Origin of the sequence: Crenothrix polyspora (assembly GCF_900163755.1) — a bacterium.
Lineage (GTDB): Bacteria > Pseudomonadota > Gammaproteobacteria > Methylococcales > Methylomonadaceae > Crenothrix > Crenothrix polyspora.
Genome location: NZ_FUKI01000002.1, coordinates 1 through 55648, shown reverse-complemented (window position 1 = coordinate 55648; position 55648 = coordinate 1). Strand labels below are relative to the sequence as shown.

Sequence of the window (55648 nt, the reverse complement as noted above, 5' to 3'; positions counted from 1 at the left end):
TATCGAGATTCCCGTCACGGTTGCTTGTCATAAATTTTGATGACCAGGTTATAAAACCAGGGCGGACGAAACAGTACGATCCAAATTAATATTAACGGGGTGATGGGAATTGGGCTAATTTCAAGAATTGCAATAAACAACAGAATAAAAAACCAGAGTATGCGCATGACTATTTCCTTGTTGGTGACTGTCTGCTCATCACCTGGTAATAGATGAGGAGCACTTGAAGCTACGATACCCCACCCAGCACGAACAAAGATTAAAAATTCATAAACAATGACACCATTGCTAAATGACGCATGGTGTTATTGGTATGGGTCGCATCATCCAGGTATTGGTTCATATAGCCGCCCTCAAGACGAAAGTTTTTGTTAAATGTCCAACCCAGTCCAACAAAAGCACGGTTTTGATCAAATCCTGCTTGCCCCGAAGCGGTGGTATTAACACGGATGAAAAACTCATCCCAGGTAATAAAGCTGAGTTTGGGTTCAAATTCAAACGGGTGTGTAAACTTTATCATCTGGCGTGGCCGAAACCGTACATCGCTGCCAGGGATGAAATTGGCTTCCAGCATTGTTCTGAACATGACCGTACCATAATCAGTCGGTAACACATAGCGGAACGCAGGCCAGATATCCTGTTGGTTAACATACGACTTGCCGATATTTTGCGTAGGCAACCAGGTATACCCCGCCCACAAGGTGGCACGGTCGCTGATAGAATAACCCACGGCAGCACGTACCATGCCCTGATAAAAATGGCCAAAATCATCATTGACACGCGCCTGACCTTCTAGCCATAGCCGTGCTTTACTCAGTTTAGGGTCAATAATGCCCAAGCTGCCTTCACCGACCATCTGCGACCAACTGCCGGAATCCTGTAATACATCGTCTACAGCAAAAGCAGGGCAGCTGATGCCTACAGCACTTATCAACGCGGCTATTTTCAGTGGTTTCATTTTTTTAGGGGACATGGTTTTGTTATCTCTTTTCGAATAATTATACGGTGTAGGTTTCATTAGGCCTGCCCATACACAAGCCCATATAAACCCTGGCTGCCGCAATGCCGTTCACCACAAACGCAATGGTAATAGGTAGCGCAAACCACGGATGCTCACTGCTGGCGTGTGCCAATAAAATATCTTCGCTAAGAAACGCAGGGGTAATTGGAAAGCCAACCAGCCCCAAAAAGCTAATAAACAATAACAATGATAGCTTAGGCTGTGTCTCTGCCATTGCCCGAAATGCAAACGGTGCGGCCTCAAAGTGCTGGTTTTTAAGCAGCTTGCTTAACACGATGATCCCCAGCAGCCAGGACGGTAAGATGCCAGAGAAAAACATCAGCACATCCGAGCCTATGTGCGGATTAATCAACAAAACAGCAACACCGGACAGTATGTAACTTAACAGGATGCTGTTCCAGACCTTAAACGGGCTGTGCTTTTGACTAAAGGCGCTGGAGGAGGCAATAATCATCGCTATCGACACGGGTATGGCCAGATATTTGTGGTCAATAGCAGTGTTGGTTGCTATCAGGACACCGCCGCCCAATGCAGTTAAGGTCATCAGGCCTAACCACCACACATTGAGTGCGTTGACCCAGCCACCTATGCGCTTAAACGGTGTCCACAACAGGCTGCGTACTAAAAATTCCAAACCACCTTCCTGCAAGGCGAAGACATACAAAGTGTTTTGCAACACTTCCGGCAATTGGTTGCGAATAGAAAGGGGCAAAAACTGGCGCATCGGATTTTTTTCAATGTAGAAATCAGTATTCGCCGCACCTTCGACACGTAACAAATGGGTGATGATGGACGGCGACACCAATAGCTGGTAACAGCGCAAAAACGCATTGCCCATAAAATGCAATAACACCAGAGTATCCAGCCCAAGCGACAGTTCGATAAACATTAAGCCGACTTGGGTGATAGAGGCGTAAGCAATCTGGCCCTTGATATTGGATTGGGTTTTTTCCGCTAAACTGGCAATGATGACCGTCAACAAACCGATAAAGAAAATAATGGCGCGGGTGACGACATGGTAGCTCCAGATGGGATCGGTACGCAGCAACAAGAACACCCCCAAATGCACCGACAATGCGCCATAGAAAATCGCACTGGACGGCGTAGGGCCTTCCATTGCACGCGGCAGCCAAAAACAAAACGGAAACTGCGCCGACTTACCGGAAGCCGCGATAATAATCAAAAACGTCAGCAATGACAGCTCGCCATAGCCCAACGACGACAACACATTGTTCTCAGCCAAGCTGGCCATTTGGCTAAAATGTGGGCTTTCGTGGAACAGCATGTGGCTCATCCACGTCCCCAGCAACAGGCCAATGTCGCAGAACCGATAAATAGTGTAGGCACGCAAAGCATTTCGGACTGGCTGCACGCGGTGGCGATAAAAGGCAATCAGCATAAAAGACGATATGCCGACAATCTCCCAACCGGCAAACAGCATGTCAATAGAGCCGGACAGGATGATTAAGTTTAGCCCAAACAAAAAGCCAAAAATATTCAGGAAAAAACGCTTGTAGCCGGTTTCACGGTGCAAATAGTAACGGCAGTATTTGGTGATGATGGAGAATATAATCCACACGCATACCAAATAAACCGCCCCGACCCGATCCAGATAAAACAGGATAGGAAAGTGGTAATCGGCAGTTTCGTACAGGCTAAACCATACGTATTCATAACTTTGAAAACCGTGACTGACCCACAATGCCAGTAAAGCAATAATACTTACGCCCGTTAAATGGGTAATCCAGTTGCTGATGGTGGAAATGACTTTTTCGTTATTAGGCGATAAAAATACCAAGACAAAGCCCAGCAGGGGTATCAATTGGCAGGCTAAAATAAGTCCGTTCATGACAGGCTCCGTGTCAGTTGATGCGCCGGTATGGTTTGGTTTTGGACATCGAACACCTGTTCTGGGCGAGTGAACAACGGGCTGCTGGCATCGACGGGTAAATCGATGGTTTCCCAACCGGTCGCGGTAAATAAAAATTGTTGCCGATCTGTAGGCCTGCACGCCACCAAACGCACCCATTCGTTATCCAGCCATTCCTTAAGGTCACCGATGTTAGCCAAAGACTGGTCGATAACTTCTGGGCTTTGTTCAATGACGATCAACAAACGCGCAGGTTCGTGAACTTCAATCATTTGCTGCGGCAAGCCGGTACGCAAATCGCCTTCAACACCGTTGGCAACCCCCAGCAAGCCGATGACATTATGCGGCAATTTAGTGCCCGCGCCATACACCGAGTTATCAATGCGCGAGAACAGATATTCCAGGTTAATGCCACCACACACCGGAATAATCGCACCCAAAATCTTGACCAAGATGCTGCCGGTGGGGTCGGTTTCGGCGGCGTAAGAATGCAAAAAGGCGCGGCGGTCTAGGAACAGGTTTTTGGTCAACTCGCGCTTGCCAACCACGCAATACAGATTGTTGGAATGGTTGTATTCAGGCCGTGGCTCAAAAATGGACGAGGCACGGGCGCGGACATGCTGATGGGCTTTGTTATGGGCTTTGGGGGACAGCTCAAACCAGCGGCAACGCTCTTTGGCATTGCGTTCCAGTGCTTGTGTCATGGTGGCCTTGAATGCTTCCAATTCTTTAAAGGCAAAAGTTTCGTGCAGCTCGGCATCAAAATAAGTGGCCTCATCGCGGCTGGTGTTGTGCAAGGCAGCGATAAAGCGGGTGTTAGTGGGGATGTCGATACCACGTTCGCGTAATATTTTCCGCACTGATTCGTGGTTGGCCATCCAGGCAAAGGCACGGGCGTTGGGCGAGCCAGGCTTGCCGGAACACGCGCCGCAATCGTAAGCGGCAAAATGTGGGTTGTTCACGCTGCTGGAGCCGTGCGCGACAATGACCACCAGGGCGGCAAAATTGTCGGTCAAACCAATATTGGTGAGCAAACCACCGACGCGATCAGCCATTTCCTTAAAGGAAAAGCCCAGCAAATAACCGTCTTTGGTAGGCACATCGGATTCCCTGAGCAAATGCAGCTTGGAATGTGGTTTAATCTCGCTAAGCTTTTGAATTTTCGCCATTGATGCGGTCGGGCTAAACACGTTCCAGGCCAAGCGGATGGCATAACCCAGCCCCAAGGTTTGGGTGAACAGCCAGCCACGCAGCAGCGAATGCGCTCTAAAGTGCATATTGGAAAAATCGCTGTCTTTGGGTTTGGGTGGATTGCCCGATTCCATCACTAAATGGTTAGGGGTAATCACCACCGGACACTGGGCGACAGGGTAAGCGTCATCCAAACCTTGGTACAGAAAATCGATACCGAAAAATCCGGCTGCGCCAAAGGTTTCTATAGCTGGGTTTAGGCTTTCCAAATGGCGACGGATGGAGCATTCACGGTCATCAATACAAAACACCGACTGTATTCTTAACGGTATTGCGGCATCCGGTTTGGGGGCTGGCGCTTGGGTTTTTAGTGCGCGAAGCAGCTCGGTGTGCAACGCCCATTCCATCGCCTCATGCCATACTTTCAGGCGCACCGCTACCTTGGCGCTGCTCGCCACCTCGCTTAAGCGTGGAATGTTGGCAAGCTGCGGCAGTTGTGAAATACCTTCAAAAGCTTCACCTTTTTTCTTGTACAAAAACGCCAATTCACAGGCCAGCTCAACGGCGATTAGTTCTTTGAGTGAAATGGAACGTGGCACTAACAGAATATTGGGCGCTTGCTCGATCATATTCACCATACCCGACCAACCGGGATGCGCCAACAGCATCTCCAATATATATTGTTCGTAAAGCGTTTTATCACCAACGATTTTTTCCAAGCAGATGCGGATCACGGTGTCGGGTGTTTCCAGAAACAACTCACGCAACCGGTGGTCATGGAAAGGGTATAACGGTAAAAAGCTGTTATGTACCAGCCGCAATACGCAATCCCAAAAGCCTTCACCACTTTTAGGCATGGTCCAGCGACTGATGCCCTGGTCGAGAAAATTACTCAACAAGCGAAACAGTACCGGATGCACACGCCCGTTTAAGTCTACTTCCAGATAGGTTAACAAGGCAGTACGAATACCGTTAGTAGCGATGGAAATCGGTGGATAGTGGCTATGGGCATCCCTGACAAACAAGCGCCCAACCAGTTCATCTTGTGGCTTTCCGATTAAACCTGAGCGTTTGACGGCCCAATCCAGTGCCGCAGGGGTGATTCTGCCTTTGCTATAAAGATCCTGGTAATCGTTTAAGGGCAGATAGCTTCTGGCACCAAAAATTTTGGCAGCCACCGCCACACCGTGATGAAACGGGAAATGCTGTACTGAATGCAAGGTGTTATGGTGGATAAAATCCTTAATTGGGCCTTGCGTGGGCAACCAGTGGGCTATGTGCGCTATGGCATTGTCCACGTTAAATGAAACCGTTTGACCGTGTTTTTCAAGGTCGTCAGCGGTCTTATAAACGTTATCCATGTCTATTTTCATACTATTATTGCAACCTTTAATGATGTCTAAAGTAAGTATCGGGCGGATTTACCAGCAATCGCCAAATCCTTGTAGGGGATACTTAAACAGACAGCACTTTGCATGCCATAATTTATAGAATTGATAGATAAGGTATTTTTTTAAAAAAAATGCATAGTGGTTGAATTGCCCCATCTGCGTGGTTGAATTGAACCAATACAGGATAATATTTTTACTGCTTTCCTGTACAATTTTTAGCTTGCAAAATGTTGCCCAATTTGGCAACATAACTGACATGAAAAAAACAAAAGCTATTTCATGGATAAAGGCAGCGCGTAAAGATTTCGAAGAATTTCCGGAGGACGTGCAATGCGATATGTTTGATGCACTGACCATTGCTGCCGAAGGCGGCAAATCCGACAAGGCAAAACCTTTCTTGGGTATTGATGGTGGTGTATTCGAGATAGCATTACGCCACGACGGTAATGCCTTTCGTACTCTTTACGCGGTTAAAATCGGCGCGGATATTTGGGTAATCCACGCCTTCCAAAAAAAATCGAAATCTGGGATCAAAACACCACAAATGGATGTCGATCTAATTTATGCACGAATCAAACGATTAAAAGAGGCTTTAAAATGAACGATAACGAATTGGAGCTGGTACGCGGCAGCGGTAATATCTACCGTGATTTTGGCCGACCCAATGCAGTGTTAGAACAAGCTCGCGCTATTATTGCGGCAAAAATCATCCAACTTCTTGATGATCGCAAGCTATCGACACGTAATGCCGAAAAATTGACGGGGATTTCACACGCGGAGTTTTCACGTATCCGCAACGCCAAGCTTAGCCGGTTTACACTCGACCGGATGATTTCTATTATTGGTAAATTGGATGCCGATGTGGAAGTTAATGTGACTTTTCATTCTCGTCAGCAAAACCAGAATGGGCTACAACGTGTATAAATTACAAAAATTTTAGATGTGTAACCCCCTGGCATACTCAAGCCCATAAAATGCCAGTACGGGCAAATTTTAGCCGCACTACACAATAACTCAAGCCTCTGCTCCTGAAAACTTAGGAACAGAGGCTTTTTTATTAACGCCGCTAAAATCCAGTGCGCTCAGTGCCTACAAATATTACTTGTTATCAGACTTTATGATAAATATCCGCCCCTTCTTCCAAAAACTGCTTGGACTTTTCATCCATACCCAACTTTAACGCTTCATTTTCATCAGCGATGCCTTTTGCAGTGGCATAATCCCGTACATCCTGGCTAATTTTCATCGAACAAAAATGCGGGCCACACATCGAACAAAAATGCGCCACTTTGGCTGAATCTTTCGGCAGCGTTTCATCGTGAAATTCACGGGCTTTTTCAGGGTCCAGGCCGATATTAAACTGATCTTCCCAACGGAACTCAAAGCGTGCCTTCGACATCGCGTTATCGCGTGCCTGTGCGCCAGGATGGCCTTTGGCTAAATCCGCCGCATGCGCCGCAATTTTATAAGTCACAATGCCTTCACGAACATCTTGCTTATTAGGCAAACCCAAATGCTCTTTTTGGGTGACATAACACAGCATAGCGCAGCCGTACCAACCGATATTAGCCGCACCAATCGCCGAGGTAATGTGATCGTAACCTGGTGCAATATCGGTGGTCAACGGCCCTAATGTGTAAAACGGCGCTTCGCCACATACTTCCAACTGCTTTTCCATATTAACTTTAATCATGTGCAACGGCACATGACCAGGGCCTTCTATCATAGTTTGTACGTCGTGCTTCCAGGCAATTTTGGTCAGCTCACCCAAGGTTTCCAGTTCACCAAATTGCGCCGCATCGTTAGCATCATAAATAGAACCCGGACGTAAGCCATCACCTAATGAGAACGATACGTCATAAGCCTTCATAATTTCGCAAATTTCTTCAAAATGCGTGTACAAGAAGCTTTCGGTATGGTGCGCCAAACACCATTTAGCCATAATAGAACCGCCGCGTGACACAATACCAGTCATCCGTTTTGCGGTTAACGGCACATGATGCAAGCGTACACCGGCATGAATAGTAAAATAATCCACGCCCTGCTCAGCTTGTTCAATCAAAGTATCGCGGTACATTTCCCAGGTCAGTTCTTCCGCCTTGCCGTTCACTTTTTCCAGCGCCTGATAAATGGGTACAGTGCCTATGGGTACAGGGGAATTACGTAAAATCCATTCACGGGTTTCATGGATGTTTTTACCCGTCGATAAATCCATGATGGTATCGCCGCCCCAGCGGATACCCCAGAGCATTTTTTCCACTTCTTCATCAATAGATGACGTTACCGCAGAGTTGCCCAAATTACCGTTGATTTTCACCAAGAAATTACGACCAATGATCATCGGCTCCAATTCAGGGTGGTTGATATTGGCAGGGATAATAGCGCGGCCTCTGGCCACTTCATCACGCACAAATTCAGCGGTGATAGCATCGGGAATAGCCGCACCAAATGATTGCCCTGGATGTTGACCCTTCCATAAATCACGCATCAATTCCATGTTTTGATTTTCACGAATAGCAATATATTCCATTTCTGGGGTAATAATGCCTTTACGCGCGTAGTGCATTTGCGATACGTTATGGCCAGATTTGGCGCGTCGTGGCGCACGGATATGCTCAAAACGTAAATGCGCTGTCGCGGTATCATCCAAACGCTGACGGCCAAAATCAGAGCTAGGCCCTGTTAAAAGCTCAGTATCGTTACGCTCTAAAATCCACGCCGCACGCACCGAACCCAAGCCTTTTTTTAAATCAATGGCGACATTAGGATCGGTATACACACCGGAGGTGTCATAAACATACAGCGGTGGGTTTTTTTCCGTGCCAAAATGCACAGGCGTATCCGACAAGGTAATTTTACGCATGGGCACCTGAATATCAGGACGACTGCCTTGCACATAAATTTTTTCTGATGCGGGATAAGAGTCAATTTTTACAGTATTTGACTCAATAGACTTTACTTCTTTAATGATAGCGCTCATGCTTATCTCCAACAATAAAACAATAAGGCGCAGGGAAGTTGTGGCTTTCCTACGCCGGTATTAACCGGAGTCAGGTTCAAAGGGTTTCTCTCAGCCTCACAACACATTATGAAGCACCCCTAGCCTTTACGGATATGTCGCTAAATTAAAGTAAAACAACAGCAATTGCAAGACACATCCACAGTTTCCCACGCACTATGTAACAGCGCAACCACAAAAAAACAAACATAACAGCCTGTAAGCAATATAAACTTGCCCTACCCTCAATTTTTACTAAACTTACCAAAAACCCAACGTCTTTAATTTAAAAACTAGAAAAAACTGTTATTTTTATTTATGATTTCAATTTTTATTTTAAAAACATCACTCTAGTCAGTAGCAAAAACAAAATTTAGCATCGCTAACAATGCTTTTTTTAATGAGCAATGCTAGAATCCTACCATTAACAAACTGAGAACATTAAGCGGATGTCGACAGACAATCAAACAACAGCTTACAACCCCCCTGTTTTAGAATTTAAAAGTAGTTCTTTTTCTGTGCCAGCTTTGATTTTATCGGGTAATGAATTAAAGGCCATAGAACAACAACTCCAGGAAAAAATAAAACTAGCCCCTGAGTTTTTTAAAAATTCTCCGGTAATCATTGACTTAAAGGAACTTACCAAGCAACATCTTGACATTGATATTGCCTTAATTACCGAAATAACACGCAAGCTTGGCTTGTTACCCATTGGTATACGTGGCGGCTCTTTGCAGCAAAATAAAAATGCGTTAGCGTTACGTATTCCCGTTTATTCTAATAGCAGTAATCGCACCAACCCAGTAGAGACGCAAAAAACAATACCAGCAACACAGATAACCGAGGATGTTAACCCTTCCAAAGAGGCGGCATCTAGCAAAGCAATGATCATTACGCAACCTATCCGTTCTGGTCAACGTATTTATGCACAAGGTGACTTGATTATTCTGGCACAAGTCAGTGCAGGTGCAGAAATTCTTGCTGAAGGCAATATTCATATTTATGGCGCATTACGTGGACGCGCACTAGCTGGTGTACAAGGCAATACCGATGCCCGTATTTTTTGTACACATTTACAAGCCGAGTTAATTTCAATTGCCGGAAATTACAAGATTAGCGAAGATTTAACAAAAAATATTTACAACAAACCCGTACATATTTACTTAAAAGACTATACTTTAGTCATTAAGGAACTTTAAACTCATTCTGTATTATTGGGGGAACATCAGTTGGCTAGAATTATAGTGGTAACATCAGGCAAAGGTGGCGTAGGCAAAACGACGACCAGTGCGGCAATAGCCATGGGCTTAGCAAAAAAAGGCCATAAAACCGCTGTTATAGATTTTGACGTAGGCTTACGTAATTTAGATTTAATCATGGGCTGTGAGCGCCGTGTTGTCTATGACTTTATCAATGTTGTTAATGGCGAAGCCACGCTACACCAAGCATTAATTAAAGATAAAAACTGCGGCCAACTTTATATTTTACCGGCCTCACAAACACGCGACAAAGATGCACTGAGTAAAGAAGGTGTTGAAAAGGTTTTGAATGAATTATCTAAAACATTCAAATACATCGTGTGTGATTCTCCGGCGGGAATTGAAAAAGGCGCACATTTGGCCATGTATTTTGCCGATGATGCCTTTGTAGTCACTAATCCAGAAGTCTCTTCAGTGCGCGATTCAGACCGCATGTTAGGCTTAATGTCGAGTAAATCACGCAGAGCTGAAAAAAATCAAGAACCCATCAAAGAATATTTAGTATTATCGCGTTATTCACCCGAAAGAGTAAAGCTTGGCGAAATGCTCAGCGTGGAAGATGTACAAGAAATTTTGTCGCTACATCTATTGGGCGTAGTGCCCGAATCAAAATCAGTTTTAAATGCGTCAAACGCCGGCATACCCATTATTCTTGACGAAAAAAGTGATGCAGGACAAGCCTACGCAGATATAGTTGCTCGTTACCTGGGTGAAGAAAAGCCACATCGCTTCATTGAAACTAAAAGAGGATTCTTTGGAAAACTTTTTGGGGGTAAATAATGAGTTTGCTGGATTATTTTAAAACGTCTAAGACCAGTTCAGCATCTCTAGCCAAGGAGAGGCTACAAATTTTGGTCGCTCACGAGCGCACATCCAAAAACCAACCTTCCTATTTGCCAGAGCTGCAAGACGAACTGCTGAATGTTGTTCGGAAATATACCAATGTCACCCAAGATGCCATTTTTATTAACTTTGAGCAGGATGAACACCAAGAAACATTAGAACTCAATATCATGTTACCTGATGATAATGACAAAAAGAAAACTAAATCAATCTTGGGTAAATAATCATTTCCAGCGACGTATTTAGACTACCTAAAACGGGACAATTTTAAAAGCGCCCTGAGCTTGTCGAACCATGAGCCATAAGTGCTTCGACAAGCTCAGGGCAATGGGCGTTCCGCCTTATGTTGGCCGCCCAAAAAGCCAAGGCTTCTAAAACTAACTGCCAACTTAAGCGGGTACAAAATGCAGATTTTTTGTTCCATTTTAAGTTGATAGCCGCAGTCGCTAATGCATATCACGGTGTCGCACAATAACATTCAACGAACTGCTATTAAAACACTCAACTAAACTCTCAACCAAATACACCGAGCGGTGCTGACCGCCTGTACAGCCAATTGCCACAGTTAAATAACTGCGTCCCTCCGCCTCAAATCGCGGTATCCAGCGTGCAAGAAAAGAGTTAATGTCATAAAACAACTCTGCAACCAAAACTTGATTTTTAAGAAAATCAATCACTGGCTGATCCTTACCAGAAAATGCCCGCAATTCCGGAATCCAATACGGATTAGGTAAGCTACGGGCATCAAAGATAAAATCCGCATCTAACGGCACACCGTTCTTAAAACCAAATGACTGGAACTGCAAAGAAATATGCTGAATATTACGTTCACCCACTTGCTCTCGTATCAACTCACGTAATTGATGATAGTTCGTACGACTAGTATCAATCACCACGCTGGCATGTCTGGACACTGGGCTCAGCATCTCTTTCTCAATTTTTATCGCTTCGGTAAGCGGTATCTTGGTATCAGTGAGCGGGTGCTTGCGCCGCGTTTCACTGTAGCGCTTTAACAGCGCGTACTCATCCGCCTGCATAAAAACAATTTCGCAGTGTATACCTTTGCTACGTATCAAGTCCAAACTATCAGAAAAATTTACTAAACTAGCACTCTGATTTCTAGCATCAATGCCAATCGCGGTTTTTGCGTAAGTTTTGCTATCAACCAACATCACGTCATTAATAAAATCTTCCAGTAATAATACCGGCAAATTATCAATACAATAGTAACCACAATCCTCTAAAGTATCTAAGACAATACTTTTACCTGACCCCGAAAGACCACTAACAATTAAGAGTTTCATAATCTGTGTTTAAAAAGGCCCAAGTACACATCCCTTGAGCCTTACGCTACTTAAAAATACTATCGATGACTGCCCGTTTTTTCTTTATGCTTGGTAATCTGACGATCCAATTTATCAACCATTTCATCAATAGCGGCGTACATATCTTCCTGATGATCTTCAGCAAATAATTTAGCACCACTGAGTTGTAGCGTTGCTTCTGCTTTTTGCACTAACTTTTCGACACTCAAGATAACATGCACATCGGTAACATTATCAAAATGCCGTGCCAATTTTTCAAATTTGGCATCGACATACGTTTTTAAAGACTCGGTTACTTCTAAATGATGACCTGTAATGCTAACTTGCATGGAATAAACTCCTGATGTTAATGAATGAATAGAGTAGGTTTTTATAACTATAAAATACGCTTTCTCTCGTTTGATGGTGCGATAAACATAGCTTCGCGGTATTTTGCGATCGTCCTTCTCGCCACATTAATACCTCTGTCTTTTAATAGATCAGACATCTTGCTATCGCTTAGCGGTTTTATTGGATTTTCACTACTGACCAATTCTTTAATAAAAGCCCTGATAGCCGTAGATGAACACTCACCTCCTTCTTCAGTCGAAACATGACTGGAAAAGAAGTATTTAAATTCTACTATACCATTTGGAGTATGCATGAATTTTTGTGTTGTTACTCTGGAAATTGTTGATTCATGTAAAGACAATTCCTCGGCAATCGCTTTCAATATCATTGGTTTCATAGCAATAGAACCATTTTCAAGAAAAGCCTCTTGCTTGGACACAATACTGCGTGCGACGCGCAATAAGGTATCATTACGGCTGTGTAAACTTTTAATAAACCAACGTGCTTCCTGTAAATGATCCTTCATACTGGTATTATCTTTGCCGCTATCCGCACGTTTAATTAAAGTAGAATAAAACGGATTAATACGTAACTTAGGTGCAATCTCTGGATTTAGGCTTACTTGCCATACACCACTGTGCTTAGTGACATACACATCGGGAATTACATATTCGGAATCAGATTCCTGTATTTTAGCACCTGGTTTTGGATCTAGCGTTCTAATCAGTGCGACAACCAAATTTAACTGACGTTCACCCAATTGAGTTACATGCATCAATTTAACTTGATCGTGACTGGCCAGTAAATTTAAATACTTAGATACCACTAACAACGCTTCGGTTTTATACGCTGTCGTATCAGGCAATTGTAATAACTGTAAACGCAAGCAATCACTCAAATTAACTGCCGCCACACCGGTAGGATCAAATTGCTGAATTCTGTGCAGCACCGCATTGACTTCATCCAACTCAAGGTCGTCCATCTGACTTTGCAAACCTTGGCAAATGTCCTCAGTACTGGCCATTAAATAACCATCTTCATTAATGGAATCAATAATTGCCATCGCAATGGCATGATCGGATTCTGAAAATCGGGTTAATTCCAACTGCCACAACAAATGCTCTTGCAACGTTGCAGCTTGGCTACGCTGTGATTCAAACTCAGTAAGTTCTGCTGTATGTGTACCGCCTTCAAAAGTCTGCTCATAGGTATCCTCCCATGAAGAATCTATCGGTAACTCATCGGGCATACTGATCTGTAAATTATCATCGGATAACACAGTATCAATGCTGTCAGTTTTTAGCGCATCTCCCATCCCTAATTGGAAAGTATTATCATCATCGTCTATTTCCAACATCATATTAGAATCTAACGCCTGTTGAATTTCCTGTTGCAAATCCAAGGTTGACATCTGCAACAACTTAATCGCCTGCTGTAGTTGCGGCGTCATGGTCAACTGCTGACTTAAACGGATTTGTATAGACTGTTTCATTGTGTCATCAATATGTTACGGTTTTGAACTTAAAGACTAAAATTATTACCCAGATACACCTTACGTACTTCTTCGTTAGCAACAATAGCATTCGCGCCGCCTTCGGCAATCACCCGACCATTATTGATTATATACGCTCGGTCACAAATAGCTAAAGTTTCCCTGACGTTATGTTCAGTAATTAAGACACCAATACCACGCTCTTTTAAATGCTGTATAATTTTTTTAATATCTTCTACAGAAATAGGATCAACGCCGGCAAAAGGCTCATCCAGTAATATAAACTGCGGATGAGTAGCCAAGGCGCGTGCTATCTCAACCCGTCGTCGCTCTCCGCCCGACAAACTCAAGGCTAATTGATTGCGTAAATGCGGAATATGAAACTCTTCTAATAATTCCTCAATCGCTAACTCAATTTGTCCTTCACTGGCAGTCGATTGAATTTGCATAACCGCCCGTAAATTATCGGCTACTGTTAATTTACGAAACACCGAAGGCTCTTGCGGCAAATAACCAATACCTTTAATTGCTCTAACGTGCATCGGGTAATGCGTAATTATAGTCTCATTTAATAGAATTTCACCGGCATCGGCTTTAACCAGCCCAACCAACATATAAAAACCGGTGGTTTTACCTGCACCATTAGGCCCTAATAATCCCACCACCTCACCGGTATCAACATGTAAAGACACGCCATCAACCACATTGCGTTTATTGTAGGTTTTAATCAGATCAGTTGCTGCAAGTCGCGTCATAATTTAAGGTGTCGGTTTTGCTGGCGCTTTATTTTTAGGTTGCAATACGACATGTACCTTGGAATCGGAGGTTTTTTCTCCGGCTTTAACGACAGAATTTTTGCTGTCATATTTAATAATTTGACTGGCATAAGAACCTGCTCCCTGCCAAACCGTGGCTTCGTCAATTAATACCAGCAGATTTTTTTTCGGATAATATTCACCGGTTAACGCTTCGCCAGTAATATCTTTTGCTCCCACACTGGGTGTTTGGCTGAATTTTGCTTTTTTACCGGTAAAAACCAGCTTTTCAGCATCACCGTCTTTAAAATAAACCACCAGTTGATCTGAAGTAACATGAATACTGCCCTGTATAGATACCACATTACCAGTGTAAATACTGGTTGCGGTTTTATCATCGTAAGTTGCCGTATTGGAATCAATAGTTATCGGTTGTTCGGAATCAGTTTCTAAAGCCTTAGCATCCGTTATACTCAGTGCAACGCATAAGGCAATATTACAAAAAACAGCTAATTTATTATTTTTTTGTCTCATAATGTCCTCGCACTTTGGCGAGCAATTCCACCCGTATCGGTTCAACATAAACCAGCTTCATACCAATGCCTGTGGTGCGTTGCGGCAAACTGATTAACTCCGCGCCATCAGCAGTTTCTGCATAGCTGGTTTCCGGATTTACTTTTAAATTACTGGTATTAATAGTCACAGGACGAACACCTTCCGCCTTCGCTCTGTCAATAATGGCGTTGCCATTTAAAAAAATTGTTTTACCGTCCGCCGAAACGATCCCTGTTGCTGACCTAATCACCCAAGGTGGTGTTTTAGCGTTATAAAAAGACATGACTGGTTTATCTAAATGCACAGTGCCGTCATCTTTGTAATGCAGCATTTTATCTGCTCGCAGCAGCGTTTTTAACGCGCCGGTTTTAGACATTTCCCATTTGGTATAACCACTGCTGAAATAATCAGCACTGTGGGCAACGTCTTCACGACCTGCAAGCATTTCAACTACCGTCAGCTTCACTAACCACCAACTCAGCAGCGCAATAACCGCAACCAACAGATAGCTGTATTTACCTTGTAAATAACTCATTTTAAATACTGACTCAACACCTTATCAAAACTGTCCTGTGCTTGCATAATAAAATCACATACTTCGCGTACTGCACCCAGCCCACCCGGTAAGCCAGTACACCAATCCGCCCATTGTTTAACGACAAAGTTGGCATCACTCACCGCAATAGCCAAACCCACCCGAATCATAATAGGCAAATCCAACAAATCATCACCTACGTGCGCCATTTGCTCCGGCATTATGCCTGTTTTTAAAATAATTTCATCTAATGCGGCAATTTTATTTTCAAAGCCTTGGTAGACATGTTCAATACCCAAACTTTGCATACGTAAAGCAACAGAATTAGATTTACGCCCTGAAATAACCGCCACTTCTACGCCGGTTTGCCTTAACAGCTTAATACCGTGGCCATCCCGCGCATGAAAGCACTTATATTCTTTACCTTGATCATCAAAAAATAAACGGCCATCGGTTAATACACCGTCAACATCTAAAATCAGTAATTTTAGCTGCTTGGCTTTTTCAAGCACCGCGTCTGACACATTTATCGAAGAATCCATTGTCGTCATCAGATAATACCCGCTCGAATTAAATCGTGCATGTTTAATGCCCCTACCGCGCGTCGCTCTTCATCCACAACGATTAACGCATTAATTTTTTTACGTTCCATAATTTGCATGGCTTCCGCCGCCAAGATATCGGCACCAATGACCGTACAGTCAGTGGTCATTACTTGTGCAATAGTTGTTTGATGAATATCTAACGTTTTTGCCAACATACGCCGCAAATCACCATCGGTAAAAATACCCAGCATCCGACGCTCAGCATCAACAATTGCCGTCATGCCTAGTTTTTTCTCGGTCATTTCCAGCAACACCGTAGCGATCAATGCCGATACAGGCACAATTGGGATGCTATCACCTACGTGCATAATATCACTAACCCGCAGCAATAGTCGCTTACCCAAACTGCCGCCAGGGTGCGACAGTGCAAAATCATCGCGGGTAAAACCGCGTGCTTCCAGCAAGGACACCGCCAAGGCATCGCCCATAACCAAAGCAGCGGTAGTGCTTGAGGTAGGCGCAAGCCCCAGTGGACAAGCCTCCTGGGCGACGCTGACGTTGATATGCACGGTAGCTTCTTGCGCGAGTGTGGATGCCGGATTACCCGTCATGGCAATCAAGGCTACGCCCAGTCGTTTGATAATGGGCAGGATTTTAACAATCTCTTCTGTTTCACCAGAATTGGACAGCGCCAACACCACATCCTGCTGGGTAATCATGCCCAAATCGCCGTGGCTGGCTTCACCTGGATGGACAAAAAAAGCCGGTGTTCCGGTACTGGCCAAGGTAGCGGCAATTTTTCCGGCAATATGGCCAGATTTGCCCATCCCGGTCACCACCACCCGTCCTGAGCAAGCAAACATCAACTTACAGGCAGTGACGAATTCAGCATTGATACGCTCTGCCAACGCAGCAATAGCTTGTGCTTCCACCTGGATTACCGCCAAGCCTAAGGCGCGAAGCTTGTCATCGTGTAATTTCATAGCCCTGCTCTGTTATCTTTCATTTTCAGCTGCATTTAATCCCAGCGATCATCCCTAACCTGAACCGTACCCTTGTCAATACGCACTGGAAAACAAGCAATATCTTCATAAGCGGGAGCACACAACACCTTGCCGGTTTTCACGCAAAAGCGTGCGCCGTGCCGTGGGCAAACGATCTCATCACCTTCCAGCTCGCCACTGGCAATTTCTGCTCTGTCGTGGCTACAGACATCTTCTATGGCGTAAAACTGGCCGTCTATTTTAAAGATGGCTACTTCTGTGCCATCAACATCCACAACAGCATGTTCGCCATTAGCCAAGGCATTTTCAGCCACAACATCTACCCAATCAGACATCCATCACCCTTTAAAATACACATCGTAACGTAATAATTTACCATGATAACTTTCGTTTGGTTTACCACCTAACGATTCGGCATCATCAGGACTTTTCACCACCACTCGCCTGCCTGTTGCCTGTAACGCGGCAGCAAATAATTGGTCTTTATCCTGGTCATCACCCAAGAGATCACGTAATACCGTCATGGACTTTTTGGCCAAGGCGGATTTCTTACGTTTAGGGGGGAACATAGGGTCAAGATAGATGCAATCTGGCGCATTGTCCAGGCTTGCCAATAAATCGATAGCATTGCCAGTAAGTAATTGTGGGGGGATTAATTGTAGACGCTGCATCCAGTCCAGTTGCGCCAAACGAGTAAAGCCATCAGCCAATAACTCGGTCATTATTGGCGAACGTTCCATACACGTTACATCATAACCCATACGGAAAATATGCAGACTATCCTGTCCCCAGCCGGTAGTGGCATCAACAATGGTTTTGGTTTTTCGTCCCAAAGCTTGTGCCAACGCACCGTCTTTAGGTGCAGGCCAGGAACGTTGTTCACCGGGACGCGGTTCAATTTCAACCGTTAACCCCCCTTTTTTCAGCAGTTCTTTATCGAGCAGTTTTAGGCAGCCGTCGCGCCAGCTTAGAAAAAAAGCTTCCTGTTTGACGGGATCATCAACTTGTTTCAGTGGCACAGCAAGACGGTCTGCCAATTGCTGAAAAACAGTCAGATCACCATTGCCTTCGTACAGAACTGCCAACTTTCCTACATAAGGTGACTCTATAAGCATTTATTCAGTGGAGATGGCTTGCGTTTCATTTTTTAACGCCGCATCCAACGTATGCCAAGCCAAGGTCGCACATTTCACCCGCGCCGGATATTCACGCACACCAGCCAAAACCGCCAATTTGCCAACAGCTTCCAGGTTGATATGTTCCTCTTTTCCGGTAGTCATTTCATGAAACAGCTTAAACAAGGCATCGGCTTCAGCTTCGGTTTTGTCTTTGATGATTTCTGTCATCAAGGACACCGATGCCGTTGATATGGCGCAGCCAGAACCTTGGAAACAGGCATCGACAATCTTATCACCGTCCATTTTTAGAAACAGCGTTAGGCGGTCGCCGCATAAGGGATTAAAGCCATCCACTTTACGGTCGGCATTGTCCATAACGCGAAAATTGCGCGGGTTACGATTGTGGTCGAAAATGACTTCTTGGTAGAGGTCGCGTAGGTCTTCAAACATTGTTGTCCTCAAATAATTGAATATCCTGCATAGGATAATGCTTTTTGTTACGAGTCCATAAACACAATTGATATTGTTTGGCGCAAGCGGCAATCAAGTAATCTTCCAGAGAAATTTTATAAAAAGCCTTGCGATATTGATTGGCATAAAAGCCCTGCGATTTTTCCTGTTTCTTCGTTGATTGTCAGTTGTCTGCAATGCGAAAAAAATCGCTCTATCAAAGTATATTCTCGAATAAATGCCCCTGCGTAAACCTCAGCAACAACAATCGGGCAAAGATAAAACTCACAACCTTTATCCTGTAATCTCAATAATATTTGAACGGTTTCATTTTGTTTCCGCAATAATTCAATGACAATATCCGTATCTAAGATAACCGATTTATTCATTGGTCAATAATACGACTTTTTGAACGTAACTCATCAACATACGCCAGCGCATCAATAGAGGTGAAACTTTCCAAAGGTTGCAACTCTGAAAAAAAAGCCTTCAGATCGCTGCCCTGCTTTCTTTGCAGCTCATGCCCCAAAGCTTGCTGTACAAACTGCTTAAACGTTGCACCTGTCGCTTTTAAATTTGCATCTATCTTACTGAATAATTCATCGGGTAAATCTATTTCTGTGTGATACATCAGACAAATACCTTTATCAAAAAATTACCAAACTTTTGCTCAACATCAGGTTGCGAAACTGTGCCTTCCTCTTTTGCCCGTTGCAAACCACGCTGAATTTTTTCCATCACATACAAATGATATTGAATATCTTCCAAATGGCTGTTTTCCGGTAGACGATCTAACAGAGTTTTGACTTTGGCTATGGCAGTTGGCATGAATAATCCTGTTAATGTCGATATACTAGACGCTAATACAAAAATAAAAAGACTTCTTGATAGAGGTCGCGTAGACCTTCAAACAAGGTTATTCTCTGTCTATTTTTATTCAGAATAGAAATGGGAATACAGTTCATGTGAACTGATATAGCGACTGGCTTGGCGCATAATCGCTTTGCAAGTGCCGCTATCCAATTCTGCATGATTAGGTACGGTCAATATTTGCTTTTGGTCATGCACCATACGCATTAACTTTATATGACTACCCCGCTGAGAAACAATAGCGAAACCGAATCCAGCAAAAATCGCTAAAACTTCCTTAGCAGATAAACGCCTTAACTTTGGCACACGGCAGCCATTTCGTAATTTACGACAATAGGCGGATTCGGTGCGAAACCCAAAGCCGCTAAATCTTCACCTTCCAAATGCAGGCTGATTGCTTCTCGTAAGTTGAACGTCACTTCGTCTAAAGTCTGTCCTTGCGTCACAATAGGCAGTTCAACACATTCCGCGACATACCCAGATTCTTCCCCGTTGTGTATATAAGCTTTAATCGTGTAAATCATCAGCCAAATACCTCAATCAAATTGGTAATACCCGCCATCAACACATCAATCTCTTCTTTAGTATTATACATGGCAAATGAAGCCCTGGCCGTAGCCGGTACGCCATAAAAATCCATTACCGGCATGGCACAATGATGCCCTGCCCTGATAGCAATCCCCAAACTGTCCAGCATTGTACCTATATCATGCGGATGAATCCTGTCCAGCACAAAAGACAGGATTGCACCTTTTTCTGCCGCTTCACCAATAATTCTCAAACCTTTAATCTGACTGGCCTTTTCAGTCGCGTAATCCAGCAACTCGGCTTCATAGGCAGCAATCGCCTCCATTCCAATATCATGCAAATAATCGATAGCCGCACCCAAGCCGATCACATCGGCAATACTGGGCGTACCGGCTTCAAACTTATGCGGCAATCCGGCATACTGGCTTTTTTCAAAGGTGACGGTTTTAATCATATCACCACCACCCTGATACGGCGGCATAGCCTCCAGCAGCGCCTGCTTGCCGTATAGGACACCGATGCCAGACGGCCCGTACAACTTATGGCCGGAGAACACATAAAAATCGCAATCCAATGCCTGCACATCCACAGCCATGTGCGGAATCGCCTGTGCGCCATCCAGCATCACCGGAATGCCTTTGGCGTGGGCGGCATCAATCATCTTTTTAACCGGATTAATCGTGCCCAGGGCATTGGACATGTGAACGACAGCCACCAGCTTGGTTTTGTCATTCAACAGCGCTTCGAAGGCATCATAGATTAACTCGCCTTGTGTGTTCATCGGCGCAACTTTCAATACCGCGCCGGTCTGCTCGCACAACATTTGCCAGGGCACAATATTGGAATGGTGTTCCATTGCGGTAATGACAATCTCATCTCCGGCTTTAATATTGGCTCTGCCATAAGTTTGGGCAATCAGGTTGACGGCTTCGGTCGCACCGCGCACAAAAATAATTTCTTTGCTGCTGGCCGCGTTAATGAAGCGCTGCACCTTTTCCCGTGCCGCCTCAAACTTGTCGGTAGCCCGCACACTCAAGGTATGCACACCACGATGGATATTGGCATACTCGTGCCGGTACACGTTGCTGATGGCATCGATAACCGCATTGGGTTTTTGGCAACTGGCGGCATTGTCAAGATACACCAGATCTTTACCACGGATTTTTTCCGCCAATATAGGAAAATCGACACGAATTTTTGCTACAGGAAATGTTGTCATAGTTTGTGTATTCTGTTTTTGATGGGTTGCTTATTGGTGAGCAACGCATTATATTTACGGGTAATTCAATTTAGATTTACTTGCACTTATGGCCACTGTTAATCCTACCAAACACCTAACCAACCTTGATGAATGGCAAAGAATGGGCGAAGCTAATATTTTCCCTCCCAATAGCCACATTGAACTTATTGATGGAGAAATTTTAGAAATGGCACCGATAGGCTTTAATCACGCAGGCCACTTAAAACGCATCAATAAACTGTTTACAAGGCTAGTACCTGAGAACCTAATTACCTGTGTTCAAGATCCACTCCAGTTAGGTGACTTATCTGAACCTGAACCCGATTTCATGATATTAAAACCCAATGAAGATGATTATTCTTCACGTCATCCGATTGCCAATGATGTCCTGTTATTAATCGAAGTTGCAGACAGCTCGTTCAAATTTGACCAAACCCACAAGCTGCGCTTGTACGCATTGCATAATGTCCCCGAATACTGGCTATTAAACCTAAACAATAGTTGTTTGGAAGTTTACCGCAAGCCACACGGCGAAGTGTATGCCGAAAAAACCACGCTCTACAGCGGCGACAGCATTACCTTGTCACAACTGCCAGATATCAGCATCCAAATCGCCGATATTCTATAGCCAATCTTTCTCCACACCTTCCTGCGGAAACCGTACCAGCACCTGCTCCAGCACTTTGTCGTGCAGACTTTTAATCTTGATCTTATCAACCATCTCGTTAGCAAAAGCGAAGGTCAGCATATTGCGGGCGGTTTCTTCATCCACACAACGTGATTGCAGATAGAAAATCGACTTTTCATCCAACTGGCCAACCGTCACACCGTGCCCGCATTTGACATCATCGGCATAAATTTCCAATTGCGGCTTGGTGTCGGCCTCAGCATCATCGGACAATAACAGGTTGCGGTTATTCATTTGCGAATCGGTTTTTTGCGCATCTTCCGCCACAATCACCCGACCCTGAAACACACCTTTCGCCCGATCATCCAGCACGCCTTTATACATTTCTCGACTAATCGCATGAGGTTTTAGGTGATTGATACGGGTATGGTTATCGATATGCTGGCGTTTTACACCCAGATACAAACCGTTCAATTCACACTCAGAGGCTTGATCCAAATCGGTGTGAATATCACAACGTGCCAACAAGCCGCCAAAGGCAAAATTATGATGAGTAAAGCGTGCATCTTTCGCCTGTCTCACATAAGTACCGCCAAAATGGTAGGCCTTTTCCGATTCAATCTGCATTTTAGTCAGTGTTAAATACGCCGCTTTACCTACAAACACTTCAGTGACTGCATCTGTCAGATAAGAATTATCTAATCCTACAAACGTCTCTATCACTTGCGCTTCGGCCAGCTCATCAACCAGAATGACAGTGCGTGTTGTGGCCATCGCATCGGCTTGAGTTACGATATGCAACAGTTGTATCGGCTTGGTTAGAACCTGCTTAGCGGGTACATGCACCAATACGCCATCGGTAAAATACGCCGTATTAAAAGCCACAAAACCATGTTCTTGATGATTGACTGCTTGCCCTGCATAGCTTTCCACAAGTGGAGATTTCTTAACCAACGCATCCGCTATACTCATGATAACAATGCTTTCGGGTAAACCCTCTAACTGAGAATACTCAATAGAAAAATAACCATTAATCAATACCACAGACCACGCATCTGCGAGTTGCTGTGTTTTTAGCCAATTAGCATCAACTTGATTAGATAATTGGTTTAACGAAGGCGTAAATAATTTTTTTTCGATAGCCGACACATTGGTATAGCGCCACTCTTCTTCGCGTGGAGAGGGGAAGCCATTCGCAGAAAATTTAGCTAATGCATTGCGTCTTAACTGCTGTAACCACAGCAAAGATTGTCCTGGCAAGGTTGGCGCTAACGCATCATATTCGGCCACATAACGGCTGGTAATTGCTGTATTCATTAAGCTGCCACCTGACCTTCCAGCCAACCGTAACCTTTCTCTTCCAGCTCCAAGGCCAATTCAGCACCACCGGATTTCACAATCTTGCCGTTTGCTAGCACATGCACATAATCCGGTTTGATGTAATCAAGCAGGCGTTGATAATGGGTAATCATCAAGAAACCACGGTTTTCAGAGCGCAGCGAGTTAACGCCTTCGGCAACCACTTTTAAGGCATCAATATCGAGGCCGGAATCAGTTTCATCGAGGATGCACAGCTTCGGTTCTAAAATAGCCATTTGTAGAATTTCGTTGCGCTTTTTTTCGCCACCGGAAAAACCTTCGTTAACGGCGCGGTACAGGAATTTCTCATCCATCTCCAGCAACTTAACCTTGTGTTTAACCAAAGTTAGAAAATCCATCGCATCCACTTCTGACAAACCGTGATGCTTGCGGATAGCATTCAGCGCGGCTTTCAATAAATAAATATTGCTGACACCGGGAATTTCCACCGGGTATTGAAAGGCCAAAAATACACCTTCACGGGCGCGAATTTCGGGTGCCATATCCAGTAAATCTTTGCCTTGATACATCACCGAACCGCCGGTCACTTCATAACCGGCTTTGCCAGACAAGACGTGCGACAACGTGCTTTTACCGGAACCATTAGGTCCCATGATGGCGTGGATTTCGCCAGCCTTAATCTCAAGGTTAATACCTTTAAGAATTTGTTTATCGCCAACGTTGACGGTTAAATCTTTAATACTGAGCATGAATGTTCCAATTGTTTTGTAATCGCTTAAACGGTTTAAATATTAATATTTGGCATACTTAAAAACTGTGGTATCACATAAGATAATTATCTGATTCAGAACGCTGCCAAGCCGCTTTTCTAATATTTTCTAAAGTTCTTGGTTCGCCTTTCCAAAGGCCGAACAACTCATTCGGATCAACCGTTTTATCGCCCGTTGTTATAGGTGGTAATGGCTGATTCGCGGCTTTATAACGAGCCGTTAGGAATGCCGCAAAATCGGCTATTTCTTGTTGGGCTTCTGGCGGTAATTGGGTTATTTCATTGACAAGTTGCGGATTCATTAACATTTCCTCTTAATTCGTTGGGCTTCCTTGCGTCAGCCTAACCTACGATACTAATGATCTTTTCGTTAATTTTTTAATTTTTCTATGAATTCATTCCAAAAACTCTCGATAGCAGAGGCATAATTTCTAATATCTTCTTCTTGTAGATAAATACCATCTCCTGCCATTGGATTTTCTACTAGTGATCTCCCAAAAGCTTTATCAAGTGTTTCATGTATTGATGACTCAATTTGCGGGTGCTTGAACAAATCAGGTCGAATCTCATAGAGATTTTTGACTCCCGAACCTTCTGCATGTTTTATCGCATTACAAACATACCTAAGTTCTTCGAGTTTTCCCCAAGAAAGAAAGCTCTCAAAATCTATTCCACCTTCACTTTTGAGGATAGCTTTATCCTTACTGTAATCAGCTATATGCCTTCTTTCACGGAGCCATCTTGCAATCAAAACAGATAAATATTGCTCAAATAAATGACGTAATGCAACAGCATGCAGATTGATTTCTACTTGGCGAACAGCAAAAGTACTTACGTACCAAGTAACACTTTCATCCCATGTATAATTGTCATTGACCAACTCATCAGCTTCTGTTTCAAGATTGGCAAATGCAGGTAAAACTCGTTCAAATAACACTGTAGTTAAATAATTAACAGGGGGAATAAAGCTGCTAATCAACCCACTCGCCCAATCACCAAGTTTTTCTGTTGTTTCCGCCATTATTTATCTTCCACTTAACTTTAGATATTGGAATACTCCGCCCAACTTCCTTAGCCGTTTCTATCCATTCATCAATAACTTGTTCAACATTATTTACTGCATCTTGATAGCTGTTTCCATCTGCCATACAACCGGCTAATTCGGGTACTTCAGCGATATACATGTGATCTTCTTCGCTCCAGTAAATAATCATTTCATATTTAGCCATTTCCATACTTCAAATACACTTAATTCTCAAAAACTGATCGAGACAACTGGGCTTGCCTAATGATTGAGGCCAGCGTACCTGCTTTAATTTCTTTATGCTGCGGAACAGGAACGGTAATCGTTATCGAATCAACCTGTTTTTGCATGACAATATGACTGCCTTTTTGCCGTACTTGCTCAAAACCATGCGCCATTAAAATCAAGCAAACTTCTTTACCCGATAAAACCCGCAGTTTACCCAAAAGCAACCTCCATCGAGGAAATATACGTTTCGCCGAAATATCGCTGCTTTACCTCTTCTTCTGAAGCGCATTCAAAGAAAAGTTCCACCGCCTCTTTTAAATTACTTTTAGCTTCTTCAATATCCGAACCTTGACTGGCAATATCTAATTCTGGACAAAATGAAACAAAAGCATCGTCTTCTTTATGAATAATTGCTGTGAGTTGTTTATAGTGCATAGTTGTCACCCCACCGACCCTTCCAAACTCAACCCCAACAACGCCTGTGCTTCCACAGCAAACTCCATCGGCAATTCCTTAAACACTTCCTTACAGAAACCATTCACAATCATCGACACCGCATCTTCTGCGGAAAGCCCTCTTTGCTGACAAAAGAACAACTGGTCTTCACTGATTTTAGACGTGGTCGCCTCATGCTCAACCTGTGCCGATGGCTGTTTGACTTCAATATACGGAAACGTATGTGCCCCGCATTTATCGCCCACCAACAGGGAATCACACTGGGTATAGTTACGGGCATTTTCCGCACTTTTTAATACCTTAACCAAACCACGATAGGTGTTTTGTGCCTTACCCGCTGAAATCCCTTTTGATATGATGGTGCTGCGGGTATTTTTACCGATGTGAATCATCTTGGTGCCGGTATCGGCTTGCTGATAATTATTGGTCAGCGCCACCGAATAAAATTCACCGATGGCATTATCGCCGGTCAAAATACAGCTAGGGTATTTCCAGGTAATCGCCGAACCGGTTTCCACCTGCGTCCACGATACCTTGGAATTATCGCCACGGCAATCGGCACGTTTGGTGACAAAATTGTAAATTCCGCCTAAACCGTTCTTGTCGCCCGGATACCAATTTTGCACGGTGGAATATTTAATCGTGGCATCTTTCAAGGCGATCAATTCCACCACTGCCGCATGCAGCTGGTTTTCATCACGCATTGGCGCGGTACAACCTTCAAGATATGACACATGGCTGCCTTCATCGGCAATAATCAAGGTACGTTCAAACTGTCCGGTATTGGCGGCATTAATTCTAAAGTACGTCGACAATTCCATCGGACAACGCACCCCTTTGGGAATATACACAAACGAACCATCGGTAAACACCGCCGCATTCAAGGCGGCAAAGTAATTATCAGTATGCGGTACAACGGAACCCAAATATTGTTTAATTAAATCGGGATGGTCGCGCAAGGCTTCTGAAATCGGGCAGAAAATAACCCCGGCATCTTTCAGCTTGCCCTTAAACGTTGTCGCTACCGATACGCTATCAAACACCGCATCCACCGCCACACCCGCCAAACGCTCCTGTTCATCTAAAGGAATTCCGAGTTTTTTGTACGCTTCCAACACTTGCGGGTCGATTTCATCCAGACTTTTCGGGCCATCTTCTTTGCGTTTGGGGGCGGAATAATAGCTGATCGCCTGATAATCAATCGGCTCAATCTTGAGGAACTGCCACTTGGGCGGGGTCATGGTTTGCCAGTGTCGAAACGCTTTTAACCGATATTCCAGCATAAACTCCGGCTCATTCTTAACTTTGGACAGCTTATGAATCACCGCTTCATCTAAGCCCACGGGAAAAGTATCAGTTTCCAGTTCAGTCACAAAACCCTGTTTGTAACCCTGATTAATCAAATTATTAATTTCTTGCGTACTGGCTGACATACAAAATTCTCTCTAGTGTGGCGGGGATAATCAAGCTTGCGGGCAAGATTATCGACCCAGCTCTCGGTATAAACTGGCAACGGGGATATGAAATTCTTCAGGCAGTGCAGCAGTTCGGGTCATATCGGCTAATGACACCGACTCCAAGGCTTTCTGAATAGTCTGGTTAATGACGCTCCAGTTACCGCGTATTTCACAACCGGAGGACTGTTCGCAGCCTTCGTGGGAAATACTGCATTCTGTTAAGGCAATCGGTCCTTCCATCGCGGCAATCACGTCGGCAACAGTGATGCTATCCGGCTCTCTGGCCAACACATAACCGCCTTTAGCACCGCGTGTGGAGACTAATACGCCGCCATTAAGCAATAGCTTCAAAATTTTGCTGACCGTAGGTAACGCGATACCGGTTGTACCAGCAATCTCCATTGCCGCGTGTATTTCCGCCTTGTCTTTTGCCATAGCACTTAACATAACAATGGCATAGTCCGTTAACTTGCTGATGCGTAACATGCCTACTCCTGATTAATGTGGACTATTTTAGTCCTATTTAAATTCATGGTAAAGCATTTTGCAACTTTAGCTAAAGAAAGGCGCAAAGCACAAAAAATTGCCCGCAATTTACTGAATTTACTTATAGTGCCTATCTATGAAATAAATCAATCACTTACACTGCTAAAATACTAAACTCTACACAAAAAAAAGCCCCCGTAAATTTCTCTTTATTTCAAGGAAATTGACGGGGGCAAAAAACTACACTTGCCTTAAAGAACCTAACTCACAAACACTGCCATTAAGTTAAGTGAATGATAATGCGGAAAAACGATTCAGCCGCCCACCAAGCCCTAGTCGTCCATGACAGGACGGCTGAAGACTCTTTCCACTTCTCATTCACTTAAATAATGGCAGTGAGGCTAGTATAAGGCCGGATAATTAAGCCCTGCTTAAAACAACTACACCAAATGAAATATTTTCAAATTATTTGTAAGATTATTTCAAATTATCGGTCACATGCGGCTCAATTAAGCGATACAGCACATGGTGCATTTTAGGATTGCCAACAATAATATTACCCGATGCCAAATAATTTTCACCAAATGAGAAATCGGTCACTACACCGCCGGCTTCTTGTATTAATAGTATGCCAGCCGCCACATCCCATTCCATCGTACCGATTTCCCAAAAACCGTCCAAACGGCCGCAGGCGACATACGCCAAATCCAGCGCTGCCGCCCCTGCCCTGCGTATACCGGCTGCATCACTGGTAACAGCACGGAACATGCCCAAATAGGCATCCAGGTGCGTGGTAGATTTAAAAGGAAAGCCGGTACCAATCAACGCACCTTTTAAAGTCGATTGATTGGTCACCCGAATACGACGATTATTTAAGCTGGCACCACCGCCACGTTTAGCAGTAAACAACTCATCACGCGCGGGATCATAAATCACCGCCACTTCCAAGCGATTTTTGTATTTTAAAGCGATGGATACTGCGTACTGCGGAAAGCCGTGTAAAAAATTGGTCGTGCCATCTAATGGGTCGATCACCCACACAAAATCATTGCCTTCATGCTGACCACTTTCTTCCGCCAAAATAGCGTGATCAGGGTACGCGGCTCTAATAATGTTGATAATTTCCCGTTCCGCCATACGATCGACTTCGCTGGCATAATCATTCCTGCCTTTTTGGTCGATACGAAGGTTACCGACGCTGTCAGCAGAACGGAGTAGCAGATCGCCCGCACTTCTGGCGGCACGAACGGCAATATTGAGCATTGGTTGCATAGGTTTAGATGGGTAATGAGCGCAGAAAACCACATAGCATACCAAATCTTTTGGTAAACTTAGGACTTTTCTCGCCTTCGGTTACTGCTTTGCTATCGCATATTAAAATTGTTCTGATCGAAACCAGCCATCCTGGCAACATTGGTGCTGTTGCTAGAGCCATGAAAAATATGCAGATGAGCAATCTGTGGTTAGTGGCTCCTAAAATATTCCCCAGCGCCGATGCGACCTCCAGAGCCTCTGGTGCGGATGATGTGTTATCGGGCGCAGTAGTGTGTAGCAGTGTGCAAGAAGCCATCAGCGATTGCCAGATTGTGATGGGTGCCAGCGCACGCTGCCGTACCATTAGCTGGCCAGAACTCACCCCCAGAACATGTGCTGAAAAATTCGTCAGCCCAAATTCAGCGCAAAAAATCGCCATTTTGTTTGGCCGCGAAAACTCCGGCTTGAAAAACCACGAATTGGACTTATGTCAATACCTATTACGCATTCCGTGCAATAGCGAATACAGCTCATTGAATATTGCCGCTGCCGTGCAGGTTGTGTGTTATGAATTATTTGTTACTGCTGGCCTGCAACAACCCATCGATATCGGTGATCGCGGTGAAATACCGCTGGCCACCGCCGAACAGATGGAATCGTTTTATACACATTTGCTACAAACCCTGTATGACATTGATTTTATGCAAGGCAATAGCTCAAGCTCCATTATGCGCCGCTTGCGCCGGATTTATAACCGCGTGCAACTGGACACCAAAGAACTGGACATCCTCCGGGGCATCTTAAGAATGTCTCAAGGCAACAAGAGAAAACCGTAAATGTTTAAGCGCATCCAAGAAGACATCGCCTGTGTATTTGACCGTGACCCTGCCGCGCAATCGGTACTGGAAGTCGTCACTACTTACCCAGGTTTCCATGCCGTGCTCATCCACCGTGTTAGCCATCTGTGCTGGCAAGCGGGTTTCAGGTGGCTGGGGCGATTTATTTCCCACATTGGCCGCTGGCTAACCGGCATCGAAATCCACCCTGGCGCACACATCGGCCGCCGGTTTTTTATTGATCACGGCATGGGCGTGGTGATTGGCGAAACCGCTGTTATCGGCGATGATTGCACTTTGTATCACGGTGTCACCTTGGGCGGCACCACCTGGAATAAAGGTAAGCGTCACCCTACCCTGCACAATGGTGTGGTGGTGGGCGCGGGCGCTAAAATTTTGGGGCCGATTGACATTGGCGCAGGGGCACGGGTAGGCTCAAATTCGGTCATCTTAAAACCGGTACCGCCTGGTGCTACCGTGGTGGGTATTCCTGGCCATGTTATCGACTCCAAAACCAAAACTCAAAAACCGCAATACGGCTGGTTAAACGGCGATAACACCGAGCATGAGTATGCAGAACCCGCTACGCAAGCCGCTGTCAAACCGGAACGTGCCAAAATGGCCGCTAAGATGGGCTTTGATGCTTACGGTGCAACCGCTGACATGCCCGACCCTGTGGCCTTTGCCATTAATCGTATGCTGGATCATATCCACACTTTAGATGAGCAACTGGAATCTATGCAACTAGCTATCAACGCCGCTGGCATCAAGTGCACGAAAACACCGATGTGTAAATTGGAAGGCTGTGAGCTGACGGATAGCTACGTGCCAGATAATCCGGCCACGGCAGGTACAACGCCGCCATGATCTATCTCGACTATAACGCCACCACGCCGATACATCCTAAAGTGCTGGAAGCCATGTTGCCATTTTTAGGTACATTTTATGGCAACCCATCCAGCCTGTACCGGCATGGGCGTTTGGTACGCAGTGTGATGGACACGGCACGTAGCCAGGTGGCTAACTTAATCAACGCGCAGCCTCAGCAAATTATTTTTACCAGTGGCGGCACAGAAGCCAATAATTTAGCCTTGCAGTCTGTATCACCTTTGGGCAAGTTAGCTATCTCAGCTATCGAACATCCGTCTGTTAGTCAACCTGCTGCACACTTGCAACACCAAGGCCATGCGCTCACTATAATGGATGTGGATAGTAGTGGTCTGGTTACGCAAGCGGCTATCGATAAGGCAATAGCCGAAAAATCGGACTTTGTTTCGCTCATGCTGGCCAATAACGAAACCGGCGCAATCCAAGATGTCGCCTGTTACGCGCAGCAATTCGCTGCTACGGGTGTAACCGTGCATAGCGATGCCGTGCAGGCTTTGGGTAAAATACCGGTCGATTTTGAACAACTGGGGGTACAGTTAATGTCGCTTTCCAGCCATAAAATCTACGGGCCTAAAGGTTGTGGTGCGCTAGTATTTGCTAAGAGCGCGTCGATAACACCGATGCTGCTCGGTGGTGGCCAGGAACAAAATTACCGTGCTGGCACTGAAAATGTCGCAGCGATTGTCGGTTTCGGCAAAGCGGCAGAACTTGCCCACACGGAACTTGTTGCCCGTAGCGAACATCTAAGCCAATTGAGGGACTTGCTGGAAAGCGCACTACTCAGTATCCCAGGTTTAAGCATTTTTGCCCAACACACACAGCGTTTGCCCAACACCGTACAGTTTGGCATTGAGGGCATGGATGGCGAAATGTTACTAATGAAGCTGGATCAAAAAGGCATTGCCGTCTCCAGTGGATCAGCTTGCGCCAGTGGCGGCAATGCACCTAGCCCTGTGTTGCTGGCTATGGGTATCGAACCGAACCTGGCCAAAAGTGCCATCCGCATTAGCTTAGGGCTAAACAATACCGAAGCCGAACTAGTAGAATTTATTACCGTATTAAAATCGCTGGTCAATCCAGCCTAATGACAAAGAGGTCACCATGTCTGTCTCATTAACTGAAAACGCCGCCCGCCAAATTAAAAAACAACTGGATAAACGCGGCAAAGGCATCGGCCTTAAGCTGGGCACCAAAAAATACGGCTGCTCCGGCTATGCCTATACTTTGGATTACTCGGATGATCTGGTCGAAAACGACGTGGTGTTTGAAGATTTTGGTGTCAAAGTTATCATCAGCCAGACCGACCTGGACTTGATTAACGGTATTCAACTTGATTACCGCAAAGAAGGCTTGAATGAAGCCTTTCAGTTTGATAACCCCAATGTGACAGGGACGTGTGGCTGTGGGGTGAGTTTTTCTGTCAGCTGAAAACAACCCTTATTTAACGGGCATTATAGCCCACCAACGTCTGCCCGATTCTATGACCAAAACAAGTAAGATCGTCCTTGTTGATGCCAAAGCGCAAGCCAAAACATTAACACCCGCCCAAAAGCAATTTAACAGCCTGAGCAAAAAAATTGCACAGCAAAAGAAAACTTTGCTGGCCTGGAAAGAAAATATACCGGTCTATCACCAAAAAAATGAGCAAGAATATAATCCGTTAGTGGAAACATTGCACAAGCACCAAATAGAATGGATGCAACAGCTGGACAAGTTGTACGATGATCCATCCTTTAAACCCGCTGAGAAAAACAAGATAAAACTGCTGATTGCGGAGCAGAGTGAGGACTTGATTAGTGAAGTGGATACCGATGAAGTAAAGGCTTTGTTCAACAAATACAACGATGCGGACTTTGACACCATCAAGGGAGAAACCAACGAAGCCGTTGGCGAAATGATGCGTAACATTGCCAAGAATATGTTTAACATTGATATAGGCGACGATTTTGATGTCAGCTCACCGGAAAAGTTTAAGGCGCAGTTAGAGGAAAAAATGCGTGCCCTGGAAGAGGAGGACGAAAAAGAACCTGCCCAAGCCAAAATTGCACCGAAAAAAACCAAGGCACAGCTGGCCAAAGAAGCCCGCCAAAAAGAGGAAGAGGCTTTGGCCAGCAAGTCTGTGCAAGAAGTTTACCGTAAATTAGTTGCCGTATTGCATCCAGACCGCGAACCCGATGAAAAGGAGCGCGAACGCAAAACCGAATTGATGCAGCGCGTCAATATCGCCTACGGCAAAAAAGATTTGTTGCAATTACTGGAGTTGCAACTGGAAATTGAACAAATTGATGCCACACAACTTGGCCAAATGGCGGACAGCCGTCTAAAGCATTTTAACAAAATCTTGAAAGAGCAATTGGCGGAACTGGAACAGGAAATTTACAAAATTGAGGAATTTTTCAGCTTTGATTTTGACTCGCTATTTTTTGGCCGTCAAACACCCGCCCAGCTTATGTTGCAGTTGGCTGATAAAATTGTGGACGTAAAAGATGACATAGCGGAAATTAAAGAAGAACTGGAATTATTCAAGGATGTCCGCGAAGTTAAAATATGGCTGAAAAGCTTCAAGATACCTCAGAAGTCACCGTTTGATGGTCACGACAATCCTTTTGGTTTTCCATTCGGTTTTTCTGATAAGGATTTTTGATTGGGTCAATTTTTACCAGCCATTTCAGACGAGCCACTGGCCATCGGCAATAACAATCTCAAACTGAAACTGAAAATGGCTGGCAAGTAACAATTTTAATCTCAAGCTAATAAAGTTACGCTCAGAGCCTGCTTATCAGCTCTGAGAATTTGCTCGTATCCAAGCCGCAAACTCTGCTTCTGACATTTCACCACTGGCAACCGCCATCACACTGGACGTAGCATTCTCCTGGGTCGCGGTCAGTTTATAGCCATTTATCCCAAAAAACAAACCCACTGCCAAAAAAGCAACGCGTTTATTACCATCTACAAACGCATGATTTTTAGCCAAGGCAATACCATAAGCCGCTGCCAAGTCAGCGAAATCAGGCTCACCATACAATGCTAAATTCACAGCACGATTCATAGCCGAATCCAACAATCCCTCATCCCTAATACCTGATGCCCCACCATGTAACACTAAGCTTTCATCATGTAACAGAACTAAAATTTGTTTATCAATCCAATGCCATGAGAGCATGGCTATTTTGCCAATTCATTAAATGTATTAGCATATTCACGCATAAATGCCCGCCCAATTTCCAATTGATCTTTATTCCCCGGATCATCTGGCGTAAGCGTAATCGCTCTTGGCGTATCTGTTAAAAATACGGTATCGCCTTCTTCAAGCTTTAACCGTGCCAACACCTCTTCAGGCAAACACAATCCGATTGAATTACCAATTTGAATAAGTTTAAGCGCGTGCATAGTACCCCCTTAAGTAAAAGCAATAACAGGGTTTATGATATTGCTGAAAATATAGGCGTGCAAGCAATTATAATATACGCGTGACAATTGTGTTTTTGTAAGTGCTAATTCTGCTTAAAAACTACATACCCGCACAATTTTAATCCCAAGCTAATAAAGTTACGCTAAAATGGCCTCATTTATAACCACTAGCGGCCACGATTATGTTCAAACAACAAATGTCTGTTCTGTTATCGGCTTTATTGCTGAGTGCCTGCGTTACCAGTCCAACGGGCAGAAGCCAGTTTATCATGATGCCGGAAGCCCAAATTGACAACATGGGGCTGCAAGCTTTTGAAACCTTGAAAAAAGACAAGCCGATCAGTCGGAATGCTAAATACAACAAACTAACCAACTGCATCGCCCAAGCCATTACCCGCGAAGTCGGTGGCGGCCAATGGGAAGTGGTGGTTTTTAATGATAAATCACCCAATGCTTTCGCCCTGCCTGGTAATAAAATTGGCGTACACACAGGACTAATCACTCTGGTTGCCAACCAAGATCAACTGGCCGCCGTCATTGGCCACGAAGTCGGCCACGTACTGGCCAAGCACAGCAACGAACGCGCCTCGCAAGAAGCCGCGATGAGCCAGGGCATGTCTGTGGTACAAGCCATCGCTGGCGCACCCACCAGTGCATTAGGTCAACTGGGCTTTGGACTGTTGGGCGTGGGCGCACAATACGGTGTACTGATGCCCTATGGCCGCACCCAGGAAAGCGAAGCTGATGTGATTGGTGTAGATTTAATGGCCAAAGCGGGCTTTGATCCGCGTGAAAGTATCGGCCTGTGGCAGCGCATGGAACAAGCCTCGCAAGGCAATCAACCCTCAGAATTCATGTCCACCCATCCTTCGCACGCCACCCGCATTCAGGATCTGGAACAGCACATGCCGCAAGCAATGGGCTTGTACCAGCAGGCACACAATATGGGCAAACAACCGAGATGTTCCTAACGCATGACACCTAACCTAGTCCATTTACACCCGTATCCATTTGAAAAGCTGGCGCAGCTTAAGCATGGTATAACGCCACCAGCTGATAAACCGCATATCGCCTTATCCATAGGCGAACCGACCCATCCTACTCCGGATTTTATTAAAGAAGCACTGTCGCGGCACAGCGATGGGCTCGGTATTTATCCTACCACCAAAGGCATACCGGAACTACGTGCTGCCATTGCCGACTGGTTAGGCAGTCGCTTCAATATACCGGCTGAATTTATTAACAGTGACCGTCATATTTTGCCGGTGAGTGGGACGCGCGAAGCGCTGTTTTCTTTCGCCCAGTGTATTGTTGATCCCACCGAAAAACCGGTGGTCATCATGCCCAACCCCTTCTACCAGATTTATGAAGGTGCGGCATTGCTGGCCGGCGCTGAGCCATATTTTTTAAATACCCTGGAAGCTTCCGGTTATTTACCAGATTTTGATAGCGTACCCGAACCTATCTGGCAACGCTGCCAACTGATTTATATTTGTTCGCCGGGTAACCCCAGTGGCGCGGTTATCAGCCAAAGCGAGCAGGAAAAGTTGATACGTCTGTCAGAAAAATATGATTTCATCATCGCCTCGGACGAATGTTACAGCGAGTTGTACGATGACGAAGCCAAGCCCCCCATTGGCCTGCTGCAAACGGCTTACGCTATGGGCAATACAGACTTTAAGCGTTGCGTGGTGTTCCATAGCCTGTCCAAACGTTCCAATGTGCCTGGATTGCGGTCGGGGTTTGTCGCTGGCGATGCCAAGCTACTGCAAGCGTATTTTCAGTACCGCACCTATCAAGGTTGTGCCATGCCGTTGCCTACCCAATATGCCAGTATCAAGGCGTGGCAGGATGAAAGCCATGTCTTGGAAAACAGAGACCTGTACCGTGAAAAATTTACCGCCTTCATCAGTCTCCTTGAAAATGTCTGCGACATACACAAGCCGCCCGCAAGTTTCTATGTCTGGCTAAAAACCCCCATTAGCGATACTGATTTTGCCCAACAGCTATACGCGCAAGAAAACATTACCGTGCTGCCGGGCAGTTATTTATCCCGTCCGTTTGATGGTATCAATCCCGGCGCGAACCATGTCAGGATTGCCCTGGTTGCACCCTTAGCTGAGTGCATCAAAGCCGCTAACCGAATTCACAACTTCCTTACCACCTTACAATAAAAAACATGACGCACTTAGAAAACACCATTAACGCTGCCTTTGAACAACGCACCGACATCACTCCAGCCAACGTCTCTGCCGAAATCCGTGCTGCGGTTGCAGAAGCTATCAACCTATTGGACAGCGGTGCTGCCCGCGTTGCCGAAAAAATCGACGGCGAATGGATCACAAACCAATGGCTGAAAAAAGCCGTGTTATTGTCATTTCGTATCAACGAAAATCGGATGATGGATGGCGGCAATACCCGTTATTACGATAAAGTGGAATGCAAGTTCTCCAACTATTCAGAAGACGATTTCGCTAAAGCTGGCGTGCGCGTTGTGCCTAATGCGGTGGCGCGTCGTGGCTCTTACATTGCATCAGGCGCTATTTTAATGCCGTCTTATATCAACATTGGTGCTTATGTTGATAGCGGCACGATGGTGGATACCTGGGTAACCGTGGGATCATGCGCACAAATCGGCAAAAACGTGCATTTGTCAGGCGGTGTCGGTATCGGCGGCGTATTGGAACCTTTACAGGCCAACCCTACCATTATTGGTGACAACTGCTTTATCGGTGCGCGTTCAGAAGTGGTGGAAGGCGTTATTGTTGAAGATGGCTGTGTGATTTCTATGGGCGTATACATCGGCCAAAGCACTAAAATATACAACCGCATGACGGGCGAAGTCAGCTTTGGCCGCATTCCGGCAGGTTCTGTGGTCGTGTCTGGTAACTTACCGTCAGCGGATGGCAAATACAGTTTGTACTGTGCGGTCATCATCAAGCAAGTCGATGAAAAAACCCGTAGCAAAACCGGTATTAATGAGTTGTTGCGGGATTGATGGTTTCAGCTATTACAATATTGTCTAATCACTGATACACAGACTCATCAAGCTTTAAAAACTTGGTGGGTTGCCGCTATGCATCCAAATTAAAAACACCATCACTCAAATTTTATATTTATAATAAAATCATTATCTTATCTTCATATACCAGCGACATTGATATCGAGGTCGTTTGACCATCAGGACGTTTATGCGCAAAATAACCCTCAGCCAAAAACTGCGTTATCACTTCGATAACAGCCTATCAGGTGGTACAGCCTCACTCATTGGCTGGCTGGCACTGATTACCTTATGTATTATATTGATAGCATCGTCGATACTGGTCATCAATAACTGGCAACCGGCCAGTGATGCCGCACCGCCACCTATCAGTAATATAATTTCACCCACCGGCGACTCTCTTCCTATTGATGATGCTAGCCTGGCAACCGACACGAACACCGGCTACTCCTTTCCCGAAGCCGCCTGGCAAGCCCTGATGCGCTCACTGGATGCCGGTACTGTCGGCGGCGACGCTGCCACGGATGACGGTAACGGCTGGGCCTTTCGTGTCTGGGGTCTGGTGATTACCCTGACCGGATTATTTATCGTTGGTAGCTTAATCAGTATTTTATCCAGCGGTCTTGAAAGCAAGCTGGAAGCGCTACGTAAAGGCCATTCCCTGGTGTGCGAGGAAAACCACACCCTGATTTTAGGTTGGTCATCACGCTTGTTTTTGATTATTTCAGAACTTGCCATCGCCAATGCCAATGTCAAAAAACCGCGCATCGTCATCCTGGCTGACCAAGACAAAATCGACATGGAAGACCAAATCCGTAGCCATGTCGGCAATACCGGCCGCACCCAAGTCATTTGCCGCTCCGGCAGCCCAATTGATTTAGCGGCACTGGACGTGGTCAACCCACAGACCAGCAAATCAATCATTATTCTGTCTCCAGAAGGCTATGCCGACCCAGATGCTCAAGTCATCAAGATGATTTTGGCCATTACCAATCACCCAGATCGCCGCGTGGACAAATACCATATCGTCGCGGAACTGCGCCATGCCAAAAACAGTGCCATCGCTAAAATGATTGGCAAAGATGAGATCGAACTGATAATACCGAATGACTTAATCGCCAAAATAACGGTACAAACGTCCAGGCAAGTCGGCTTAAGCAGCGTGTACAAAGAACTGCTTAATTTTTCCGGCGATGAAATTTATTTTAAACACGAACCTGTATTGGCAGGTAAAACCTACGGTGATGCCTTAGCCAGCTTCGAACATTCGGCATTAATTGGTTTGCACAGTGATGGCGTAACACAACTTAATCCCAACATGGCCACGACCCTACAAGCCAACGATACGTTAATTTGCATTGCCGCCGATGACGATAAAATCCGCGTAATCGGCACACCGAATGTCGCTGTCTCAGCCATCAGTAACACTGAGCCACGTAAAATTGACAAAGAACGGGATATTATTTTAGGCTGGAATCAAAGAGCGGAAACCATCGTGCGCGAAATGGATTGCTACGCTGCGCCGGATTCGGAATTAACTATTGTGTCGGAATTAAACGGCACTGAAGCTATTGTTAACACATTAATAAAACAAATTAAAAATCTGAAAATAAATTTTATTCTGGGCGACACTACGGATCGTGACTTCCTTGATACGCTGGATTTAACCTGTTATGCACACATCATTTTACTGTGCTATAGCGATAGCCTTGCCGTACAAGAAGCCGATGCCAAAACCTTGTTAACCTTGCTGCATTTACGTGATATCGAAGTTAACAAAGGCGAATCCTACAGCATAGTGTCGGAAATGATGGACAGCAGAAATCAGGCGCTGGCAGAAATCGCCAAGGCAGATGATTTTATCGTCAGTGATGAATTGGTGGGCTTGCTGTTAACGCAAATTTCGGAAAACAAGCAACTTAGCACTGTTTTTAACGATTTATTTGATGCTGACGGTGCGGAAATTTATTTAAAACCGGTGGAAGATTATGTGTGTCTTGGCCAGGCTGTTAATTTTTACACGGTGGTGGAAGCGGCGCGGCGCAAAAATGAAACCGCTATAGGCTATCGATTGTTCAATCAAATCAATAATGCAGATACGTGTTACGGGATTAACATTAACCCTGTTAAGTCTATCACAATTGAGTTTGATGTGACCGATAAGATTATTGTTTTGGCAGGCCAGTAATGCACATACAGTGGTCTTTAGCGGCTTATTTCAAAGCTAATACTGTGCTAGACTCACGCAGACATCTGCATAGGAAAACTCTTTATGGCTACTGTAACTTTTGATACGCTGCAACTTGTTGATAAACTAAAAGCCGCCGGATTTCAGCAAGAACAGGCTGAAGCCGTTATTCGTGCCGACATTCCGCACCCCTATTCATAATTTTATGATTAAATTTAATTTAATAATTTCAGTATGTTATAAGCTTGTCGAATTTTTGGCGTATTTTCAAAGTCATTTATATCAGCTTATATTTAACAAAAAACAAACGAGAGATGAATTTTTCTTGTTTTAACTCGAAAGTCTAAAATACTAAAATTCATTAAATATCAATATTTTGCTTAAATGCTGAATTTTTATTTAGGGGTGCGGAATGTCGGTTCGTGTGATTGCGGAAGCGCAGGACACGTTAGTCACCAAAGAATACTTGGATAATAAATTCGATAACAAATTGTCTCCAATTTACACAGATCTAGCCGTTCTAAAATGGATGATGGGCTTAATGTTGGCTGGTATTCTGTCTCTGGTGCTAAAAGCGTTTTTTTAACAACGGAAAAATAGCCACTACAGTGTAACGGGGGAATTTGTAAAACAGGCAAACAATAAAAAGCCGTTGATGTGGTTTTAACAGCTGTATTTGATGGGGTGAACGACGGGGCTCGAACCCGCGACAACAGGAATCACAATCCTGGACTCTACCAACTGAGCTACGCTCACCATAAAACGCTATTTCAAGAAATGGCGCGCTTGGCAGGACTCGAACCTGCGACCCCCAGCTTAGAAGGCTGGTGCTCTATCCGGTTGAGCTACAAGCGCAAAATGTGGTCGGGGTGGAGGGATTCGAACCCCCGACATCCTGCTCCCAAAGCAGGCGCGCTACCAAACTGCGCTACACCCCGATTATCATCTGCTACTAACTTGACAATCTAATTCAAGTTGCTCTTGAATAGCTGCACATGATATAGCACTACAGCCGTTCTAGTCAATTAATTTTTAAAAAAATGTAATGAAAAATTGACTGTCACGTCATAATAAAACACATATATAAAATTTTACTATTAAAAACAATTGGTAATAAATTTCCACAATTTTAATACATTATGCACACGCCAAACCTAACAAAAAATAGAGACTGTACGACGTATTTAATTTTATGATGTTTGCTAATTGTGACACAATGAACCCATAGATTAGAATTTTAAAGACAATCAACAACGTAAATTAAACGCACCGTTTATAGCCTAGCTGATTGTCTTAATTTTTAAAGTCACATTGTAATATTACAGCCAGCGATTTATTTTGCATAAATCGCCGCTCTACAAAAAATCAGGACTCCGTTATGTTAAAACAGTTGTTTTCTTTATTTTTAGTGTTATTCCTGTTTGGATACTGCAATTCCATAAAAGCTAATAATAATACCTGCGCTTTGGCTAAAGATTTAACCAACCAAAAACTCCCCTTCTCAGTAACTGACAAACTGGATTCAAGCCAAAATCCAGATATAGATTTTTTCAAATTTTCTATACAACCGGAAGGTCTTATCGAGTTTTTTGTGGCAACTGGTAAGCAAAACCAGATTACTGGGCCGCGCATAGGTATATTCGATAGCCAGTGCAAAAAAATAATTGACGACGCATCGAGACTCAGACTGCCACTAAAAGGTATTGTCATTTTGGCGATTACCCATACGAACGACTTAGCTTTTACAGGCGGTGGCAATGACTCCTATATACTTAAGGCTGAACATATTCCTACCATTCGTAAATTCAGTGGCCGGCTTGTCGATGCGCTAACGCAACAACCACTGGCATCCGCAGCACTCATGTTACGTTACTGCGATGGCTCCGGCTTATGCGATCCTCATGGTGGTACCGCTCATCGACAAACAACAGATGCGGAAGGAAAATTTACTTTTACTGACATTGAAAAAGGACAACACGCATTAGAGTTCAGCGCCAGTGGTTACATGGATAAATCAATTCTGTTTACTGTAACACAAGATCAAGCTCATCAAGATGCAGGAGACTTTGCGCTAACATCGCAACATTAAAATCCATACCCAACAATCGAGCAACTAAACTTCAACAGCAAATTAATCTAAACCCATCAGTATTGTCACATTGAACCCAATACAATAGCGATTGTATTCACAGCCATTTTTATTATACTAGTCGATTTTTGGGAAAATTTATGTGTTTTAGTGCAACTATGTCGCTGGGTCTAGGACTGACTGGCCTGGTGGCTTCTGCTATTACGTTTGCCGATACGACAGAAACTTTTTGGGTACGCTTCGCCAGAGCGTATGCTATTTTCCATTTTTCGTTAATGGAATTTATCCAGTATTTTGCCTATCCGGTGGCCGACCAGTGTGGTTTTGGAACAAATTATTTCTTAAGTGAACTATCCACCTACCACATCAGCTTGCAGGCCCTGGCGATTATGCCCGCCCTGGCGACTTATTCCACCGACAAAACCGCCTTGCTAAAAGCCTTTAAAGTGGGCGTTGCGCTCAGTGGGTCATTTATCGTGTTTTCGTTTTTACCTAACACCTGGCAGCTTTTAGATGTTGAACCCAACTTTATTGGCCGCATGGTGTCGTGCTTGTTTATGGGCAAATACCATATTGGTTATGCCATATCGAGCGCATTTGGTTTGTTGGTAACCTGGGGTTCTTTATTTGGCTTGGCAGTCAGCGGCTTTGTCTGGAAAAACAACTGGCGCATCGGCAGTTACCATTTTGTTATGGCCATGATGACCTTATTTATGCCGCAGTGGATTTTTGGCGTGAGTACAGGTGAAGCCGCCGCCATGTATTGCTTTTATTCCATACCGATTACCGCTAGCTTTATGCCTTATTTTAAAAAGTTTTTTATGGCAGAAAACTACACGGCGCAACGTGATTTATCGGTTCAATAAAGCGACATGACGCGAACCTAAACCTACAGCGTTTTCACAGTTCAATAGTTACAGCGTAACCGTTCGCACTGAGCTTGTCGAAGTGTGCCGTTAATGCTTCGACAAGCTCAGCACGAACGGTGGCTGTAATTGTCCTAAGTTGAAAACGCTGTATAAGGTTTTTAAAACCTGATAGGTTTATCGATGTAGCCTATTTTTACAATGGCTCGTCCACTTGCTTAACTCCCAACCAACGCCGCACATCTATTATCACCATATACAAGCACGGTATTAAAACCAAAGTAATTAAGGTTGAGAATACAATGCCAAAACCCATTGAAATGGCCATAGGGATCAAAACGCGAGCCTGACGGGAAGTTTCCAGAATAATAGGCATTAATCCGAAAAATGAAGTCAGTGTGGTCAATAAAATAGGCCGAAAACGTTGTGTAGCAGCGGCTTTAATAATTTCTGCCGGTGTACCGACCGTAGTTGATTTCAAATACACAGCATGGTCTACCAAAACCAAAGCATCGTTAACCGCCACGCCAGATAAGGCAATAATCCCCAGTAAGCTGACAATACTTAAACTGTAATCCATGACAATATGGCCAAAAATAGCGCCTATAATGCCAAACGGAATGCTGGCGATGACAATCAACGGCAACAAATAGCTTTGGAACGGGATGGCCAGCAAAACGTAAACCGCCAATATCGACAACAAAAAACTTATTTTCAAGCTGCCTAAGCTTTCCTCGGTTTGCGCCTGCTGGCCTTCAAAGCTGTACTGAAGGCCAGGGTATTTAGCCATGAGCGCTGGAAGCCCGTTAATTTTCAAATCCGTTAACACTTCATTGGTTTTGTATTTAGGGCTAACATTGGCGGTCACTTCCACATTACGCCTGCCGTTATGGCGGTTGATTTCCGTATAAGCATGGCCACGCTGGGTACTTACCAGAGTACGTAACGGCACTTCCTTAGTGGGCGTATTTGCCGATGCCACTGCCGGTTGTCCTGAATTTGTCCAAATCATTAAATCGTCTATATTGGCTTCCGATACTCGCTCTTGCTCAGGCAATCTGACCATCACCTTAATTTCATTGCGGCCGCGTTGCTGGCGCAGCACTTCCGCACCAAAAAACGCATTACGCACTTGTCTGGCCACATTTTTAGCGGTCAAGCCCAAACTTTTGCCTTCCGGCAACAGGGTAAAATCAAATTGCTCTTTACCTGGGCTAAAACCATCGTCTACGTCTTTTACGAGCGTGTAACTTTTCAACACGCTGGCCAATTCTTTGCTGGCTTGTTCCAGCATCTGCATATCGATATGGTTTAATTCAATAGTAATAGCAGAACCGCCACCCGGCCCGCCTGCATCCGACTCAAAACGTATGGATTTAAGACTGACGATTTCACCAACCCGCTTACGCCATTGTTCATTAAATTGTTCGGTACTGGCAATGCGGGCACGCACCTCAGGTGGCGCTAGATAAACCCTGACTTCCGCCTTATTGCTGTCGGTTTTACCAATTTCAGCAAACACACCTTTTATTAAGCCTTCGCCGCCTTTAAAATGCTTGGCGGCTGTCCAGGCATCCGCCACAATCTTCTGAGTAATCACCTGGGTTTTCTCCTGTGGCGTACCGTAAGGCATGGTAAGACTCACTCTGGCATAATCTGATTCCGTCTTAGGAAATAAGGAGAAGCCCATACGACCGCTGGCCACATACGCCAATGTCACCGCCAATAACGCCAAACACGCCACGATAACCAAGTAACGACACGGCAACAGCCAGTCTAACAACCCACCATAACGCCGATGCACCCAAGACAAAAATGCACTACTAAACCGCTGCTGCAATTTATACAAGCCACCTTGCTGGGCTTCGCTTTTGGTTTTCAGATGGCCTAAATGGTTAGGCAAAATAAACAGGCATTCCACTAGCGACATGGCGAATACGCTAATAACCACGACCGGCAACATATAGTATATTTTGCCTATTTCGCCCGGCATAAATAACAGCGGCACCAGCGCGACACTGTTGATCAAAATACCAAATGTTACGGGTACCGCCATTTTGCGTGCCGCTTTAACAGCCGCTTCCATGCCAGAGTAACCCAATTGTCGGTAATGGTAGACGCTTTCACCAATGACGATAGCATCATCTACCGCTATGCCAGACGCAATGAGAAACGCGAACAACGACACCATGTTTAAAGACACATTAAAAAACGGCAACAATAAAAATGCGCCCAAAAATGCAATAGGCACGCCCATCATTGCCCAAAAGGCCAAACGTAACTCTAAAAATATCGCCAGCGCAATAAAAACCAGCACCAAACCTTGTATGCCGTCATTAACCAACAAATCAATGCGTTGCGTATAGGTGTCAGACTCATCAATACGGATAGCCGCATTGATGCCGCCAGGCAATGTTTGTTTAAACGGAGCCAGTTGTTTTTTAACCGCTGCCGATACCTGTATCGGCGTTTGCTCACCCACGCTATACACTTGTACCATGACTGCCGGTTGGCCGTTATAACTCGCCGAGTGGTCAGTATCCTTGTACCCGTCGTTAATGGTAGCAATATCGCCTAACAGAACTTCGCTACCGCTGGCGCTACTCACCAAAGGGATACGGGCAAATTCTGCACCGACATCCTTGCGCTCTTTCATGCGGATTAAAATTTCGCCGCTATCAGTCTTGATACTACCGGCGGGCAAATCGATACTGGCATTTTGAATACGCAAAGCAATATCGGCCAACGATAACCGGTAACGGCGCAGATTATCCTGCGAGACTTCAATGCTGATTTCCAGCGGCCTAATGCCTTCCAGCTCTACCTGGGTAATACCAGGATCTTGTAACAATTGATCGCGAAATTGCTCGGCCAGCGTGTGCAGCAGCAGTTCTTTGGCATTGCCATACAATACCAGTGATAACACCTGGCGTTTGCGGGTCATGACTTTGATTTTCGGCTCTTCGGCATCCTCAGGTAAAGAGCTGATGCGACTGACTTCTTGGCGCATATCTTCGGCCAGTTTCTGGATGTCAGCATTGCTCATCACATCCACTAAAATTGTGCCTAAGCCTTCTTTGGCGGTAGAGCGCACTTCGTCTATGCCCTCCAGACCACTGATAGCATCTTCAATGGCTAACAGAATGCCGCTTTCGATTTCTTCAGGGCTAGCGCCAGGGTACAATACACTGATACTAATGGTGTCCAGCTGAAAATCGGGGAAGACTTCTTGCTTAATATGCAGCATGGACAGCAGGCCGCCCAGCAAGCAAATCAACATTAAGACATTGGCTGCTACGCCATGCCTGGCCATCCAGCTAATTGCGCCGGTTTCTGTAGAATCGGTATTGTGCATGGTTAAGTCGTTAGCCTGCGGTACATAATGATGAACATGGGTGAGTGGCGCGTGGACAGGGGTGAATTTAATGCTTAGGAACGTGCATGAAATAACTTGAACAACTTAAACGCCACCACCGTTCGTGCTGAGCCTGTCGAAGCATGAACTTGCTCAAGTTATTTCGTGCGCGTTCCTTATTTATTGTCCACGGAAAACACAGAAAGCACGGAAAAAGGTTTTAGGATTCCTATGGTTTGTGCCTTCCGTGAACAATCGACAGAATCATCAAGGTGTAGCGATGGTATTATCCACCGACTTATCATTGCTCGCAGCCAAGCGCAGCACCATACCTTGCACCGGCACAGCAACATCGCTGCTGATAACACTCGCGTCTACCGGCACTTGCTGGCTGTCCAGATACACATAGCCTTGCTCGCGCCATATATAAGCCACTTTATGTATGTCCAAGGTGTGCTTATCGGTCATTAGCCAGAGTGATTCACCCTCGTGTAACAGCGTTTCCGGTAGTTTGATAACATCGGTCAACAGCTTACCGGCAATTTCAACCCGCACATACGCACCCAGCATTAACGAAGGCAAGCCTTTATTCGCAGCCTTTTGGTTGAGCGGATCATCCACCTCAACAATCAATTTAGCCATCCGGCCTTCAGGCTCCAGCTCAGCTTGCAAGCGTTTGACCTTACCGGTTCGGGTTACGCCTTTACCCCAGCTGGCTTCATTGCTGATCTTTACCGCTGCACCGTGCTGGCTATTAATGTCTGGAATAGCAATCCAGCTCAGCTTATCCACCGGTAACGAGGTATTAATCCAGAACGCATCCGTACCCACCAAGCGTGCTAACGGTGTACCAGTAGAGAACGCCGACATCCACGCGCCCAAATTGGCGTTACGCTGGGTAATAATGGCATTAAACGGCGCAATCGGCTTAGTACGGGACAAATTAAGCTGAGCTTGTTGCAAGCTGGCTTCGGCTGCTGCCAATGCAGCTTGCGCGGCTTTTAAATGTGGTTGCCGTAACACCAGCTCACGTTCTTTCTCGGTTAATTCCGCGCCCAGTAGCTGAAACTCACGCCGTGCAATGGCTTGCTGCCCCATTTCCAGCTTTAAATTAAATTGCGCCTTGGCCAGATCATTTTCGCTTTGTTTAATGGCTAAGCGGTAATCGGTCGGGTCTAACTCAACCAGCGCCTCGCCTTTTTTTAACAGGCCACCTTCAATAAAATGCGGGCTGATGTGTGTCACCAGACCACTAATACGCGGGGTTAAATTGACACTTTGCGATGGCATTACCGAACCCATTGCATACACTGTGGTTTGGTGATCGATAGGGCTGGGTTTAATAATCTCTACTAAAGGTGCAGACGGCTTGACGGCAACACGATCCGCATGCGGTTTGTGAGTTAGCCAATACTGGGAGACAGCAAACGTGCTGCCGATAATAATCAGCACCACCATGAGTTGCACGATGCGTTTGGTCATATTTTTTTGGCGGTAGCAATAGAATCAGTCAGCGAAAAACCACCGGCCAGGGCACGGTATAAATTAATGCGGTAATCAATCAGCTGCTGGCGGGCTTGTATCAAGGTGCGTTCAAGACTTTGCTGGCTGAGTTGTGCCGACAGCACGCGTAAAAAGTCCATTGCACCGTATAAATAACGCACACGCAACCGCTCGCTGGACTGGGTGGCCAACTCGACCTGTTTTTGCAAATTGATAACCAGTTGCTGTTGCTGGCGCTCTTGAATCAAGGCATTTTCCACTTCTTTAACCGCCGTTAACAAAGTTGTTGCATAGGTATTCATAGCTTCTGCGGCCAGCGCCTGGTTACGCTCCACTTCGGCAACACGCCGCCCGCCATCAATCATCGGCACCAATAAATTACCGGCTATCGTACCCAGCCAATTAGTAAATAACGCCTCTAAACTGGGTGAATTTGCACCAAGGCTGGCAGAGAGACTTAACTTTGGGTAACGGTCGGCAATAGCAGAAGCGATACGTTGATCGGCGGCTTGCACCCGTAAATAAGCGCGACGTACATCGGGTCTGCGCTGTATAACATCGGCACTGAGCCCAGTATGCGGTAACGGCGGTAACAACGGAAATTCGCTGTGTTCAGGTAGTGCTATTAAGCCTGGTGAATTGCCGGTCAGTATCGCCAGCTGGTTTTCTAGCACACTGATTGTTGCAATAACCGTCAGTTGATTGCCGATAACCGATTCCAACAATTGCTGCTGCTGCAACACATCGGCGGCGGCGGCTTGTGCGCCACTGAAACGTACTTGCAGCAAGGCCACGTTCTTTCGATTAACCGCTATTTGCCGCTCCAGCAAAGCCAATTGCTGGCGTTGTTCTATCAATTTGTACCAGTTGCTGGCAAGCTCTGCTGACAGCGAAATAGCCGCACTATCGACCTCTTCTTGCGCCGCGTTCACATCCAGTCTGGCAGCATTAATGCCGGTGCGGATGCGCCCCCACACATCCAATTCATAACTGGCGGCTACGCCAAAGCTAAAGCTGTCTTGGCTGGGCTTGTCGCTGGCAGTATGTGATATGCCAGAGCTGCCATTAAGCTGGGGTATAAAGTCTGCGCCGGTTTTTTTGGCGATAGCTCGCGCCTGCGCCAGGCGATCAAACGCCGCATGTAAGCTGAAATTATGCCCCAGTGCCGTGCTAAGCAGCTCATTCAAGGCCTCATCCTGAAACACCTGCCACCACTTATCTGGCGCTTTAAGTGTGCCCGATACGGAAAAACTGTGCGGCAATGCAACCGGTGTTGGTACTTTATTAACTGGCGTGGCGCAAGCCGTCATCAGTAATAGCAAGGCTACACACCGACATCTTGTTACAACCAAGCCTACACCCGCCATTAATACGCCTCCAAGCTAATAGGCTGATTACTTGATGGGGTCTAGTTCAAAAATTACAATTTCAGCAGCACCGTGGCCGACATTTTCTATGGTCATTTGTTCGCCGGTTTCCCAAAATACCTGGCCGCTACCGTAAGTTTTTTCGCCGCTTGCATCGACTACTTTCAACGTGCCACTAATAATATAACGCGGGCCTGGGCCTTCGTGGGTGTGCAACGGGGTTTTGAAGGCCGGTGGAAAACTGACCCGTATGACTTTGGTATTAACAGGATTGCTTGGGAGCTCGACGGCTTTTTCCAGCAACGTGGTTCTTTGCAAGACGATATTGTCGTCTGCAACAACAGGGCTGGTGGCTAAAACCAACAGACTAGCCGTTAATACGCTAACGCTTGTCAATAGACTACGGAATGTTTGCAACATGGTTAATCTCGCTGTTTTAAAAGGTCTAGTACACCAAATTGGAAGTCAACAGGATTTTAATTTAGCTTTATGCTGTACACAATCAGCATTTCATTCATGATTTGAAGATTTTTATTATCCTGTTTTTATACGATTTGATGTACTAGGTTTAAAGTGATTGAGCATTGTTATTTTAGCAACATAATAACATGGCATTGACAGAGTATAAGCCATCGCGTTCAAGCACAGCCTTAATACTGAGCCTACACGCCACCACACAATTACCTTATACATTACTGCTATACTTTTTTTACATCCACAAATAATTTTTCATGTTCGTGCTTTATTTAATCAGGTTTACACATGTCATTTTGCTTAATCATTGCCACAGCTCACGCTGCCCCTCTGGTGTCGTTGGCTCTAAAAACACAGGCTATCTTAAAAAACCTATACCCAACCCAAACAGTTTTACATCAGGATTGGGATTGGTGCAGCGTAATAACCACGCAACACGTTAATGACAAGCGCTCAGCGTGGGCACTAAATGAAGACGGCACACAGGCTTTAGTGTCGGGTGGCACGTGGTTTTACGGCACTGAACTTGCTTGCGGCCAAGAACAGGCATTATTGGCACACACGCAAAATACCCGCTTCGATACCATTCTGGAGGCTATGGAAGGTGTTTTTAGTATTGCTTTATTGGATAAGCAAACCCAGCGCATTGACATCGCCATTGACCCGGCGGGCAGTTTCCATGTTTACCAAGTGCAATACGGTGATGTTATGTTAATTTCAGATTCAGCGCTGACATTGGCCGCTATAACAGGCGCAAAACTCAGTGCAGAAAGCGTATTACAATTTATCGCTACCGGTAGTATTTACGGTCAACAATCGCTTTGGCAACACTTTACCAAGCTTGCACCCGCCGAGCATTTAACAATACACGCTTATAATCGCCAAATAACACGTCGACGTTATTGGCATTTTAGCGCTATTCAAGCAGAAAAATACACCGCTGCTGAAGGCGCTGCAAAAATTATCGAGGCATTAATTGCGGCAGCAAAAAATATTCATCAGCATTTTCCTAATGCCTTATGCGATCTAACCGGCGGTTATGATTCGCGTGCGACAATTAGCGGTTTTATTTTGGCCGGTGTTAAGGTATCGACGACGGTATCGGGCAGCGCAGACAGTGCCGATGCAACTGTTGCCAAACGCATTGCCGAACAGTTTTCTTTGCCGCATAGACGGGTAACACGTAAAACCACATGCAGCTATGAAGATTTACAAAACGCGTTACTGTTAACCGATGGTGAATTTGATGTCTTTGAATATGCCGGTATTGCCAGCACGCATCATGGCCATGTTGACGCAGGTCATGACATCAGTATTAACGGCTCTTTTGGTGAACTGGCCAGAGGCTATTGGTGGGAGTTATTATTTCCCCGTATAGGCAAAAAAACACCCTTAAATACACAGATGTTAGCGCATAAACGTTTTGCCGCGCTTGCCTATAATCGCAGTATTTTTACCGATGCCGTGGCGGCAATAGATTTGGTGGCTTTATTAGCTGAGCAAACCAATCAGCATAATAACACGCTCACATCGCTCCCCAATACGACACAAATGGATCATGCCTATTTTGCGATGCGTATGCAACGCTGGCAAGGACGTATTGCCAGCAGCACCAATCGCATTTGGCCTGCGGTATCACCGTTTGCCTTTCGGCCTATTTTGCAAGTGGTCTTAGAAACCAAGGCTAATGCACGACTAAGAAGCTTAGTAGTACGAACCATGCTAGCCAATCATTTACCCACACTCGGTCAACTGCCTTTAGAGCATGGTTATCCCGCTATGCCGGCTACGTGGCGTAATATCCATCAATTTACACCCATTATTGCTCACTATCATCAGCGCATTACAGATAAGCTTTTGCGACGCTGGCATAAACCCTCGACTGCTGTTACTGGCGATAAAACACAAAATATTACAGAAGATCCGCAGTTATTAGCAATATTGCCCGTGCCGTATTTGTGTGCCTGTGGTTTGTTTAACGCAGAACGCTTACAACATTTTATGCACGCAGCAAACAGGCAAAATTCAGAACAATGGCGACGTTTGTTCACATTAGAAATGACGATGGCTAAAGTGTATCAACTAAAGAATCTGGCTGAAACAAGTTGAACATTTTCTTTTTGCTTCTGGAAAGCATTAGAGCAATACTCACGTTGCCGTGTGTATTGCTAAATACCGCCATTAACAGATAGCTCGCTGATATTTTTCAGGTTGAACAAATAGTCATTTCGCTATAGTATCGTAACTATAAACAACGGCATACATTAAGACTATGGAGATAATAGCTATCTTATGTGTTTTCGCTGCATTTTGACTACTTGTTACCTAACTAAATGCGATTAACTATGAAAAATTTTACATTAATGGCACTGTGTGTTTATTCCACTTGCGGCAATGCCGCCAGCCCTGAATACAAAAGATGTATAGAATGGGGGGTTAAGTTTACTTATGAATGTGCAAAATCTGAATACGAACACCACAGTAAACGCTTAAAAAATGCCTTAAACTCACTGTCAAATATCAGCTATGTCAATAAAAATGAAACCCAAAAACAACACAATAAATGGCTTAAATACCGTAACGAAGTCTGCTCAAAAAACTCAGAGACCGACTCCTCTTTTACTTATTGGCAGCATTGTCTTGCTCGTATGACAGAAACAAGAGCTAATGAAATTGAAAAAATAGCCAAAAAACGCTAAATCTTGAATGTCTCCCGCACCAGATCAGGCACTCTCCTGCTGGAGAGTGGCCTTACCAAGCATAGCAACTTAAATCCCCTCCGCTGATTCTTTCACCTCTGACCGTGTTCCAGCCATGTTAGGCTACCCATCTAAAGCGTAAAAAATAATAATTCTCACGTCAGTTGGCTACATCGCTGCTTGACAACTTAACATACAGCGTTTTCAACTTAGGACAGTTACAGCCACCGTTCGTGCTGAGCTTGTCGAAGCATGAACGGCACACTTCGACAAGCTCAGTGCGAACGGTTACGCTGTAACTATTGAACTGTGAAAACGCTGTATTTAACAAGTTAACTCTGTTGGATTGAGAAAAACATTCAACTCACATTACATTTTGTCCTAACTTACGTTGATAGTCGAATTATAAATACAATATAGTTTAAAATTTTACATATTATTATATTTATATCATATAAATCGACAAAAATTTACGACATTACAATCCATGTATTATAAAATACGGAATAAATAACATTACATAGACAGAATGTAGTCCATTGCTTACAATTGCGACAATGTGCTGTGTTTTTGCCAAAACACTGATCACGCAACTTGATACAACAACCCACGTTTTTTTACTATCGCTTTTTAATCACCACGCAATAAAAACCTATTTAGTACAACTTAACTATACAAATCGACAACCAGGAAATTGGGAAATTGGGAAATTGGGAAATTGGGAAATTGGGAAATTGGGAAATTGGGAAATTGGGAAATTGGGAAATTATAATGATGCTACACAAATATTATAACCGTACTAGCACTAACATCATTTTAATGCTGTTATTTTCTCTCAAAAGCACGTCTATTCAGGCAAATGACATCGCTTCACCCGCGCTATCTATACTGCAACTAACGCCTATCGATCACATAATCGCTTATCTTATCGCAGGCTTTAGTTTAGGCATTATTGTGTATAACTGCGTTATATTTTGCTGCACCCACGAAACCATTTACTTACGTTTTTCTGCGGCATTATTCGGTTTTATAATTGGTATCGGGCAACACAACATGCTGTGGCACATTACCGTCTGGCCACAAGCCTTTGTTATTACGTTGTTAGATACGCTCAATATGATTTTGTTTATTGCCTTTAGCAAGCATTTTTTAGTATTGTTCGTTGATTTTAAACGCAGCCACCCGCTTATCACCCGCATAATGGATATTTATACAATCTTGGGTGTTATATTAATTATCAGCACTCTGTTATTTTCATCCTCTGCTTTGCAGGTAATCAAAGATATACTCATTACCAGCGCTGCCCTCACCTGTATTATCACAGCCCCTAATTGGTATAACACAATCAAGCACTTACGTAGCTTCGTCTATACTATAATGCTGTTTTGTCTAACGCAAGTTTATTTTCATTTACACACATTTATTACCGATAGCCGCGTTGACTCATTAAGCGCACAAAACGTCGTTTTCTTCAGTGGCGCATTGTTGTTTATGTCATTTTCTTTACTCATCACCAACCGACTAAATAACGACCGCAAACAGCGTGATAGCGCACAAAATACCGCCATTTATAATCTGCAAAAATATCAAACGCTTTACGAAAACGCCTTAGAAGGCCTGTTTACTGTGCGCTATGATGGCCGCATATTGGCAACCAACCCCGCGCTAAAAAATTTACTTAATTTACCATCCGATTTACATACTTTAGATAACCCCGCGCCGTTTTTACACAATTATTTTGCTCAGCCGCAAAGCGTGTGGAGCACAGTGATGCAGCAACTTGAACAAAAAAAAATTATCCAAACAACCGATGTACAAGGCCAAGGTAATACGTGGTATAGCTTGTCGTTGCGTAAAGTAAGTACCGATACCCGCATGATACTCGAAGGCTCACTGACCGACATTACCCAGCGCAAACAACAAGAACTGCAATTGGCCTATTTAGCCAGCCATGATCCGTTAACTAATTTATACAATCGCACCGAATTTGAAAATTACCTGCAAGATGCTATCAGCAGCCAAAGCGCTCATATTTTGTTATTTATTGATTTAGATCAATTTAAAGTGATTAATGATACCTGTGGACATGCGGCAGGTGATGAATGCTTACGACAAATTACCGCTGTTTTTAAGCTGCATATTAGCTCTCACGATATGCTCGCCCGTTTGGGCGGCGATGAATTTGGCATTATTTTGTGGAATCAATCGCCAGAGCAAGGCATGGAAAGCGCCGAACGTTTGCGTCAAGCACTGGAAGCCAACCATTTTCAATGGCTATTACGGCTCTTTAAAACCACGATTAGCATTGGTCTTATCGCCATCAATAAAACGATAGATTGCGGCGCACAAGCACTCAGTCTAGCAGATGCCGCATGTTACGAAGCCAAAGATGCTGGGCGTAATCGCATCGTGATTAATGATCCAAACAAACACACCACGCTCTATCGCCACAACCAAATGGACATGGTCGCCACGCTAACTCAAGCACTTCGAGATCAACACCTTATTTTATTCCAGCAACTCATTACGCCCTTAAATACTTCATCGACAGAACCGCCTTATTCTGAAGTGCTGATACGTTTACAAACAGAGCATGGCTTGCTCAATCCCGGTGCTTTTTTACCAGCGGCACAACGTTATAATATGCTAAGCCAAATTGATCGCTGGGTATTTAACAAAACCTGTCAATGGTTATCAGAAGGTGACAATCTGCACAACACGGGCATGGTAAACGTTAATTTAAGCCCACAAACACTCAGTGACCCCACCTTCATGACGTTTATTAACCAGAATTTGGCAAGCTACCGTATACCCGCACAAAAAATTTGCTTTGAGATTACCGAGTACAGCGCTCTAAATAATTTTACTCGCGTATTACATCATATTTACACACTGCGTGATTTGGGCTTTAGCTTTGCTTTAGATGACTTTGGCAGTGGCTTTGCCTCCTTCGATCATGTCAGACGCTTGCCGGTAGATATTATTAAAATCGACGGGCAATTTATCCGCAATATTAACCAGGACATCAATAATAAAACGATGGTAAGCGCTATCACCGATATTGCGCACAACTTAGGTAAAAAAGTCATTGCTGAGTGGGTTGAAGACGCTGCAACGCTAGAAACCTTGTGTCAGTTAGGGGTGGATTTTGGTCAAGGTTATTTTTTAGGCATGCCTAAACCATTATATGATTATCACCCTGTGGCAATACCGACAGATTATGTACGACAATCAAGAGGCGCAATCAAGCTACTACAGGCTTGAACATAACGAATTTCTTCAATATCAGCGCCTGCTAACTCAAACACTTTTACTGATGCTGGTTCTGGCTCAAATCCGGCTGCCTTATAAAACCGTGTAGCCCGATTATTACCCACAATCACCCAAAAACTGATGTGGGTTTTGCGCTGTGCAGATAATTGAGCGCATGCCACAGATAACAGCTCTCGCCCAAAGCCCTTACCCAACTGCGCTGGCGAAAGATACAGCGCCCAAATTTCACCGTCATTTGAACCGGCACCCTCATCTCGACAACGCCCAAATGAACAAAAACCAACAACCTTGGCATCATCTACCGCAACAATTACCTTAGGGTGACTTTGTAAAAGTGTTTCCCGCCAAACAACCTCACGCGTTGCCACCGTCATAGAATCAAGATAAACATCAGGCACAATGCCGCGATAAGTCTGCTGCCAAGAGTGAACATGGATTTCAGCTATGGCGTGAGCATCTGCCAGTGTAGCGCTACGGATTTTCAAGGTGATCCTTAATCATAAACAGGGATTCATAAGTTTCAGCTACCTACTTAAAATGGGCTATCAACTTAAACTGGAACAAAGTGTAGGCTGGGTTGAAGGCTTTTCTCAACCTAACATAACCAAGACGTTATGCATGTTGGGTTGCCAAACAGCAGGTAGCCCAACCTCTTGAGCATTATTATTTTTGTCCCACGTTAACTGCGTAGCCTTAAATACAGCGTTTTCACAGTTCAATAGTTACAGCGTAACCGTTCGCACTGAGCTTGTCGAA

At 44.8% G+C, this 55648-nt stretch carries 60 protein-coding genes, 3 tRNA genes and 1 riboswitch; of the genes, 22 read left to right on the top strand and 41 right to left on the bottom strand.

Annotation, left to right across the window (positions count from 1 at the left end):
• Positions 1-259: 259 nt before the first annotated feature.
• Genes CRENPOLYSF2_RS00595 through CRENPOLYSF2_RS00585 form a run of 3 tightly spaced genes read right to left on the bottom strand, consistent with a single transcriptional unit; the run spans position 260 to position 5455 of the window.
• Positions 260-973, bottom strand: a complete 714-nt coding sequence (locus CRENPOLYSF2_RS00595; protein WP_087142058.1) for a DUF2490 domain-containing protein — start codon at positions 971-973, stop codon at positions 260-262.
• 25 nt (positions 974-998) lie between these two features.
• Positions 999-2870 (bottom strand): proton-conducting transporter transmembrane domain-containing protein, encoded by a 1872-nt coding sequence (locus CRENPOLYSF2_RS00590; protein ID WP_087142028.1) that lies wholly within the window; start codon positions 2868-2870, stop codon positions 999-1001.
• Positions 2867-5455, bottom strand: coding sequence for a YbcC family protein (locus CRENPOLYSF2_RS00585; RefSeq protein ID WP_245807841.1), 2589 nt, complete (start codon positions 5453-5455; stop codon positions 2867-2869). Before CRENPOLYSF2_RS00585 ends, CRENPOLYSF2_RS00590 begins: the two co-directional genes overlap by 4 nt.
• Before the next feature lie 274 nt (positions 5456-5729).
• Between CRENPOLYSF2_RS00585 and CRENPOLYSF2_RS00580 the strand changes: the two genes are divergently transcribed.
• Both CRENPOLYSF2_RS00580 and CRENPOLYSF2_RS00575 read left to right on the top strand, forming a co-directional pair.
• A complete protein-coding gene (locus CRENPOLYSF2_RS00580) occupies positions 5730-6074 on the top strand; it encodes a type II toxin-antitoxin system RelE/ParE family toxin (protein WP_087142056.1) in 345 nt (114 codons plus the stop codon).
• Positions 6071-6397, top strand: coding sequence for a helix-turn-helix domain-containing protein (locus CRENPOLYSF2_RS00575; protein WP_087142027.1), 327 nt, complete (start codon positions 6071-6073; stop codon positions 6395-6397). Before CRENPOLYSF2_RS00580 ends, CRENPOLYSF2_RS00575 begins: the two co-directional genes overlap by 4 nt.
• Positions 6398-6581: 184 nt before the next feature.
• Here the strand turns inward: CRENPOLYSF2_RS00575 and thiC are convergent, their stop codons facing one another.
• Positions 6582-8453, bottom strand: coding sequence for a phosphomethylpyrimidine synthase ThiC (gene thiC, locus CRENPOLYSF2_RS00570; protein ID WP_087142026.1), 1872 nt, complete (start codon positions 8451-8453; stop codon positions 6582-6584).
• A gap of 29 nt (positions 8454-8482) precedes the next feature.
• Positions 8483-8584, bottom strand: a riboswitch (TPP riboswitch).
• A 336-nt stretch (positions 8585-8920) separates the two neighbouring features.
• Between thiC and minC the strand changes: the two genes are divergently transcribed.
• Genes minC through minE form a run of 3 tightly spaced genes read left to right on the top strand, consistent with a single transcriptional unit; the run spans position 8921 to position 10797 of the window.
• A complete protein-coding gene (minC, locus tag CRENPOLYSF2_RS00565; RefSeq protein WP_087142025.1) occupies positions 8921-9670 on the top strand; it encodes a septum site-determining protein MinC in 750 nt (249 codons plus the stop codon).
• A gap of 30 nt (positions 9671-9700) precedes the next feature.
• A complete protein-coding gene (gene minD / locus CRENPOLYSF2_RS00560; protein WP_087142024.1) occupies positions 9701-10510 on the top strand; it encodes a septum site-determining protein MinD in 810 nt (269 codons plus the stop codon).
• Positions 10510-10797 (top strand): cell division topological specificity factor MinE, encoded by a 288-nt coding sequence (gene minE, locus CRENPOLYSF2_RS00555; protein ID WP_087142023.1) that lies wholly within the window; start codon positions 10510-10512, stop codon positions 10795-10797. The genes minD and minE overlap by 1 nt, the downstream gene beginning before the upstream one ends.
• A gap of 222 nt (positions 10798-11019) precedes the next feature.
• Here minE and rapZ read toward each other — a convergent pair whose 3' ends face one another.
• The 17 genes from rapZ to CRENPOLYSF2_RS00470 all read right to left on the bottom strand — a co-directional run bounded on the left by rapZ (position 11020) and on the right by CRENPOLYSF2_RS00470 (position 21299).
• Positions 11020-11877, bottom strand: coding sequence for an RNase adapter RapZ (gene rapZ / locus CRENPOLYSF2_RS00550; RefSeq protein ID WP_087142022.1), 858 nt, complete (start codon positions 11875-11877; stop codon positions 11020-11022).
• Positions 11878-11936: 59 nt separating this feature from the next.
• On the bottom strand, positions 11937-12227 hold the full coding sequence (gene hpf / locus CRENPOLYSF2_RS00545) for a ribosome hibernation-promoting factor, HPF/YfiA family (protein ID WP_087142021.1): 291 nt from the start codon (positions 12225-12227) through the stop codon (positions 11937-11939).
• Positions 12228-12274: 47 nt separating this feature from the next.
• On the bottom strand, positions 12275-13720 hold the full coding sequence (locus CRENPOLYSF2_RS00540) for an RNA polymerase factor sigma-54 (RefSeq protein WP_087142020.1): 1446 nt from the start codon (positions 13718-13720) through the stop codon (positions 12275-12277).
• Positions 13721-13749: 29 nt separating this feature from the next.
• Positions 13750-14475: an LPS export ABC transporter ATP-binding protein gene (gene lptB / locus CRENPOLYSF2_RS00535; RefSeq protein WP_087142019.1), complete on the bottom strand. Its 726-nt coding sequence runs from the start codon at positions 14473-14475 to the stop codon at positions 13750-13752.
• Positions 14476-14478: 3 nt separating this feature from the next.
• Complete coding sequence (gene lptA, locus CRENPOLYSF2_RS00530) at positions 14479-15009, bottom strand: lipopolysaccharide transport periplasmic protein LptA (RefSeq protein WP_087142018.1); 531 nt, start codon at positions 15007-15009, stop codon at positions 14479-14481.
• A complete protein-coding gene (gene lptC / locus CRENPOLYSF2_RS00525) occupies positions 14993-15565 on the bottom strand; it encodes an LPS export ABC transporter periplasmic protein LptC (RefSeq protein WP_087142017.1) in 573 nt (190 codons plus the stop codon). Before lptC ends, lptA begins: the two co-directional genes overlap by 17 nt.
• A complete protein-coding gene (gene kdsC, locus CRENPOLYSF2_RS00520; protein ID WP_419185533.1) occupies positions 15562-16107 on the bottom strand; it encodes a 3-deoxy-manno-octulosonate-8-phosphatase KdsC in 546 nt (181 codons plus the stop codon). The genes lptC and kdsC overlap by 4 nt, the downstream gene beginning before the upstream one ends.
• Before the next feature lie 8 nt (positions 16108-16115).
• On the bottom strand, positions 16116-17093 hold the full coding sequence (locus tag CRENPOLYSF2_RS00515) for a KpsF/GutQ family sugar-phosphate isomerase (RefSeq protein ID WP_087142015.1): 978 nt from the start codon (positions 17091-17093) through the stop codon (positions 16116-16118).
• A 35-nt stretch (positions 17094-17128) separates the two neighbouring features.
• Positions 17129-17449 (bottom strand): non-heme iron oxygenase ferredoxin subunit, encoded by a 321-nt coding sequence (locus CRENPOLYSF2_RS00510; RefSeq protein ID WP_087142014.1) that lies wholly within the window; start codon positions 17447-17449, stop codon positions 17129-17131.
• Positions 17450-17452: 3 nt separating this feature from the next.
• Positions 17453-18229 carry a class I SAM-dependent methyltransferase gene (locus tag CRENPOLYSF2_RS00505; RefSeq protein ID WP_087142013.1) on the bottom strand — a complete coding sequence of 259 codons (777 nt, stop codon included), beginning with the start codon at positions 18227-18229 and terminating at the stop codon, positions 17453-17455.
• Positions 18230-18682 (bottom strand): Fe-S cluster assembly sulfur transfer protein SufU, encoded by a 453-nt coding sequence (sufU, locus tag CRENPOLYSF2_RS00500; protein ID WP_087142012.1) that lies wholly within the window; start codon positions 18680-18682, stop codon positions 18230-18232.
• 116 nt (positions 18683-18798) lie between these two features.
• The gene (locus CRENPOLYSF2_RS00495; protein WP_087142011.1) at positions 18799-19071 is read right to left on the bottom strand and encodes a PIN domain-containing protein; all 273 of its coding nucleotides are present in this window, start codon (positions 19069-19071) and stop codon (positions 18799-18801) included.
• On the bottom strand, positions 19068-19313 hold the full coding sequence (locus CRENPOLYSF2_RS00490; protein ID WP_087142010.1) for a YlcI/YnfO family protein: 246 nt from the start codon (positions 19311-19313) through the stop codon (positions 19068-19070). Before CRENPOLYSF2_RS00490 ends, CRENPOLYSF2_RS00495 begins: the two co-directional genes overlap by 4 nt.
• Complete coding sequence (locus CRENPOLYSF2_RS00485; RefSeq protein ID WP_087142009.1) at positions 19313-19510, bottom strand: hypothetical protein; 198 nt, start codon at positions 19508-19510, stop codon at positions 19313-19315. The genes CRENPOLYSF2_RS00490 and CRENPOLYSF2_RS00485 overlap by 1 nt, the downstream gene beginning before the upstream one ends.
• 105 nt (positions 19511-19615) lie before the next feature.
• Complete coding sequence (locus CRENPOLYSF2_RS00480) at positions 19616-19858, bottom strand: type II toxin-antitoxin system HicA family toxin (protein WP_087142008.1); 243 nt, start codon at positions 19856-19858, stop codon at positions 19616-19618.
• Positions 19846-20076, bottom strand: a complete 231-nt coding sequence (locus CRENPOLYSF2_RS00475) for a type II toxin-antitoxin system HicB family antitoxin (protein WP_087142007.1) — start codon at positions 20074-20076, stop codon at positions 19846-19848. Before CRENPOLYSF2_RS00475 ends, CRENPOLYSF2_RS00480 begins: the two co-directional genes overlap by 13 nt.
• Positions 20076-21299, bottom strand: coding sequence for a cysteine desulfurase (locus CRENPOLYSF2_RS00470; RefSeq protein WP_087142006.1), 1224 nt, complete (start codon positions 21297-21299; stop codon positions 20076-20078). Before CRENPOLYSF2_RS00470 ends, CRENPOLYSF2_RS00475 begins: the two co-directional genes overlap by 1 nt.
• An 88-nt stretch (positions 21300-21387) precedes the next feature.
• On the opposite strand from CRENPOLYSF2_RS00470, the gene CRENPOLYSF2_RS00465 reads away from it, so the two are divergent.
• Positions 21388-21948 (top strand): Uma2 family endonuclease, encoded by a 561-nt coding sequence (locus tag CRENPOLYSF2_RS00465; protein ID WP_087142005.1) that lies wholly within the window; start codon positions 21388-21390, stop codon positions 21946-21948.
• Here CRENPOLYSF2_RS00465 and sufD read toward each other — a convergent pair.
• The 10 genes from sufD to CRENPOLYSF2_RS00415 all read right to left on the bottom strand — a co-directional run bounded on the left by sufD (position 21943) and on the right by CRENPOLYSF2_RS00415 (position 28960).
• Positions 21943-23265 (bottom strand): Fe-S cluster assembly protein SufD, encoded by a 1323-nt coding sequence (sufD, locus tag CRENPOLYSF2_RS00460; protein ID WP_087142004.1) that lies wholly within the window; start codon positions 23263-23265, stop codon positions 21943-21945. The genes CRENPOLYSF2_RS00465 and sufD overlap by 6 nt on opposite strands.
• Entirely contained in the window at positions 23265-24017 is a 753-nt protein-coding gene (gene sufC / locus CRENPOLYSF2_RS00455) for a Fe-S cluster assembly ATPase SufC (protein WP_087142003.1), read from the bottom strand. The genes sufD and sufC overlap by 1 nt, the downstream gene beginning before the upstream one ends.
• Before the next feature lie 73 nt (positions 24018-24090).
• Positions 24091-24339, bottom strand: coding sequence for a DUF2281 domain-containing protein (locus tag CRENPOLYSF2_RS00450; RefSeq protein WP_176370981.1), 249 nt, complete (start codon positions 24337-24339; stop codon positions 24091-24093).
• Positions 24340-24407: 68 nt separating this feature from the next.
• On the bottom strand, positions 24408-25058 hold the full coding sequence (locus CRENPOLYSF2_RS00445; RefSeq protein ID WP_087142001.1) for a hypothetical protein: 651 nt from the start codon (positions 25056-25058) through the stop codon (positions 24408-24410).
• Entirely contained in the window at positions 25030-25266 is a 237-nt protein-coding gene (locus CRENPOLYSF2_RS00440; protein WP_087142055.1) for a type II toxin-antitoxin system HicB family antitoxin, read from the bottom strand. The genes CRENPOLYSF2_RS00445 and CRENPOLYSF2_RS00440 overlap by 29 nt, the downstream gene beginning before the upstream one ends.
• Before the next feature lie 19 nt (positions 25267-25285).
• Positions 25286-25507, bottom strand: coding sequence for a type II toxin-antitoxin system HicA family toxin (locus CRENPOLYSF2_RS00435; protein ID WP_087142000.1), 222 nt, complete (start codon positions 25505-25507; stop codon positions 25286-25288).
• Positions 25500-25724: a type II toxin-antitoxin system HicB family antitoxin gene (locus CRENPOLYSF2_RS00430; protein ID WP_087141999.1), complete on the bottom strand. Its 225-nt coding sequence runs from the start codon at positions 25722-25724 to the stop codon at positions 25500-25502. The genes CRENPOLYSF2_RS00435 and CRENPOLYSF2_RS00430 overlap by 8 nt, the downstream gene beginning before the upstream one ends.
• Positions 25725-25729: 5 nt before the next feature.
• The gene (gene sufB, locus CRENPOLYSF2_RS00425) at positions 25730-27178 is read right to left on the bottom strand and encodes a Fe-S cluster assembly protein SufB (protein ID WP_087141998.1); all 1449 of its coding nucleotides are present in this window, start codon (positions 27176-27178) and stop codon (positions 25730-25732) included.
• A 48-nt stretch (positions 27179-27226) separates the two neighbouring features.
• Positions 27227-27688, bottom strand: a complete 462-nt coding sequence (locus CRENPOLYSF2_RS00420; RefSeq protein WP_087141997.1) for an SUF system Fe-S cluster assembly regulator — start codon at positions 27686-27688, stop codon at positions 27227-27229.
• Positions 27689-28165: 477 nt separating this feature from the next.
• Entirely contained in the window at positions 28166-28960 is a 795-nt protein-coding gene (locus CRENPOLYSF2_RS00415; RefSeq protein WP_087141996.1) for an inositol monophosphatase family protein, read from the bottom strand.
• A gap of 89 nt (positions 28961-29049) precedes the next feature.
• On the opposite strand from CRENPOLYSF2_RS00415, the gene CRENPOLYSF2_RS00410 reads away from it, so the two are divergent.
• Genes CRENPOLYSF2_RS00410 through CRENPOLYSF2_RS00390 form a run of 5 tightly spaced genes read left to right on the top strand, consistent with a single transcriptional unit; the run spans position 29050 to position 33310 of the window.
• Positions 29050-29778 (top strand): RNA methyltransferase, encoded by a 729-nt coding sequence (locus CRENPOLYSF2_RS00410; RefSeq protein ID WP_087142054.1) that lies wholly within the window; start codon positions 29050-29052, stop codon positions 29776-29778.
• Complete coding sequence (cysE, locus tag CRENPOLYSF2_RS00405) at positions 29779-30645, top strand: serine O-acetyltransferase (protein ID WP_087141995.1); 867 nt, start codon at positions 29779-29781, stop codon at positions 30643-30645.
• Complete coding sequence (locus tag CRENPOLYSF2_RS00400; protein WP_087141994.1) at positions 30642-31751, top strand: cysteine desulfurase family protein; 1110 nt, start codon at positions 30642-30644, stop codon at positions 31749-31751. The genes cysE and CRENPOLYSF2_RS00400 overlap by 4 nt, the downstream gene beginning before the upstream one ends.
• Before the next feature lie 16 nt (positions 31752-31767).
• Positions 31768-32094, top strand: coding sequence for a HesB/IscA family protein (locus CRENPOLYSF2_RS00395; protein ID WP_087141993.1), 327 nt, complete (start codon positions 31768-31770; stop codon positions 32092-32094).
• A 52-nt stretch (positions 32095-32146) separates the two neighbouring features.
• Positions 32147-33310, top strand: coding sequence for a J domain-containing protein (locus tag CRENPOLYSF2_RS00390; protein WP_217884044.1), 1164 nt, complete (start codon positions 32147-32149; stop codon positions 33308-33310).
• Between the two features lie 135 nt (positions 33311-33445).
• On the opposite strand, the gene CRENPOLYSF2_RS00385 is transcribed toward CRENPOLYSF2_RS00390, so the two are convergent.
• A complete protein-coding gene (locus CRENPOLYSF2_RS00385) occupies positions 33446-33829 on the bottom strand; it encodes a type II toxin-antitoxin system death-on-curing family toxin (RefSeq protein WP_087141991.1) in 384 nt (127 codons plus the stop codon).
• A gap of 2 nt (positions 33830-33831) precedes the next feature.
• Complete coding sequence (locus tag CRENPOLYSF2_RS00380; RefSeq protein ID WP_087141990.1) at positions 33832-34056, bottom strand: AbrB/MazE/SpoVT family DNA-binding domain-containing protein; 225 nt, start codon at positions 34054-34056, stop codon at positions 33832-33834.
• A 203-nt stretch (positions 34057-34259) separates the two neighbouring features.
• Between CRENPOLYSF2_RS00380 and CRENPOLYSF2_RS00375 the strand changes: the two genes are divergently transcribed.
• The 6 genes from CRENPOLYSF2_RS00375 (at position 34260) to CRENPOLYSF2_RS00355 (ending at position 39852) form a co-directional block, all read left to right on the top strand.
• On the top strand, positions 34260-35048 hold the full coding sequence (locus CRENPOLYSF2_RS00375) for a M48 family metallopeptidase (RefSeq protein ID WP_087141989.1): 789 nt from the start codon (positions 34260-34262) through the stop codon (positions 35046-35048).
• A gap of 3 nt (positions 35049-35051) precedes the next feature.
• Entirely contained in the window at positions 35052-36251 is a 1200-nt protein-coding gene (dapC, locus tag CRENPOLYSF2_RS00370; protein ID WP_087141988.1) for a succinyldiaminopimelate transaminase, read from the top strand.
• Between the two features lie 5 nt (positions 36252-36256).
• The gene (gene dapD / locus CRENPOLYSF2_RS00365) at positions 36257-37075 is read left to right on the top strand and encodes a 2,3,4,5-tetrahydropyridine-2,6-dicarboxylate N-succinyltransferase (protein ID WP_087141987.1); all 819 of its coding nucleotides are present in this window, start codon (positions 36257-36259) and stop codon (positions 37073-37075) included.
• Positions 37076-37268: 193 nt separating this feature from the next.
• Positions 37269-39266 (top strand): CASTOR/POLLUX-related putative ion channel, encoded by a 1998-nt coding sequence (locus CRENPOLYSF2_RS00360; protein ID WP_087141986.1) that lies wholly within the window; start codon positions 37269-37271, stop codon positions 39264-39266.
• Between the two features lie 84 nt (positions 39267-39350).
• The gene (locus CRENPOLYSF2_RS18415) at positions 39351-39467 is read left to right on the top strand and encodes a CCDC90 family protein (RefSeq protein ID WP_245807840.1); all 117 of its coding nucleotides are present in this window, start codon (positions 39351-39353) and stop codon (positions 39465-39467) included.
• A 211-nt stretch (positions 39468-39678) separates the two neighbouring features.
• Positions 39679-39852, top strand: coding sequence for a hypothetical protein (locus tag CRENPOLYSF2_RS00355; RefSeq protein ID WP_176370980.1), 174 nt, complete (start codon positions 39679-39681; stop codon positions 39850-39852).
• 94 nt (positions 39853-39946) lie between these two features.
• Here CRENPOLYSF2_RS00355 and CRENPOLYSF2_RS00350 read toward each other — a convergent pair.
• The 3 genes from CRENPOLYSF2_RS00350 to CRENPOLYSF2_RS00340 form a co-directional block, all read right to left on the bottom strand.
• Positions 39947-40022, bottom strand: a tRNA-His gene (locus tag CRENPOLYSF2_RS00350).
• Positions 40023-40044: 22 nt separating this feature from the next.
• Positions 40045-40121: transfer RNA gene (locus tag CRENPOLYSF2_RS00345), tRNA-Arg, on the bottom strand.
• 6 nt (positions 40122-40127) lie between these two features.
• A tRNA-Pro gene (locus CRENPOLYSF2_RS00340) sits at positions 40128-40204 on the bottom strand.
• Positions 40205-40644: 440 nt separating this feature from the next.
• On the opposite strand from CRENPOLYSF2_RS00340, the gene CRENPOLYSF2_RS00335 reads away from it, so the two are divergent.
• Together CRENPOLYSF2_RS00335 and CRENPOLYSF2_RS00330 are read left to right on the top strand one after the other, a co-directional pair.
• On the top strand, positions 40645-41355 hold the full coding sequence (locus CRENPOLYSF2_RS00335; protein ID WP_087141985.1) for a carboxypeptidase regulatory-like domain-containing protein: 711 nt from the start codon (positions 40645-40647) through the stop codon (positions 41353-41355).
• Positions 41356-41495: 140 nt separating this feature from the next.
• Entirely contained in the window at positions 41496-42221 is a 726-nt protein-coding gene (locus tag CRENPOLYSF2_RS00330; RefSeq protein WP_087141984.1) for a DUF5765 domain-containing protein, read from the top strand.
• 196 nt (positions 42222-42417) lie between these two features.
• Here the strand turns inward: CRENPOLYSF2_RS00330 and CRENPOLYSF2_RS00325 are convergent, their stop codons facing one another.
• The 4 genes from CRENPOLYSF2_RS00325 to CRENPOLYSF2_RS00310 form a co-directional block, all read right to left on the bottom strand.
• Positions 42418-45576 carry an efflux RND transporter permease subunit gene (locus CRENPOLYSF2_RS00325; protein ID WP_087141983.1) on the bottom strand — a complete coding sequence of 1053 codons (3159 nt, stop codon included), beginning with the start codon at positions 45574-45576 and terminating at the stop codon, positions 42418-42420.
• Between the two features lie 267 nt (positions 45577-45843).
• Positions 45844-47058, bottom strand: a complete 1215-nt coding sequence (locus CRENPOLYSF2_RS00320) for an efflux RND transporter periplasmic adaptor subunit (protein ID WP_087141982.1) — start codon at positions 47056-47058, stop codon at positions 45844-45846.
• Positions 47055-48446 carry an efflux transporter outer membrane subunit gene (locus tag CRENPOLYSF2_RS00315; RefSeq protein ID WP_087141981.1) on the bottom strand — a complete coding sequence of 464 codons (1392 nt, stop codon included), beginning with the start codon at positions 48444-48446 and terminating at the stop codon, positions 47055-47057. The genes CRENPOLYSF2_RS00320 and CRENPOLYSF2_RS00315 overlap by 4 nt, the downstream gene beginning before the upstream one ends.
• Before the next feature lie 27 nt (positions 48447-48473).
• Complete coding sequence (locus tag CRENPOLYSF2_RS00310) at positions 48474-48866, bottom strand: cupin domain-containing protein (protein WP_245807839.1); 393 nt, start codon at positions 48864-48866, stop codon at positions 48474-48476.
• Between the two features lie 342 nt (positions 48867-49208).
• Here CRENPOLYSF2_RS00310 and CRENPOLYSF2_RS00305 point away from each other — a divergent pair, with 342 nt between their 5' ends.
• The 3 genes from CRENPOLYSF2_RS00305 (at position 49209) to CRENPOLYSF2_RS00295 (ending at position 54883) form a co-directional block, all read left to right on the top strand.
• The gene (locus CRENPOLYSF2_RS00305; protein ID WP_087141980.1) at positions 49209-51029 is read left to right on the top strand and encodes an asparagine synthetase B family protein; all 1821 of its coding nucleotides are present in this window, start codon (positions 49209-49211) and stop codon (positions 51027-51029) included.
• Positions 51030-51265: 236 nt separating this feature from the next.
• Positions 51266-51619: a lysozyme inhibitor LprI family protein gene (locus CRENPOLYSF2_RS00300; RefSeq protein WP_176370979.1), complete on the top strand. Its 354-nt coding sequence runs from the start codon at positions 51266-51268 to the stop codon at positions 51617-51619.
• Between the two features lie 771 nt (positions 51620-52390).
• Positions 52391-54883 (top strand): EAL domain-containing protein, encoded by a 2493-nt coding sequence (locus tag CRENPOLYSF2_RS00295; protein WP_140396749.1) that lies wholly within the window; start codon positions 52391-52393, stop codon positions 54881-54883.
• Here CRENPOLYSF2_RS00295 and CRENPOLYSF2_RS00290 read toward each other — a convergent pair.
• Positions 54838-55377, bottom strand: coding sequence for a GNAT family N-acetyltransferase (locus CRENPOLYSF2_RS00290; RefSeq protein WP_087141977.1), 540 nt, complete (start codon positions 55375-55377; stop codon positions 54838-54840). The genes CRENPOLYSF2_RS00295 and CRENPOLYSF2_RS00290 overlap by 46 nt on opposite strands.
• Positions 55378-55648 lie beyond the last annotated feature (271 nt).

What these genes read in the sequence shown, in the direction of transcription:
- minE (WP_087142023.1), top strand. Translation starts at nt 10,510, where the DNA reads ATGAGTTTGCTGGATTATTTTAAAACGTCTAAGACCAGTTCAGCATCT.
- rapZ (WP_087142022.1), bottom strand. Translation starts at nt 11,877, where the DNA reads ATGAAACTCTTAATTGTTAGTGGTCTTTCGGGGTCAGGTAAAAGTATT.
- sufB (WP_087141998.1), bottom strand. Translation starts at nt 27,178, where the DNA reads ATGTCAGCCAGTACGCAAGAAATTAATAATTTGATTAATCAGGGTTAC.
- dapC (WP_087141988.1), top strand. Translation starts at nt 35,052, where the DNA reads ATGACACCTAACCTAGTCCATTTACACCCGTATCCATTTGAAAAGCTG.
- CRENPOLYSF2_RS00510 (WP_087142014.1), bottom strand. Translation starts at nt 17,449, where the DNA reads ATGTCTGATTGGGTAGATGTTGTGGCTGAAAATGCCTTGGCTAATGGC.
- CRENPOLYSF2_RS00465 (WP_087142005.1), top strand. Translation starts at nt 21,388, where the DNA reads ATGGCCACTGTTAATCCTACCAAACACCTAACCAACCTTGATGAATGG.
- CRENPOLYSF2_RS00330 (WP_087141984.1), top strand. Translation starts at nt 41,496, where the DNA reads ATGTGTTTTAGTGCAACTATGTCGCTGGGTCTAGGACTGACTGGCCTG.
- thiC (WP_087142026.1), bottom strand. Translation starts at nt 8,453, where the DNA reads ATGAGCGCTATCATTAAAGAAGTAAAGTCTATTGAGTCAAATACTGTA.
- CRENPOLYSF2_RS00320 (WP_087141982.1), bottom strand. Translation starts at nt 47,058, where the DNA reads ATGACCAAACGCATCGTGCAACTCATGGTGGTGCTGATTATTATCGGC.
- CRENPOLYSF2_RS00470 (WP_087142006.1), bottom strand. Translation starts at nt 21,299, where the DNA reads ATGACAACATTTCCTGTAGCAAAAATTCGTGTCGATTTTCCTATATTG.
- CRENPOLYSF2_RS00415 (WP_087141996.1), bottom strand. Translation starts at nt 28,960, where the DNA reads ATGCAACCAATGCTCAATATTGCCGTTCGTGCCGCCAGAAGTGCGGGC.
- CRENPOLYSF2_RS00420 (WP_087141997.1), bottom strand. Translation starts at nt 27,688, where the DNA reads ATGTTACGCATCAGCAAGTTAACGGACTATGCCATTGTTATGTTAAGT.
- CRENPOLYSF2_RS00540 (WP_087142020.1), bottom strand. Translation starts at nt 13,720, where the DNA reads ATGAAACAGTCTATACAAATCCGTTTAAGTCAGCAGTTGACCATGACG.
- CRENPOLYSF2_RS00385 (WP_087141991.1), bottom strand. Translation starts at nt 33,829, where the DNA reads ATGCTCTCATGGCATTGGATTGATAAACAAATTTTAGTTCTGTTACAT.
- CRENPOLYSF2_RS00575 (WP_087142027.1), top strand. Translation starts at nt 6,071, where the DNA reads ATGAACGATAACGAATTGGAGCTGGTACGCGGCAGCGGTAATATCTAC.
- CRENPOLYSF2_RS00590 (WP_087142028.1), bottom strand. Translation starts at nt 2,870, where the DNA reads ATGAACGGACTTATTTTAGCCTGCCAATTGATACCCCTGCTGGGCTTT.
- CRENPOLYSF2_RS00305 (WP_087141980.1), top strand. Translation starts at nt 49,209, where the DNA reads ATGTCATTTTGCTTAATCATTGCCACAGCTCACGCTGCCCCTCTGGTG.
- minC (WP_087142025.1), top strand. Translation starts at nt 8,921, where the DNA reads ATGTCGACAGACAATCAAACAACAGCTTACAACCCCCCTGTTTTAGAA.
- hpf (WP_087142021.1), bottom strand. Translation starts at nt 12,227, where the DNA reads ATGCAAGTTAGCATTACAGGTCATCATTTAGAAGTAACCGAGTCTTTA.
- CRENPOLYSF2_RS00495 (WP_087142011.1), bottom strand. Translation starts at nt 19,071, where the DNA reads ATGAATAAATCGGTTATCTTAGATACGGATATTGTCATTGAATTATTG.
- CRENPOLYSF2_RS00400 (WP_087141994.1), top strand. Translation starts at nt 30,642, where the DNA reads ATGATCTATCTCGACTATAACGCCACCACGCCGATACATCCTAAAGTG.
- CRENPOLYSF2_RS00390 (WP_217884044.1), top strand. Translation starts at nt 32,147, where the DNA reads ATGACCAAAACAAGTAAGATCGTCCTTGTTGATGCCAAAGCGCAAGCC.
- CRENPOLYSF2_RS00430 (WP_087141999.1), bottom strand. Translation starts at nt 25,724, where the DNA reads ATGCACTATAAACAACTCACAGCAATTATTCATAAAGAAGACGATGCT.
- CRENPOLYSF2_RS00310 (WP_245807839.1), bottom strand. Translation starts at nt 48,866, where the DNA reads ATGTTGCAAACATTCCGTAGTCTATTGACAAGCGTTAGCGTATTAACG.
- CRENPOLYSF2_RS00485 (WP_087142009.1), bottom strand. Translation starts at nt 19,510, where the DNA reads ATGCCAACTGCCATAGCCAAAGTCAAAACTCTGTTAGATCGTCTACCG.
- CRENPOLYSF2_RS00355 (WP_176370980.1), top strand. Translation starts at nt 39,679, where the DNA reads ATGTCGGTTCGTGTGATTGCGGAAGCGCAGGACACGTTAGTCACCAAA.
- CRENPOLYSF2_RS00585 (WP_245807841.1), bottom strand. Translation starts at nt 5,455, where the DNA reads ATGAAAATAGACATGGATAACGTTTATAAGACCGCTGACGACCTTGAA.
- CRENPOLYSF2_RS00300 (WP_176370979.1), top strand. Translation starts at nt 51,266, where the DNA reads ATGAAAAATTTTACATTAATGGCACTGTGTGTTTATTCCACTTGCGGC.
- kdsC (WP_419185533.1), bottom strand. Translation starts at nt 16,107, where the DNA reads ATGGATTCTTCGATAAATGTGTCAGACGCGGTGCTTGAAAAAGCCAAG.
- CRENPOLYSF2_RS00515 (WP_087142015.1), bottom strand. Translation starts at nt 17,093, where the DNA reads ATGAAATTACACGATGACAAGCTTCGCGCCTTAGGCTTGGCGGTAATC.
- CRENPOLYSF2_RS00315 (WP_087141981.1), bottom strand. Translation starts at nt 48,446, where the DNA reads ATGGCGGGTGTAGGCTTGGTTGTAACAAGATGTCGGTGTGTAGCCTTG.
- sufC (WP_087142003.1), bottom strand. Translation starts at nt 24,017, where the DNA reads ATGCTCAGTATTAAAGATTTAACCGTCAACGTTGGCGATAAACAAATT.
- CRENPOLYSF2_RS00505 (WP_087142013.1), bottom strand. Translation starts at nt 18,229, where the DNA reads ATGCTTATAGAGTCACCTTATGTAGGAAAGTTGGCAGTTCTGTACGAA.
- CRENPOLYSF2_RS00445 (WP_087142001.1), bottom strand. Translation starts at nt 25,058, where the DNA reads ATGGCGGAAACAACAGAAAAACTTGGTGATTGGGCGAGTGGGTTGATT.
- CRENPOLYSF2_RS00440 (WP_087142055.1), bottom strand. Translation starts at nt 25,266, where the DNA reads ATGGCTAAATATGAAATGATTATTTACTGGAGCGAAGAAGATCACATG.
- CRENPOLYSF2_RS00395 (WP_087141993.1), top strand. Translation starts at nt 31,768, where the DNA reads ATGTCTGTCTCATTAACTGAAAACGCCGCCCGCCAAATTAAAAAACAA.
- CRENPOLYSF2_RS00580 (WP_087142056.1), top strand. Translation starts at nt 5,730, where the DNA reads ATGAAAAAAACAAAAGCTATTTCATGGATAAAGGCAGCGCGTAAAGAT.
- lptB (WP_087142019.1), bottom strand. Translation starts at nt 14,475, where the DNA reads ATGACGCGACTTGCAGCAACTGATCTGATTAAAACCTACAATAAACGC.
- cysE (WP_087141995.1), top strand. Translation starts at nt 29,779, where the DNA reads ATGTTTAAGCGCATCCAAGAAGACATCGCCTGTGTATTTGACCGTGAC.
- CRENPOLYSF2_RS00380 (WP_087141990.1), bottom strand. Translation starts at nt 34,056, where the DNA reads ATGCACGCGCTTAAACTTATTCAAATTGGTAATTCAATCGGATTGTGT.
- dapD (WP_087141987.1), top strand. Translation starts at nt 36,257, where the DNA reads ATGACGCACTTAGAAAACACCATTAACGCTGCCTTTGAACAACGCACC.
- CRENPOLYSF2_RS18415 (WP_245807840.1), top strand. Translation starts at nt 39,351, where the DNA reads ATGGCTACTGTAACTTTTGATACGCTGCAACTTGTTGATAAACTAAAA.
- CRENPOLYSF2_RS00490 (WP_087142010.1), bottom strand. Translation starts at nt 19,313, where the DNA reads ATGTATCACACAGAAATAGATTTACCCGATGAATTATTCAGTAAGATA.
- CRENPOLYSF2_RS00335 (WP_087141985.1), top strand. Translation starts at nt 40,645, where the DNA reads ATGTTAAAACAGTTGTTTTCTTTATTTTTAGTGTTATTCCTGTTTGGA.
- CRENPOLYSF2_RS00475 (WP_087142007.1), bottom strand. Translation starts at nt 20,076, where the DNA reads ATGATTTACACGATTAAAGCTTATATACACAACGGGGAAGAATCTGGG.
- lptA (WP_087142018.1), bottom strand. Translation starts at nt 15,009, where the DNA reads ATGAGACAAAAAAATAATAAATTAGCTGTTTTTTGTAATATTGCCTTA.
- sufD (WP_087142004.1), bottom strand. Translation starts at nt 23,265, where the DNA reads ATGAATACAGCAATTACCAGCCGTTATGTGGCCGAATATGATGCGTTA.
- CRENPOLYSF2_RS00595 (WP_087142058.1), bottom strand. Translation starts at nt 973, where the DNA reads ATGTCCCCTAAAAAAATGAAACCACTGAAAATAGCCGCGTTGATAAGT.
- CRENPOLYSF2_RS00325 (WP_087141983.1), bottom strand. Translation starts at nt 45,576, where the DNA reads ATGCACAATACCGATTCTACAGAAACCGGCGCAATTAGCTGGATGGCC.
- CRENPOLYSF2_RS00450 (WP_176370981.1), bottom strand. Translation starts at nt 24,339, where the DNA reads ATGAATCCGCAACTTGTCAATGAAATAACCCAATTACCGCCAGAAGCC.
- CRENPOLYSF2_RS00295 (WP_140396749.1), top strand. Translation starts at nt 52,391, where the DNA reads ATGATGCTACACAAATATTATAACCGTACTAGCACTAACATCATTTTA.
- CRENPOLYSF2_RS00360 (WP_087141986.1), top strand. Translation starts at nt 37,269, where the DNA reads ATGCGCAAAATAACCCTCAGCCAAAAACTGCGTTATCACTTCGATAAC.
- sufU (WP_087142012.1), bottom strand. Translation starts at nt 18,682, where the DNA reads ATGTTTGAAGACCTACGCGACCTCTACCAAGAAGTCATTTTCGACCAC.
- CRENPOLYSF2_RS00375 (WP_087141989.1), top strand. Translation starts at nt 34,260, where the DNA reads ATGTTCAAACAACAAATGTCTGTTCTGTTATCGGCTTTATTGCTGAGT.
- lptC (WP_087142017.1), bottom strand. Translation starts at nt 15,565, where the DNA reads ATGAGTTATTTACAAGGTAAATACAGCTATCTGTTGGTTGCGGTTATT.